Consider the following 42992-nt stretch of genomic DNA (forward strand, 5'->3'; position numbering starts at 1 on the left):
ATTACTTTAGGTAAACGTGGAGATCTTCATGCACGTCGTCAAGCAGCTACTTTCGTTCGTAATGAAGTTGCTAGTGTTCGTGAAGAAGATGAGTCTATCGTTGTTGAATCAGCTTTACAAAAGCTATTTAACGATTTAGGACCTCGTTTCGCGGAACGCCAAGGTGGTTACACTCGTATCTTGAAGACAGAACCAAGACGCGGCGATGCAGCACCAATGGTAGTTATCGAATTTGTTAAATAATTAATAAACCGATCACTTTATAGATGTTTCTTTTAGAGTGTTATGATGTTGGAGGCGACTCCGAGTCTAGCTCTGCTTTTCCTGCTAAAGATGGCTTTAGCAGGGGAGCACTCATCATATAAAGGTGATTTTTTTTTGCTTTGGGAAAACGCTGTTTTCTCAAAGCTTTTTTGTTTCTTAAAAGCATTGCAGAAGCTTTTCCGGTTTGTTATACTGATTATTAATTGGAATTTTCAGATAATTAAACATCTGAGTTAGTAGAAGGGGGAATTATATGTCGCAAATGTTTGCTTTTTCGTTGCTGATGGTTATTTTATACATTGGTGATGTAGTTTCTATCAAAACAAAAGCTTGGATTCCATCCGTTTTTGTTTGTGGTGTTTTATTTATTCTTGGTTATTGGACTATTTTTCCACAAAATATTGTGGAAGTGGCAGGGATTCCTACAGTGGTTGCCACTTTATTAATGTATCTGTTGATTACTAATATGGGTACTCTGCTCTCTGTTAAAGAATTGGTTAATCAATGGAAAACGATTGTGATTGCTTTGTCAGGTATTCTGGGCATTATTGCCTTGTTATTAGCTGTAGGGACTTTTGTTTTTGACTTAAAAACAGTTTTAGTTGCAATCCCGCCGTTAGTAGGAGGTTTAGTTTCTTCATTAGTAATGTCAGAAGCGGCTCAATCAGCTGGTTTAGCCTCACTTTCGGTTTTGGCAATTTTAATTTATGTCATTCAAGGGTTTGCTGGTTATCCCTTAACTTCAATTGTTCTAAAAAAAGAAGGAAAGCGGAAGCTTCAAGAATATCGAGCAGGGACATGGCAGCCGGTTCATGAAAAAGAGGGGCAAGAAACAGGAGCAGAACCAGATGTGCCTAAACTATTTGAAAAAGTACCCAAACGATATCATACAGATTATTCACGAATTTTACGTTTAGCCTTAGTTGCCACACTTGCTTATTATGTTTCTGTGTGGACGGCACCGTTTGTGACGATTAGTCCTTTTGTGCTGTGTTTATGTTTTGGCGTGATTGCAACGTCTTTAGGCTTTTTAGAAAAGCAACCATTGCAGAAAGCAAATAGCTTTGGGTTTGCGATTTTAGGGTTAATGCTTTTTGTCTTTGATGGCTTAAAACAAGCCACACCTGAAATGTTGATGGATTTATTTTTACCAATGATTGGGATTATTGTGATTGGTATTATCGGGATGTACATCTTTTCAGCAATTGTTGGTCGTGTATTAGGTGTGAGTAAAGAGATGGCATTCGCTGTTTCGTTGACAGCTTTATATGGCTTTCCAGCCGATTATATTATTACGAATGAAGTGATTCAATCATTGACAGAAGATGAACAAGAACAGGCGGCTTTAACGAGCCATTTAATGCCACCGATGTTAGTGGCAGGTTTCGTAACAGTCACCATTGTTTCGGTTGTTTTAGCGGGTATTTTTTCAAGTATTTTATTAAGTTTGTAGAAACGGGGCGTAAGTATGAAAAAAATCAAAGCACTAATCAATCAGCATGCACAAGAAATGATTGCTTTTCGACGGGATTTACACCAACATCCAGAATTACAATTTGAAGAATTTCGAACGACAGAAAAAGTCGCGGCAGTTCTTGATCAATTAGGAATTACTTATCGCAAAACAGAACCGACGGGTTTAATTGCTGAAATTGTGGGCGGCAAACCAGGCCGAGTGGTTGCGCTGCGGGCGGATATGGATGCCTTACCTGTACAGGAATTAAATGAAGATTTAGCTTATAAATCTTTAGAAGCTGGCAAGATGCATGCATGTGGGCATGATTCCCATACCGCGATGTTAGTAACAGCGGCTAAAGTATTAAAAGAAATCCAAGAAGAACTTCAGGGAACAGTAAGGTTAATTTTTCAACCATCTGAAGAAAATGCGCAAGGTGCTAAAGCAATGGTTGCGCAAGGCGCAATGACCGGTGTTGATGATGTATTTGGCTTACATATCTGGTCACAAATGCCTGTAGGAACCGCTTCGTGTCGAGTGGGCTCAAGTTTCGCATCCGCAGATATTTTTTCTGTTGATTTTAAAGGCCGTGGTGGCCATGGTGCCATGCCAAACGCTTGTATTGATGCGGCAGTCATAGCTTCTTCTTTCGTGATGAATCTGCAAACGATTGTTTCTCGGGAGACAGATCCTTTAGATCCAGTAGTTGTCACGATTGGACGGATGGATGTGGGGACCCGTTTTAATGTGATTGCTGAGAATGCACGTTTAGAAGGAACGGTTCGTTGCTTTAGTGTAGCAACGCGTAATCGAGTAGAACAGGCACTGCAACGCTATGCGGAACAAACAGCCGCTATTTACGGTGGGACGGCTTCGTTAGATTATCAATATGGAACGTTGCCAGTGATTAATGATGAGCAGGATGCCCTGTTTGCCCAAACACTAATTAAGGAAAATTTTGGTGAAGCGGCCTTAAGACAAGAAGAGCCGACAACCGGTGGTGAAGACTTCAGTTATTATACTGAACATGCTTCTGGTTGTTTTGCCTTAGTGGGAAGTGGTAATCCAGAGAAAGATACGGAATGGGCACATCACCATGGTCGTTTTAATATTGATGAAGATGCGATGGCAATGGGTGCTGAGTTATATGCCCAATATGCGTTTGAATATTTGAAGACACATTTTTAAAAGAAAATCAGTAACTTCTTGTTTTATGAGAACAAGAAGTTATTTTTATGAAAAATAGACCTGTCAAGACAGATAAGAGCTCCCATAATGACCGTTCTTTTGGTATAATAAAAAATAGTGTGAAGAATCAGAACAGATGATTGAAAAAACGCTACTTTTTTGGTAGTGTTAGAAAGAATAAATAGATTGAGGGAGTACGCGATGCAACCAATCATTGAACTAAATAATATCCAATTTAATTATCAACCAGAAGATGCTTCTCCCGCTTTAAAAGATGTGTCTTTTTCCATTCAACAAGGCGAATGGGTCGCTATTATTGGCCATAATGGTTCTGGTAAATCAACGTTAGCCAAAACGATCAATGGGCTGTTACTGCCAGCTGCTGGGACTATCAAAGTTGGCGGCAAAGAATTAAATGAAGCAAACGTCTGGGATATCCGGCGTATGGTAGGAATGGTCTTTCAGAATCCAGATAACCAATTTGTCGGTTCAACAGTCGAAGACGATGTGGCTTTTGGTTTAGAAAATCAAGGTATTCCGCGTGATGAAATGGTCGAACGTGTTCACGATGCATTAGAACGGGTTCGTATGTTAGATTTTGCCAAGCGAGAACCTGCTCGGCTATCTGGCGGCCAAAAACAACGAGTAGCTATCGCTGGTGTGGTTGCTTTGCGACCAGATATTATTATTTTAGACGAAGCGACAAGTATGTTAGATCCAGAAGGTCGTGCAGAAGTAATTGCTACCATTCAAAAGATTAAAGAAGAAAGCAATTTAACAGTTATTTCTATTACCCACGATATTGATGAAGCGGCTAATGCGAATCGTATTTTAGTGATGCGCCAAGGACAATTGACAAACGAGGGAACACCAGAAAAGATTTTTTCTGCAGGAGAAGCGCTTGTTGAAATGGGCTTGGATTTACCGTTTCCTGAAAAATTAAAAGTAGCTTTGAAAGAGCGTGGCGTTGTTGTGCCAACGAATTATTTAACAGAAGAAGGGATGGTGGATTGGTTATGGACATCCGTTTTAAACAAGTAGATTTTACTTACCAACCCAATACTCCTTTTGAGCAACGGGCATTATTCGATATTAATTTAACGATTCAAGACGGCTCTTATACAGCGATTGTCGGTCATACTGGCAGTGGCAAATCAACGTTATTACAACATTTGAATGCTTTGGTGAAACCAACTAAAGGCCAAGTGACAATTGGAGAGCGTGTAATTACGCCAGAAACTGATAATAAGAATTTAAAACCAATTCGTAAAAAAGTTGGGATCGTTTTTCAATTTCCAGAAGCACAATTGTTTGAAGAAACAGTGGAGCGAGACATCGCTTTCGGACCGAAAAACTTTGGTGTTTCAGACGAAGAAGCGAAAAAATTAGCTAAGAAAATGCTTGATTTAGTCGGCTTAGATGAAAAATACTTACAACATTCTCCGTTTGAGTTATCAGGTGGTCAAATGCGCCGTGTCGCAATTGCTGGTGTGCTAGCGATGGAACCAGAAGTTTTAGTATTAGACGAACCGACTGCTGGTTTGGATCCTAAGGGTCGTAAAGAAATGATGGAGATGTTTAGTCGTCTGCATAAGGAACATAATATGACCATCGTTTTAGTGACACATTTGATGGATGATGTGGCTAATTACGCAGATCATGTGATTGTTTTAGAAAAAGGACAAATCGTCCGAGCGGGAGCACCACAAGAAGTGTTTCAAGAGACACAATGGTTGAAAGAAAAACAATTAGGCGTGCCAACTGCAGCCGAATTTGCTGAAAAATTAGTGGCAAAAGGCTTTTCTTTTGAGCAATTACCATTAACGGCCGATCAATTAGCCGATCAGCTTCTGAAAAAAATGCAGGAAGCAGGTGAGGCAAAATGATGAATAAATTGATTTTTGGGCGTTATATTCCAGGCGATTCTTTTATCCATCGTTTAGATCCGCGTGCAAAATTATTAGCTAGTTTTTATTTTATTGGAATTATCTTTTTAGCAAATAATTGGCAGAGTTATGTTTTAATAGCAGCCTTTACTGCTTTTGCTATTTCATTATCAAAAATCAGCGCCCGCTTCTTTATCCGCGGTGTTCGGCCATTATTATGGCTAATTCTGTTTACTGTGGCTCTTCAAACCTTGTTTACACAAGGGGGCGAAGTGTACTTTCAGTGGGGAATTATTTCCATTACCCAGTTTGGTGTGACGAATGGGCTATTTATTTTCTGTCGTTTTGTTTTAATTATTTTCATGTCAACGTTATTAACTTTAACGACGGCACCATTAGAGTTATCAGATGCGATTGAATATTTGTTACGCCCACTTCGTGTGGTGAAATTTCCAGTTCATGAAGTTTCATTGATGTTATCAATTGCCTTACGTTTTGTCCCAACATTAATGGATGAAACGGAAAAGATTATGAATGCCCAACGTGCCCGTGGTGTTGATTTTGGCGAAGGAAACTTACTTCAAAAAATGAAAGCTATTGTTCCACTTTTGATTCCGCTTTTCGTAAGTAGTTTTAATCGTGCGGAAGACTTAGCGACTGCCATGGAAGCAAGAGGTTATCAAGGTGGCGAAGGACGGACAAAATACCGCATTCTTCATTGGCACCTACGAGATACAATAGTAATGTTTGGCTTTGTCTTGTTAACCATTGGCTTATTTGTATTAAGAACTTAGAAAAGGTGAAGAAAAATTATGCCCCGCTATAAAGCAATCATTGCCTATGATGGCACTCATTTTCATGGCTTTCAAAAGCAGCCTAATGAGCGTACCGTTCAAGAAGAAATAGAAAAAACGTTAGCACGCATGAATAACGGACGCTCCGTGACGGTTTTTGGTTCAGGACGAACAGATGCAGGTGTTCATGCAATGGGCCAAGTGATTCACTTTGATTATCCGCAGGAACGTCCGTTGGAAAAAATGCGCTTTGCGTTAGACACACAAACACCCGAAGACATTGCTGTGCGCAGCGTGGAACGTGTTTCAGAAGACTTTCATGCACGTTATCACGTGATCGAAAAAACCTATCAATTTAAAGTGGACATTGGCAAACCACGAAGTCCATTTCGACGTTTTTATGCCAGTTATTTTCCGTATCCCATTGATCTCGAAAAAATCCAACAAGCTTTGCCTGATTTATTAGGTACCCATGATTTTACCTCTTTCTGTGCCTCAGGAAGTTCGGTAGAAGATAAAGTCCGAACTATTCATGAAGCCAGTGTTCATGTCAATGAAACGGGGGATGAATTAACATTCACTTTTCGGGGCGATGGTTTCTTGTACAAAATGATTCGGATTTTAGTTGGTACGCTATTGAAAATCGGCAATGGGCGGCTGGAACCAACCGCGATTCCAGCAATTATCGCAGCCAAAGATCGAAATTTAGCAGGTCCGACTGCTCATCCAGAAGGATTGTATTTAGCAGAAGTGAAATATGAAAAATAAAAAGACGTAGACCTTACAAGAAAAGGTCTGCGTCTTTTTAGTTGCAAAATTTAGATGTATTTAACAGCTGTTCCGTAAGCCACGACAGATTGCATGTCTGTGCCAATTGTGCCAGAATCAAAACGCATCATCACAACGGCATCTGCACCTAATTTAGAGGCTTCTGCTTTTAAACGTTCGATTGCTTGGTCGCGTGCTTCTCGTTGCATATCAGTGTAACCTTTGATTTCACCGCCAACTACGCTTTTTAGTCCAGCACCTAAATCTTTAAACATATTTTTAGAACGTGTGGTTAACCCGAAAACTTCTCCAATAATTTCATATTCTTGACCGCTAATTCTCTCGGTTGTTGTAACTAACATGGGCAATTTCCTCCAGTACTTGTTGGTAACTTCAATTTACCATAGTCAAGAGTTTGGTACAACGAATATACATAAAAACGACACTAGAAAAGATGCGCTTCCGCATTTTTTCTAGTGTCGTTTTGGTAAGAATTAATCAAGAATAGGATCTTTTTTAGAAATCATGACCCAAACCCAACTAATTAGAAAAGCAACCGTTGCTGGAACGACCCAGCCCATGCCAATAGTGAACAATGGTAAGTATTGGCCGGCTTTTTCTAAAAGCGTTGTTACAAACGCCGTATCTTTGATAAAGGCGGGGGAACTATTTAATGCATCTAAAACAGCAGCAATCAATGTGATATAGGTCGTTGCTTGATAGACTTCCCGTCGATGTTTGAAAATAGGACTGATGATTACCAAAAGCATTAAAGTAATCGCCAATGGATAAAGGAACATCAAGACTGGAACGGCAAATTGAATGATGTTGGTTAAGCCGACATTTGCAAAAATAGCTGGTAAAATAACAACAATTGCCAAGAATTTTTGATAGGAAACTTTCGGAAACATTTCTTCAAAAGTCTCAGAAAAGGCTGTGCTTAAGCCGATACCGGTTTTTAAACAAGCAAGAACTACGATAAAAGCCAGTAAAATACTCCCTGGTAGGCCTAAATAGTAATTGGCAATTTGGGCTAAGGCAATCCCGCCGTTTTCACTGATTGGAAAAGCCCCGATACTCATTGTTCCCATATAAGCAAGTAAGGTATAGATAACCCCCATCAATACAACACTGAAAGCACCTGATTTAATCATTCCTTTAGCGATATCTCCTGGTTTTTCGACGCCCATATTTCGTAAAGTGGAAACGACAACAATCCCAAAAGCTAATGAAGCTAAAGCATCCAGCGTATTATAACCTTCTGTAAATCCTTTAAAGAAAGGACTTGAAATATAATTTTCACCAACAGCGGCACTGGCCACATGACCTAATGGTTTTACAAAGGCTAAAACAATCAAAATTCCTAGCAATGCTAAAAATAACGGATTTAAAAATTTACCCACATAATCTAAGATTTTACTTGGCTTTCTAGAGAAGAGCCAAACAGCTAAGAAAAATAATGCGGAAAAGCCAGCAAGAACCAGCCATTGCAAGTCTTTAGGAACAAATGGTGCAAGACCAATCTCAAAAGAAGTAGTTGCTAACCTTGGTAAAGCAAAGAAAGGACCAATCGTTAAATATAATAGTAAGGTAAAAATAAGAGCATAACGACGATTAATCCGAGAAGCTAAGTCAAAAACACCTGAACTTTTAGAAACACCCATAGCAATGACACCAAGAAAAGGTAAGCCAATTCCAGTGGCTAAGAAGCCCAGGTTTGCTAAAAAGACGGAAGCCCCCGCTTCTTGTCCCATATGTACAGGGAAAATTAAATTTCCAGCACCGAAAAACAAACCGAATAACATTGAACCAACGTATAGATAATCACGCCAAACTAACTTTTTTTGCATAGATTCACACTCCTTAATATTGTCTTATTATTTAAAATAACAGAAGAAGAAACAGAGAGCAACCAGTTTTTATAGAAAACATTGGTTTTCTTATTTTTCTATGAAATAAGCATACTGATAATCATCACAATAGTGTCCATTTATATAAAATTCTTCTTTAAAATGTGCTTCCTGCACAAAATCATGTTTTTCATAGAATCGAATGGCTTCTTGATTGGTAGCCATTACTCGCAAACTCAGCTTATGAATCCCGCTTATCTGGGCCATATCTTTGACATACGACAACAAAGAACCACCAATCCCTTGTCCTTGGAAATCTGGCGAAACGCCAATACTTAGTAGCCATTGCTTTTGATGAGCTGCTAACGAAGTGGGCGGATGGACTTCAATAAATCCAGCGAGTTGTTGTCCGCTGATGGCAACAAAAATCGTTTCATCTTTCATTTTTTCCTGATATGCCGTAAGCGAGAGTGGTTGTATCTCGGCAGGGGTATTCTTTTTTGTCCAAATGATTTGATCCAAGGCATGTAATGCGGGCCAATCTGCTTCGGCAACTAAGCGAATAGTGAGTGAGGTAGACAAGATAATAGGGCTCCTTTTTCTGAAATTTTAAAATATAAAAAGACTATAGCATTTATTGTCTGAAAATTCAAATACTTTTAAAACGAAAAGAAAAATGGCTGCACCTTTTCGAGAAAATCAAAATATGCTACCATAGCTACCAGAGGATAGATGGTAAAAAAGAATCTATCTAAATGGAGGGTATGTTTGTGAAAAAAATGGCAGTATATTGTGGCGCCAGTCTGGGGAATGAGCCAATCTATCAGCAAGCTGCAGTAGCGTTAGCCGCTTGGATGAAAGAAAATCACTATGATCTAGTTTATGGCGGTGGCAATGTTGGTCTAATGGGTACGGTGGCTGACACGCTTTTAGCAGAAGGTGGAGAGGTAATTGGTGTCATGCCCACTTTTTTAATGGAACGAGAGATTGCACATAATGGCATTACAAAGATGCATACAGTCAGTGATATGCATGCGCGTAAGAAAAAGATGATTGAATTGGCAGATGTGTATTTAGCTTTACCCGGTGGTCCCGGCACGCTAGAAGAAATTAGCGAGGTGATCTCTTGGGGCCGAGTCGGTGAACATATGAATCCTTGTATTTTATACAACGTGAATGGTTACTATGATTTATTAGCTGCCTTTTTTGATAAAATGGTAGAAACTAATTTCTTAACAACGGCGGATCGAGCTAAAATTTTCATTTCAGATTCCTTAGAAGAAATTGGTGCATTTATTGATTCCTATGAACCGCCAATGATTCGTCAATACAAAAAATAACAAAAGAGGCAGTCACTTTAACCAGAATGACTGCCTCTTTTTTACTAGTTTTTCGTTAAAATCCGATGTAAGAACTCTTTTGTCCGAGCTTCTTTTGGATGGACAAAAATATCTTCAGCGGTCCCTTCTTCGGCAATGACACCTTTATCCATGAAAATAACACGATCGGATACGTCCCGCGCAAATTCCATTTCATGTGTTACAATCACCATTGTTAGCCCTGTATGGGCAAGATTTTTCATTGTTTTTAGCACTTCGCCAACCATTTCAGGATCCAATGCAGAAGTTGGTTCATCGAAAAGTAAAACATCTGGATCCATTGATAATGCTCGAGCAATGGCTACCCGTTGCTTTTGTCCACCAGACAATTGAGCAGGTTTGGCATCAATAAAACGAGCCATGCCAACTTTTTCTAAATTTTCTAAGGCAATTTTTTTGGCTTCTTCTTTGTTTCTTTTTAGGACAGTCATCTGACCAGAAGTACAGTTTTCTAAGACATTCATGTTATTAAATAAATTGAATGATTGGAAAACCATACCTAAATGGGTCCGATATTTGGGCAAACTATAACCACGTTCTAAAACATTTTTACCATTATAGATGATTTTACCATCTGTTGGTTTTTCTAACAAATTAATACAACGTAATAACGTTGATTTACCAGAACCAGAAGAACCGATAATGGTGACAACTTCTCCTTTATTGACGTTCATATTGATATCTTTTAATACTTCGTTTTCGCCAAAGCTTTTTCGTAAATGTTCAATTTCAATAATTGCACTCATCTGTTTGCCTCCTAGCTTTCTTTTCCTTCTTCAGTTAATTCTTCTACTTTAACGTAAGCAGAAGGGCCATCCATTTTACGTTCCACAACACGTAAGATTCGTGTGATCACAAAAGTCATTACCAAGTACATGATGCCGACAATTGTAAAGGTTTGGAAGAACTGGAAGTTTGCGCCAGAAGCAGCATTCCCTTGGAAGAATAAATCTGCAACACCGATAACACTTAACACGGCCGTATCTTTGATATTAATGACAAATTCATTCCCTGTTGCAGGTAAAATATTACGTAATACTTGGGGAATAACGACTTTACGCATTGTTTGTCCATGGGTCATCCCGATCGCTTGTGCTGCCTCGAATTGTCCTTTATCTACTGCGAAAATACCTCCGCGAACAATTTCAGACATATAGGCACCAGTATTCACAGAAACGATAAATAATGCGGCCACTGTTCGGTCTAAAGAGATGCCAAAAGCTAGAGCTAAACCATAGAAAATAACCATTGCTTGAACCATCATTGGTGTACCACGGAAAACTTCAATATAAATAGAAAGAATTAAATTTCCTAATTTTTGGAAGAAACGAGCGACTGGGTTTTCAGAATCTGGAATTGTACGGAAGACACCAATTAGTAAACCAAGGGTTGTTCCGACAACTGTCCCAATTAACGCGATAAATAGCGTTAAACCAGCACCACGTAAAAACATGTCGCCATATTGATTCCAAATATTTTTGAAATCGTTAATAAGTCCTGTTTTTTGTTCATCACTATCTGTTGCTGCAGGTTGATCCTTGATTGCTTGGTCCATAATTTTTGTCCGTTCATCTTGAGAAATACCTGCTAAAATTTTGTTTACTTTTTCAATGTCAGGATCGCCTTTACGCATGCCGACTGCTACTTGTGAGTCTTCAGCGCTAGCATCAAAGCCATTTTCTTTTGGAAATTCTAACATTTTTAATTCTTTATTGACACTAGTTGCTGTTATGCCTTCAGGGCGTTCACTAACATACCCATCAATCATGCCAGAAGCAAGTGCTGTTCGCATAGCCGAAAAGTTATCCATTGCTTGCTGTTTATTGACATTTGGAATTTGATCAATTAATCCGTAGTGGAATGTATTTAGTTGAGCTGTAATTTTAGCATCAGCTAAATCTTTCAAGCTTTTTGCATTAGCGTATTTGCCATCTTTTTTTACAATTACGACAAATTGTGATTCATAATAAGGGTTTGTAAAAGCAATTTCTTTTTTTCGTTCAGCGGTTGGGCTCATTCCGGCGATAATGGCATCAATTTTTCCAGATTGTAAGGCGGGCGCCAAGCCATCCCATTTGGTTTGGACGATTACTAATTTACGACCTAAACCATCGGCAATTTTTTTAGAAATTTGAACATCATAGCCGCCTGCATAAGAGTTGCCTTGAATAGGCACTGCGCCATGTGCGTCATTTTTCTGTGACCAGTTAAAAGGGGCGTAGCCAGCTTCCATGCCGACACGAAATTCACCATTTTCCTCCGCCGAAGCGTGGGTTGTCATGCCAAGTAACGAAAATAGCGTGACAAGTAGTAGACTGAATGAAAAAACTTTTTTGTTCATCTTTTTCTCTCCTTTAAATTTCTTGTCTGATTGATCGTTTTGTCTTTTTTCAATCAACAAGCTTTGATAATCAGCTGAGCAAAAGCGATTCTGTCTTTTTAAAGGAGAATACTTCTGTCACAACCTATTTTTGAATACAAAAAAACAACCAAACAGATGTAAGGTTGCTAGGTAATGTCGAAAAAAATTCCTCAACGAAACATAGCACAACTTAGCATCACTACTAAGACAGTCCGCAAGCTCTTAACTTACGTCCCAACACACAACAGAAGAGGCTCCGTTATGCATTTCGGCGATTGATCCTAAACTTGCTTCCCAGTGTCCTCTCACTCCACAAGCGTAATAAAAACCGCGACCTCTACCTCTTTTTTGAGGCACTATTCAGTTATTAAATTCAGTTATTAATTTTAGGATAAATCCAGAAGAAAGTCAATATGTTCCAGCAAAGGAATTTATCAAGAGGACACAAACAGCATGAAATTAGCGTAACATTAAGTAAAAGAAAAAGATAATAAAAGAGAAGAATAGTTTTGAGATGAGCGATTTCACACTGTTAATTAAGCGTTTACAAGGTGGGTGTAGTGTGTTAAGTTGAAGATAGCAAAAGTTATTTGAATATTCAGTGAATAAAAAAGTGCGTAGAGTTAGAAAAACATGTCCTATAGATATACATAAAAGAGATAAGTAAACCGTTCAACGAATAATTGAAGCAAATGTGAAGACGGGGAAAAAAGGTGCAGAAAAAAATTACAACAGAGTATTTAGCAAATGCAATTGATATGATTAAAAGGAAGGTTCAAACAAACAGTAAAAATGTGAAATTAGAAAGTCAAGGAAAAAAGGCTTAGAGACAGCTTTTGTAGGTGGACTTTCTGAAGAATATCAGGAAGTGAAGATAGCTTAACATAGAAGTTTTAAAAAATTAGTGTACATAAAAAGAAAGGAGGGGAGTCAGTGAAAAAAAGAAAGTGGTGGCTAATAAGCTTAGCTACTATCATATTAATTATTTTAGGAATTGGAGGGAAACAATACATGGATAAAAAAGCAATAGAAAAAGATTACCAACAAGGAATCGATTTGATTCAAAAATATGTATCGAACTATTTAGTAGAAAACTATGAAGGCATTGAGAAGATTGAGTGGCAAGGCGTTGGCGTGGAATGGCGGAATGCAAAAGGATATGGGCCTTCGTTGTTGGGGAATTATGTGGATAGTGACGTGAGAATTTATGTATCTGAGGATAATTATTTTACGATGTCGTTTACGTTAAATTACAATACTGAGTACGATGATAAACTTGAAAAATATATTCAATTAGATTATCTAAGACCTCAAAAAATAGATTCTATTTTAGTGTTGGAGGTAGAAAATGCAACAAAAGGCTTGAATATAGGAGACAAATTAGAGATATCAGAGTCTAAAAAAATTAAAAAATCTTCTGAAGGAAGTTCAAATGCAAAAGTAATCTCTAATTTAGAGATTCATGAATTAGTTTATTAGGAGGCATGTTTTAGTGAGTGATGAAATGACTACTGAAGTTTTAGCAAAATCAATAGATTCAGCAAAAAAAATCGTTCAAAATAGAGAAAATGGAAATAAAATATCTATTCAAGGGCTAGAGGAAGATTATTACCTTATAAACAAAGCCGCCAGCACCCAATCCAGCCAACTAAATGCCATGGCCATCGCGCCTTTAGATGACCAAGGTAAACCTGACTATAACAACGTCGCTGTCGTGTACGCTGGTACCAATTCCTTTGGGGATGAAGGTAAAAAAGGCTTTGAAACAGCTGGGACAGCTTTTGTAGGTGGACTTTCTGAAGAATATCAGGAAGCTGAAAAATTTTTAAAACAAACGCAGCAAAAAATCGCCTCGCAAAACGGCACAATTACCGATGTTGCAGGCTTTAGTCAATCAGGTGGCTACATGATGAAAATGGCAGGGAAATACGGGCAAGAAATGGGCTTTCGTACCACCAGTTTTGATGATTGGGGCCGCAATCAATTTGAACGTTTAACGACGAGTGAAAAACAGTGGCTACAAGAAAATCCAGAATTTTTGATTCGCTACCAAAATGATTCGTGGGCAGCACTGTCAGGACGTGATAGTAAATATGGCACGCTTTCTTCGATTTCAGGGGTTGGTGAACATAATACTTTAGCCAACTATTTTGATGGAGACGACTTGGATTTGGATCGTTTAGCCAAAGATGGCATTTTCGCACCGAATATGACTTTGGAGCAAGTCAAGTTAGCAGCGAAAGTCTGGGCAAAGAAAAATGGCGACTGGGATCCCACCACAAATAATGAAGCCGAAGCGAAAAAACGAGTGCAGGAGTACTTAGAACTCTATGGCGAATTTGCGCAAACGAATGCGAATTTGGAAAAATTAAAATCTGGTACTGATAAAGCTATTCGTTCTTTACATACAAAAATTGCCAGTGCTTCTGGCGGTCAAAAAATCAAGTTACGAGCAGACTTGGCATTACAGGTAGCTAATCAGGCTAGGACAATCGGTGAAGAAGCGGAGAAATTGTTGAAACAAAGCCAGCAAGACACAGAACAAGCGTTAGCAGAAATTTCCAAGGAAATTTTAACAAGTGCCAATGAAATTAGACAATATTTGTCTTATTCTGAGGTCCAAGCAATGATTGCACCCTATGAAAAAAGTCGTTTGTGGGACGAGGCACAGGCCAGTCACAATCGGAAACAAGTTCAACAATATAATCAAAAACTGATGACATTTAGTGAAAAGTTAACAACTGCGGCTAAAAATATTCAAGAATACGATCGCCAAGCAGGGAATCAGTTATTTGCACAGAAATGAAAGGATGTCGCACATGGATGAACTGGAAAGAGAACTTCAATTGGAATTAGAACGCGTACAAAAGATACAAGAACGCCAAGCCATTCAAGCTGTGATTACAGCAAAACAAACCAGAATCGCAACCATCAAACAAACCTCCACACATACAATCAAGAAACTTTCAGAATTGATGAGCAAACAATCAAAAGCTACGTTGCCTTCTTCCTTAAAAGGTGCGTTTCAAGGGCAAGTGGCGGACGCAGCGAGCCATTATTTGAAAACGATTCCTGACGCAAATTTAAAAACACCAGCAAAAGGAGGTTAAGAGATGACACCGGAAGAAAAACGCCGCAGTTACCAGATGATTGAAGACAACTATTATCAAGAAAAGCGCAAAATCAATCAACAACAGCAACATGTTTCCGCTGAAATCCAGCGATTTAGACAACAAACGAACCAACTAGTAGACAAGGTGGCTTATTTTACTAGAAATGATACTTGGGACAAACGAATGTTTCATCATCAAATAGCCACCAGTTTAGATGAAATGAAACGAACAGAAAACCGGTTTGTTTCAATCCTAGAAGAAACAGAACAAACCATGCGAAAAAATTATCGAAAAGAGAGTGAGAAATTGGAAGAAATGGCAAGAATGGATTTGTGAGGGATTGGTAAATATGGATTGACAGGATGTTTTTTGAAGAAATAAGAATATCAGTGCGCAATTAGTGTCTTAAAAAAACCTTGAATTCATACGAATTCAAGGTTTTTTAAACAATCACTTAAGCTTTGACAGCTTTTGGTTCACGACCTAAAATAGCTTGAAGAACAGTCAATACACCTAAAGAAGCTAAAATTGTATAAATTAGACTTGAGTAAGTTAAGATACCGAAATCCCAAGTTTTGTAAACTAATAAAACAATTGCTAAGGCGATAATAGCGATAACGTTGAAGAACGCAAAAGCCCAAAGATTTCCGTTTTCTTTACGAGAAAGATAAAAAACAGAGAACCAAATGCTTAAAACGCCCCAAGCGATGCAGGCAATAATTGCAGCCCAATAAATAATAAATGCGACCATTGTTGTTTCACCTCACTTTTACTCATGCATATTTTACCACGAGTTGAGAAATTTGTCACAAACTCTTTCAAGATAAATCAATATATAGGTAAGAAGTTTTCAAAAAGTGGAAAAACTTTTGGTGCTAATGTTAAAATACGTTATAATATAGAAGATTAGGAGCTGAATCGATATGCAAGATATCACGCAAGCCGAGGCAATTCATTGGTTGGCAACCCAACAAAAAATCACATTTTTAACAGGTGCGGGTATCTCGACAGCCTCAGGTGTGCCAGATTATCGTTCCTTAAAAGGTGTCTATCAAGGAATCCAGCAACCGGAATACTTATTGAGCCGGACTTGCTTAAAAACAGAGTCAGAAAAGTTTTATCAATTCGTTAAAACGCTCTATCATCCAGACGCACAACCTAATATCATTCACCAGAAAATGGCACAATTAGAGCAAATGAAACGGGGAAAAATTGTTTCACAAAATATTGATGGGCTTCATCGAAAAGCAGGTAGCCAAGAAGTGGTGGACTTTCACGGTAATTTATATGAATGTTATTGCCAAACTTGTGGTACAACGGTTCCTTGGCAAGACTATTTACTTAGTGATCGGCACGCAGACTGTCATGGACAAATCCGTCCAGCTATTACTTTGTATGAAGAAGGATTATCCGAAGAGGCAATCGAAAAAGCCATTCAGGCCGTTGCTTCTGCCGACTTAATCGTGATTGTCGGCACGAGTTTTCAAGTGCATCCATTTTGTGATTTGATTCATTATAAACAACCAACGGCAGCTATTTTAGCCATTAATCAAACGCCGCTATTTTTACAACAACCTTATTATTTTTTAGAAGCGAAAGCCGAAACGATATTTGCAGAATTAACGATAAAGGAGTAACGGAATGGAAGAATTTAAATCAGAAAAAGAAAAAATGATCGCAGGTGCACTATATTTTGCCTCAGATCCTGAATTAGTGGCTGATCGCAAAAAAGCCCGTGAACAAATGGCGTTAATTAACCAACAACCAGACACATATATTCGTCGTCAATTAATAGAAGAAACATTTGGAAAAGTGGGTGTCGGGACGTACATCGAACCGATGATTCAATTTGATTACGGCTACAACATTTCTGTGGGAAAAAATTTCTATGCCAATTTTAATAACGTTTTTTTAGATGTTTGTCCAATTGAAATTGGCGATAACTGTATGTTTGGCCCCAATGTGCAACTTTATACAGCCGAGCATCCATTACAAGCGGCCAAGCGTAATAGCGGAATGGAATCAGGGAAACGAATTATCATTGGCAACAATGTTTGGATTGGCGGTGGAGCGATTGTCCTTCCTGGCGTAACATTAGGCGATAATGTAGTGGTGGCAGCAGGTGCTGTTGTGACCAAATCGTTCCCAGAAAACTGTGTGATCGCAGGTAATCCAGCACGGATAATTAAAGAATTGACTGAAGATGACGCTCCAACAACTTCTTTAGAACAACAACGAGCAAAGATTAACCAAATCGATAAGGAACTGGTCCGTTTATTAGAACAGCGGATGGACGTCGTCGCAGAGATTGCTGCAGTGAAAAAGAAAGCAGGTCATGCGGTTTTTGATTCTGAAAGAGAACAACAAGTATTAGAAACTATTCTGAATCATGTTGAAAATGCCGATTATGAAGAGACATTATCTGAGACTTTCCAGGGAATTATGGACGCCTCTAAACGTTTCCAAGAAAAACATTTAGGAGAGTGAGGCGAAGGTCGTGGATGGAGAAATCAGAAGAAGAGAGATTGTTAAAAGATTAAGAGAGACCGAAAAGCCAATTAGTGCCACTCGTTTTGCAAAAGCTTTTGATGTCAGCAGACAAATTATTGTAGGAGATGTCGCTCTATTACGGGCGACAGGGGTCGAAATTGTCGCAACAGCTCGAGGGTATATGTTGGAACAACCTTTAGAAGGAATTGAACGGAAAATTGCTTGTCAACATACACCTGAACAAACGAGAGAAGAATTGTCAGTCATTGTTGCCAAAGGTGGAGAAGTGGTAGATGTGAGTATTGCACATCCGCTTTATGGGGAATTAATTGGCAGTTTGCGCATTCAATCAGAGAAAGATATTGATAAATTTATGGACAAGTATCAAAAAGAGCATGCTACATTACTATCAGTTTTAACAGGAGGCGTCCATCTGCATACTATTCGCTGTGCAGACGAAGAAACTTTCCAAGAAATCAAAGAGGCGCTTCGAAAAAAAAGTATTTTGTTTGAAGGATAACGAGAAAAAGAGAGGACGTTGATGTTTGGAACTGTGAGACAGGAATAAAAAAGCATTTTCCTAGACTGCTGATTTCCGATAATCTATCGGCGATTGGTAGTCTAGTTTTTGTTGAATTCGACTTTCATTATAATAAGTAATGTATTTTTTTACAATTTCTATTACAATAGATGTAGGTTCATTTGTGAGCCCATCTAAGTAGAACGTTTCAGACTTTAGTGAGGCATGAAACGATTCGATGCAGGCATTATCTGAAGGTGTCCCTTTGCGGGACATACTCATGGTAATGCCTTTTGTTTTTATTTGATTCTGGTAGTCAAAAGAAGTATAAACAGAGCCCTGATCACTATGCAATAGACAATCCGTTGTTTGGGGCAATTGATCAAGTGTATCCAGAACAAAAGCCGTATCTTGCTTATCACCGATGGTATAGGCGATAATTTCACCATTGTATAAATCCATAATTGAAGACAAATACAATTGCTTTTGACCAAAAGGCAGATAAGTAATATCTGTTACCAATTTCTTTAAAGGAGCGTCTGAAGAAAATTGTCTATTTAGCTTGTTCTCGACAACCGTGTAAGGTTGTCCCACTTTACTGCGTTTCTTCATTTTCACGCGACAATTCCAATGATATTTCTGCATAATCTTTTGTACGGTGTTTTTGTTTACTTTGTATTCCTGATTAATCAACGCAGTAATCTTTCGATAGCCATATCGAAACTTATGCTGGAAGCAAAGTCGACGAACGGCTTCTTCAAGAGGTGTTAACTTTCCCAAGTCTTTTCGATGAGTCCAACGATAATAAGTAGCTCGCGAAACGCCGAAAAGTTGACACAATGCAGTAATGGTTATTTTTCCTTTCATTTTTTTAACTAATTCTACAAATATTTCTGGCTCCACGTCCTTTCCAATTCTTTGTACTTTTTTAGCACCTCAATATGCATTTTTAAATAGTTATTTTCATTTCTAAGCTGTTGTTCATTTGATCGAATTTCTGGACCTTTTCCATAAGCATATTGTTTTCCAACGGGTTGAACCAGACGATGATTCTCGCCATTACGGTACCAACGCCACCATGTTTCAATTTGTGTTTTGTTTTTAATGCCTAATTCTTCCATAATCATTTTTACAGGAATATTCTCTTTTTTCATCTGTATAGCCATTTCTTTGATGTGAATCGGATAAGACACTCGATTTCCCATTGAAAAAGCACCTCCTAGTTAAATTCATTTTAACGTGAATTCAACAAGAGGTGCTTTTTTATTTTGTCTCAGTTTATTGGGTCAGTTCAGTTTGTTCAAGCCCTTTCTTTTTTTTCTTAGAAAATTACCAAAAAAAGATAGAAGAATTTGTGAATTTTCTTCTATTTTTTTAACTTTTTGCTAGAAATTTTTTATGAAACAGTATACTATTAAAAAAGGAGCCATTTAAACAATAACTATGTCAATTATATATGTTGGTACATAAAAATAAATGGAGAAAAATAAAAAAGGAGAATGAGTATGAAAAAACAATTTGCCCTGTTCTCTACCTTATTACTTTTAGGTTCATCAATGCCAGTAGGTGCATTTGCAGAAGGTAATAACTTGGTAGCTGAAAATAGTTCTGTTGCAGAAACAACCGCAGAAGCAACAACTGCTGAAGCCACTGAAACGACAGCGACTAGTGAAACAACAGAAGCGACAGAAGAATCAACAACTGAAACAGAAAGTTCAACCGAATCAAGTGAATCTGCAACCACGGAGTCCACGGAAACGTCAGGAACCGAAACGACAGATTCCACAACGGATTCAACATCCACAAGTACGACAGAATCGACTACTGACTCCACCTCAACGAGTGCAACAGAGTCAACCACAGATTCTACGTCAACAAGTACAACTGAATCAAGTACCACGCCGACGACTACACCAAGTTCTTCTAAAGAACAGCCAAAACCTGGCACGAGTACTTCTGAATCAAAACAGCCGGCGAAACCAGTGACACCAACAGCGCCAGCTGAAAAGCCAGTAGAACAACCAGCAGCGTCAACACCGCAGCCCGAAATAGTCCCACCGGTTACAAATGAAACGGTTGGGTTAGTGGAAGACGATGAGACGTTTACGGTCAGCAAAACGAAGAAGACAGAAGAGTTTATTCAAGAAATCGGTGAATCTGCTCGGAAAGTGGCCAAGGACAAAAACTTATATGCTAGTGTGATGATTGCTCAAGCAATTTTAGAAAGTGGCAGCGGCAATAGTAAATTAAGCCAGAAACCAAACTACAATTTGTTTGGTATTAAAGGCGATTACAAAGGTCAATCTGTTTCTTTTATTACCTATGAAGACAATGGTTTCGGTAACCTATACACAGTAGAAGCAAAATTCCGTCAATATCCAACGTATAAAGAATCAATGGAAGATTATGCGAAATTATTGAAAAATGGTTTAGATTCCAATAAAGATTTCTATCATGGTGTCTGGAAAACGGAAGCCAAATCATACAAAGAAGCGACACGTTTCCTAACAGGAAAATACGCAACGGACAAAGATTACCATAAGAAATTAAATGCGTTAATTAAAACATACGATTTAACTTATTATGATAAAGAAAAAGCAACCGTTGAACCAATGGAATCAAATTTCCCAGCCTATAATGGCAAAAACTATGACACCTTTAATAGTTATGCTTGGGGCAACTGTACACAATATGTCTACAACCGTATTACGCAATTAGGTAAACGTGTGGACTTAACAATGGGGAATGGTCAAGATTGGGGCGAAACAGGTCGTGCACGCGGGTACAAAGTAAGTCGTACACCAAAAGCAGGCGCAGCGGTTTCCTTCCCAGCTGGCGTTTTAGGCGCAGACAATACTTATGGTCATGTCGCATTTGTGGAAAAAGTCTTTAAAGATGGTAGCATCTTAATTTCTGAAATGAACGTGAAGGGATTAAACGTTGTTTCGACACGTACAATCTCAGCCGATGAAACACATTTAATGAACTATATCGTTCCAAAAGATAAATAAAAAAATCAGCTCTTTGTCAATAAGAACGAATGAGTTGGAAAAATCAAAGCTAGCACTGAAGAAGCAATTTTAATTCTTCAGTGCTAGCTTTTTTTGTGGCAAAAGTTCTCTCCAATAAAGTTTAATACATTCAGATATTGCCAGGAGATTTCAGGTCGGGGTGAGTTAGCAACAGTCGCTGAGAGCTATATTTTTTTTAGGTAGAATCATTTACTTTTAGGTGGAAGATGTCTTATAATTGTAAGCGGATACAAAAATAAAAAAAGAGGTGGGTAAATGAGTAAAAAAGAAATAAATCAAGTAGTTGCCAGTAGCTATCAATTGTATATTAATGGAGAGTGGACAACAGGTAGTGGTAACAAAATGATTGCTAGTTACAATCCTAGTAATGGTGAAAAATTAGCAGAATTTGTAGATGCCACAAATGCAGATGTGGATCGAGCTGTAGAAGCAGCCCAAGAAGCGTTTCAGACATGGAAAGATGTTGATGTTGTAACAAGAAGCAATCTTTTATTGAAAATTGCTGATTTGATTGAAGAAAATCAAGAACATTTGGCTATGGTGGAGACTTTAGATAATGGAAAACCGCTTCGGGAAACGCAATCAATTGATGTCCCTGCCAGTGCAGACCATTTTCGGTATTTTGCTAGTGTGATTCGTGGAGAAGAAGGGTCTGTCAAAGAATTTGATAAGGATACGTTATCCATTGTTGTGAAAGAACCCATTGGTGTTGTGGGTCAAATTATTCCGTGGAATTTCCCCTTATTAATGGGTGCTTGGAAATTAGCACCAGCGTTGGCAGCAGGTAATACGGTTGTGATTCATCCGTCCTCGAGCACATCATTAAGTCTGTTGGAATTGTTTAAAATTTTTGATCAAGTCTTGCCGAAAGGAGTAGTGAATTTAATCACCGGTCGTGGTTCTGATTCAGGAAATTATATGTTGGCACATCCAGGGTTTGATAAGCTAGCTTTTACAGGTTCAACAGAGGTGGGGTACACTGTCGCTAAAGCGGCGGCCGACCGCCTAATTCCAGCCACTTTAGAACTTGGCGGAAAATCAGCCAACATTATTTTTGAAGATGCCAATTGGGAACGTGCATTAGAAGGCGTGCAGTTAGGGATTTTATTCAATCAAGGGCAAGTTTGTTGTGCTGGGTCTCGTGTGTTCGTTCAGTCAGGTATTTATGATCAATTTGTAGAAGCTTTAAAGGAAAAGTTTGAACAAGTGAACGTTGGTTTCCCGTGGGAAAAAGATGTTGAAATGGGCGCTCAGATCAATGAGCATCAATTGGAAGAAATTTTAAAATATGTCGAAATTGGTGTGAAGGAAGGAGCTACACTGATTACTGGTGGGCAACGTTTAACAGAAAATGGGCTAGACAAGGGGGCGTTTTTAGCACCTACGTTATTAGCGAACGGCACGAATACAATGTGCGTGGCCCAAGAAGAAATCTTTGGTCCTGTTGCAACAGTGATTAAATTTGAAACGGAAGAAGAAGTCATTCGTTTAGCTAATGATTCTGAATATGGTCTAGGTGGTGCCGTCTTTTCTCAAGATATCAATGTGGCATTACGGGTTGCTCGTGGTGTACGGACAGGTCGGATGTGGGTCAACACATACAATCAATTGCCTGCGGGCGCGCCATTTGGCGGTTATAAAAAATCAGGAATTGGTCGAGAAACGCATAAATCAATGCTAGATGCTTATACGCAAATGAAAAATATTTACATTGTGACAAAAGAAGAAGCAGATGGACTGTATTAAGTAGTGTAGTGAATTTTAGATAACAAACTTATTTGTGGCTATTGTTATTTTCGAGCTAAACAAAACAATAATTTTTTGAAAAAGTTGCGTGATGAGTAAAGTAAAACAGATTAAAAGTAAAGCCTGGTGCAAAAATCACTTTGGATTTTTGTACCAGGCTTTAAAGCGGAGTAACAATAGTGGCCACTCTTGGTTGTTTTAAATTTTCGACTATTATAGAAGGAGTTATTTTGCTTCTTCTGCTTCAAATTTAGCAAAAGCTGTTTCAATAACTTCTTTTAATGCAGAAGCAGAAGCTTCCATTTTTTCTTGTTCAGCATCTGTTAATGGAATTTCAATGACTTGTTTAACTCCTTGGCGGTTGATGATCGCTGGTGCACCGATATAAATATCGTTTTGACCATATTCACCTTCTAAATAAACAGATAATGGTAACACAGAGTTTTCATCGTTTAGGATAGCTTTAGTGATACGCGCTAGTGCAACCGCGATTCCATAGAAAGTAGCTCCTTTTTTCTCGATGATTGTGTAAGCAGCGTCGCGTACGTTGAAGAATAAATTAACCATTGCTTCTTCATCGACGTCAGGATTATTTTTCACCCATTCGTAAATTTGTAAGCCAGCGACATTCGCATGTGACCAAACTGGGAATTCTGTATCTCCGTGTTCCCCTAAGATGTAGGCATGGACATTTCGTGCATCAACGTCAACTAATTCGGCAATTGCTTGACGGAAACGAGCAGAATCTAGTGAAGTTCCTGAACCGATTACTCGTTCTTTCGGGAAGCCAGAGAATTTCCAAGTTGAATAAGTCAAAATATCAACTGGGTTTGCGGCAACTAAGAAGATACCGTTGAAACCAGAATCAACAATTGTTGTAACGATTTCTTTATTAATTTTCAAGTTTTTATGAACTAAGTCTAAACGAGTTTCGCCTGGTTTTTGAGGCGCGCCAGCTGTTAAGACAACTAAGTCTGCATCATGGCAATCGTCATAAGTAGCAGCATAGATTTTTTTAGGAGAAGTAAATGCTAATGCGTGAGATAAGTCCAACGCGTCTCCTTCAGTTTTTGGTACATTAATATCAATAATCCCAACTTCTTGAGCAATATTCTGAGTTACTAAAGCAAAGGCATAGCTAGAACCTACGGCACCGTCCCCGACTAAAATTACTTTTTGGTGATCTTTATTCCCTGCGGCTGCAGTCATGTGTACCATTCCTTCCTCTACATTCTTTTTCGTGAGCAACGAGTTTTTATTTCCTGTTGCTAAAGTGATAGTAACATGGTTTGTAAAAAATGTCACGAACTTTGATTGTAAAAATGATACAGTTTTCAGACCTGTTTCAAAATGGTAGCTCTTACATGTGCGTAATTTCACTATCTTACGCATATTTAAATTTCTAAAAAATTTTTTTACATCTTTCTTAATCTTCAAAGACTGCGAGTTTTTTTATTTCTATGGTATAATGAATAAAACTGGGTAGCGCATACGCTTCCCAGCCATTTTGTGTTGGCAAGCTTATAATCCAAGGAGAATGAAAGATGAAAGTAATCGTAGGACTGGGAAATCCCGGTAGTAAATACAAAGAAACAAAACACAACATTGGCTTTATTACGCTAGATGAAATTGCGTATCGGCAAAATGTTTCGTTTAATAATAGTAATTTTGAAGCAGATATTGCAGAGTTTTTTATAGGGACTGAGAAAGTATTGTTAGTGAAACCATTAACATTTATGAATGAATCAGGTCGCTCTGTTGGTCCGTTGTTGACCTACTTTGGGGTAGATGAGGAAGACTTGATTGTTATTTATGATGACTTAGACTTAGAGGTCGGTAAAATTCGTTTACGGCAAAAAGGTAGTGCTGGCGGCCACAATGGGATAAAAAGTCTGATTGCCCATTTAGGAACAAATGTCTTTCCTAGAATTAAAATTGGCATTGGTCGGCCCTCAAAAAATGATACAGTTATCCACCATGTACTAAGCACTTTTCCCAAAGAAACACACGAAGAGATGTTACTTGCTGTAAAGAAAGCAGCCGATGCCGCTTTATATGCATGCGAAGGACATACGTTTGTTGAAACAATGAATCAATTTAATGGAAAATAGCAGAAAGGAGGGCCCTTGTTTGAATATTATCGAACGAATTAGCCAAACAGAAATTGCTAAATCATGGCGCAGTCAACTAATGACAACAGGAACGCGCCAACTAATTACTGGGTTATCAGGCTCTGCTAAAACATTACTGATGGCAGGCGCTTTACAAAAGACGCATCAAAAAATTGTTATTGCGGTTCCAAACCTATACTATGCCAATCAATTAGTAGATGATTTTTTAAATATTTTACCTTCAGAACAAGTTCATCTATTTCCAGTAGATGAAGTGTTATCCGCCGAAATGGCCTTTTCTTCACCAGAAGCGCGCGCAGATCGAGTGAGTGCGTTAAATTTCCTGATGACAGCGAATGCAGGAATCGTGGTCGTACCAGTAGCTGGACTACGAAAATATTTGCCAACGAAAGAAACGTGGCAAAATGCGCAACTTCATTGGGAAATCGGGACAGAAGTAGAACCTGAGATCCTCGCGCAACGCTTAGTGTTAATGGGCTATGAACGCCAATCGATGGTCGGAAAGCCTGGCGAATTTAGTATTCGCGGAAGCATTGTTGATGTCTATCCGCTAAATGCCGAATACCCTGTTCGGGTGGAACTGTTTGATGTTGAAATTGACTCAATCCGTTATTTTGAAGCGGATACTCAACGCTCATTAGAAAATCTTGAAGAAGTAACGATTTCACCAATGACTGATTTAGTATTCTCAAAGGCAGATATGAATCATGGCATGACGAGGTTACAAGATGCTCTAGAAAAACGTTTAGCGACAGCTAAAGATCAAACGGAGACCGATTTTTTAGAAGAATATTTTGGTCAGTTGCTGTCTTCTTGGGAACAAGGGATTCCTACAGAAAATGCTCACTATTATACAGATTTTCTGTACCAACAAAAAACTACGCTGTTAGATTATTTACCAGAAAATAGTTTGCTTTTTGTGGATGATTATTCTCGTATGATGGAAACGGAGCGAGAAATCGCTAGAGAGGAAGCGGAATGGCAAACCCTGAAAATTGAAGAAATGCGCGTGTTTTCTGAACAAACTTTTGGTGTAGACTTTCATGATCAATTGCGAAAAACTGCACGAAATACGACCTTCTTTTCACTTTTTCAAAAAGGGATGGGGAATCTTCGTTTCCAAGAAGTCCATAATTTCCAATATCGTTCAATGCAACAATTCTTCGGTCAAATGCCGTTGCTAAAAGCGGAAGTGGACCGTTGGCAAAAGCAAAACCAAACGGTCGTTGTTTTTGTTCCTACGAAAGAACGGATTCAAAAAGTCGAAGAGCTATTTCAGGACTTTGACATACCTAGCGTAGTAAGCAATTGGGATCAGTTGTTAGATGGGCATGTCCAAATTGTCCAAGGGGCATTACAAACAGGGTTTGAATTACCTAAAAACAAGCTCGTGGCGATTACGGAAAAAGAAATTTTTCATACAACGACCAAAAAACGGGCACGTCGTCAAACAATTTCTAATGCGGAACGTTTGAAAAGTTATAGCGACTTAAAAACGGGCGATTATGTCGTTCATGCGAATCACGGGATTGGTAAATATATTGGTATGGAAACCTTAGAAGTTGATGGGGTCCATCAAGATTACATGACTATCTTGTACCAAAATGATGACAAGTTATTTATTCCAGTAACACAATTGAACTTGATTCAAAAGTTCGTTGCTTCCGAGTCTAAAACGCCGAAAATTAACAAGCTAGGCGGCAGTGAATGGACGAAAACTAAACGAAAAGTTGCTTCAAAAATTGAAGATATCGCGGATGATTTAATCTTACTTTATGCGACAAGAGAATCGGAAAAAGGCTATGCTTTTCCGCCAGATGATGCGTATCAAAAAGAATTTGAAGAGGCTTTTCCGTATTCTGAAACAGATGATCAATTACGTAGTGCTGCCGAAATTAAACACGACATGGAAAAATCTCGACCAATGGATCGTTTGTTAGTTGGCGATGTAGGGTTTGGTAAAACAGAAGTGGCTTTACGAGCGGCCTTCAAAGCTGTTAGCAACAATAAACAGGTCGCCTTTTTAGTGCCAACAACTATTTTAGCGCAACAACATTACGAAACGATTCAAGAGCGGTTTGAGGGCTTTCCTGTAGAAATTGGTTTATTAAGTCGTTTCCGCACGAAAAAACAGCAAAATGAAACAATTGAAAAAATTAAACATGGCCAAGTAGATATTGTGATTGGTACCCATCGTTTATTGTCGCAAGATATTAATTTTAGTGATTTAGGCTTGTTGATTATTGATGAGGAACAACGGTTTGGAGTGAAACATAAAGAACGACTAAAACAATTGCGTTCACAAGTGGATGTCTTGACGTTAACAGCAACGCCAATCCCAAGGACCCTTCATATGTCGATGTTAGGTGTCCGTGATTTATCTGTCATCGAAACCCCACCAGAGAATCGTTATCCGATCCAAACGTATGTCATGGAAAATAATCCTGGGGCGATTCGGGAAGCGATTGAGCGAGAAATGGCTCGAGATGGTCAAGTCTTTTATTTATACAATCGAGTAGATACGATTGAACGAAAAGTTGAAGAGTTACAAGCGCTAGTTCCAGATGCAAGAATTGCGTATGCACATGGTCAAATGACAGAAGTACAACTGGAGAATACTTTGTTTGATTTTATTGAAGGACAATATGATATATTAGTCACTACAACAATTATTGAAACAGGAGTAGATATTCCTAATGCTAATACCTTGTTTGTAGAAAATGCGGACTACATGGGCTTATCTACGTTGTATCAATTACGTGGTCGTGTGGGGCGTAGCAATCGAGTGGCCTATGCTTATTTTATGTACGAACAGCAAAAAATCCTAAACGAAGTTAGTGAGAAACGTTTAGAAGCAATTAAAGACTTTACGGAATTAGGTTCTGGGTTCAAAATTGCGATGCGTGACCTTTCCATTCGAGGGGCCGGAAACCTTCTTGGTGCCCAACAACATGGCTTCATTGATTCGGTTGGGTTTGATATGTACTCACAGATGTTATCTGAGGCAGTTGCTCGTAAACAAGGAAAAAATATCCAAGACCAAAAAACGTCTGTTGAAATTGATTTGGGCATTGATGCTTATATTCCAGGAACGTACATTACAGACGAACGACAAAAAATTGAAATTTATAAACGGATTCGTCAATTAGAAAATATGGATATGTACGAAGAATTAGAAGCGGACTTGTTAGACCGCTTTGGAGAGTATCCTGACGAAGTGGCGCATTTATTAACCACTGGCCGTATCAAAATGGATGGCGACCGTGCCTTGTTAGAAAGTATTCGTAAACGCGACCAAAAAGTCAAGTTTGTGTTAAGTAAAATTGGCACAAAAACATACTCTGTGGAGCAGTTGTTTGAAGCGTTATCGGCAACCAGCTTAAAAGCGGATCTAGCAGTTGAGAAAGAACAAATGACTATTTCCTTGAAGTTGCCGAAAGATTGTAAAGAAGCTGTTTGGATTCAAGAAATTGCTACTTTTACAACCGCATTGCGACAAGAAAAATACAAACATTCGCAAGAAACGGATTCCCTTTAAAAGGAGGCCTAGAAGATGGCACAAAAAGAAATGCAGCGAATGATGCAAGGTGCCGTTGTGTTAACCATTGCTTCCTTCATTGCAAAAGTGTTGAGTGCGTTTTATCGCGTTCCTTTTCAGAACTTTGTAGGGGATGAAGGATTTTACGTGTATCAGCAAGTTTATCCAATCTATGGGATTGCGATGACATTAGCATTGTCAGGTTTACCGCAATTTATTTCCAAAATTGTTGCTGAACAACCAGATATTCGGAGTCAAAAACAAGTGTTGCGCCAACTATATCCCTATGTGTTATGGTTAGCGATTGCTTGTTGGGCCTTCTTTTTCTTTGGTAGTCAAGAAATTGCTATTAGTATGGGGGATGCTGCACTCCAACCATTAATGGAAGTTGTTTCCTTTACCTTTTTACTCGTTCCAATTCTTTCTTTCTATCGTGGGAATTTTCAAGGTCATTTGTTGATGGTGCCTAGTGGTATTTCACAGGTGATGGAACAGTTTGTGCGTGTCGGGGTTATTCTAGTAGCTGCGTTGTCCTATCATTACTTTGGTGGCTCCATTTACCAAACGGGGACGGTGGCCATGAGTGGTGCGTTGGCTGGCGGTATCTTAGCGGTACTTGTCTTATGGTACTACAATCGAAAAATTCTTAGTGGAAGTACGGAATACTTGCATCAATGGAAGATTATGCCTCAAACCACAGGACTATTTAAACGTTTAATGATTGAGGGTGGTTTGGTCTCTTTATATAGTGCTTTTCTGATTCTATTTCAATTAATTGATTCCTTTAAAGTAAAAAATGCCCTCATGCTTTTCGGGCTCTCTGATTTAGCTGCGAAAGTGGACAAAGGGGTCTATGATAGAGGACAACCACTAGTTCAATTAGGATTGGTAATTGCATTAGCTTTAAGCTCAACCTTTTTACCAGGTTTGACAAAATATTTTATGAAAAAAGACCGTCAACAATTTTTACAAGTTGCAAAAATCTTTTTGCGTCTTACCACAACCTTGGCATCGGCGGCTTCGATTGGTCTGATGATGTTATTGCCGTACATGAACTTTACACTTTTTAAAGATTATAAAGGCAATGATGTTTTAGGGGTGTATGTTTTATCCATCGCTTTTATGGCCATTATTCAGGCCTACCAAAGTATTGAACAAAGTCGCAATCGTTTTAAAGGTCCTTTAGTGGCAGCTGGTGTGGGCTTATTAGTGAAGTTACTGACAACGGGCTTTTTCACCATTCGTTGGGGAACATTAGGTGCTAGTTGGTCTACCATCCTTGGGTTACTAGCGACGTTATTCGTTTTAGTCCGACAATCGGATGCAGCGATTAATTGTTTTGTTCGAGAACGAAGCTTTTTGAAAAAACTGTTGCTTAGTTTAGCAATCATGATGCTGTCATTACTGGTCTATCAAGGAATTATCTCCATCTTGTTCCAAGGTGTGCATCACCGAAGTCAAGCGTTTTTCGTTACAGTTTTAGGTGTTGCAGTGGGTGGTACAGTTTTTATTAGCACCATCATTAAGTTAGAATTATTTACGATACGTGAATGGTTAAGTTTACCGTATGGCGCAAAAATTTTACGGATGAGACAAAAAAAATAAAAGAGGTGAATGTGATGCGGTTAGATAAATTTTTAAAAGTTTCTCGCATTATTAAAAGAAGAACAGTTGCCAAAGAAGTCGCTGATAAAGGTCGGATTCAAATCAACGGAGTCTTAGCCAAATCTTCTAGTACTGTGAAGATTGGTGACCTTGTCAAAATTCAATTTGGGAACAGAATTTTAGAAGTAGAAGTCCTGCAACTAAATGACTCTACGAAAAAAGAAGATGCCACAAAAATGTATGAGATAAAATCAGAAACACGCGTCTCTGAAGAATAAGCAGGTGAGGATGGAGCGCTTGGCAAGTTCATTGAAAAGATGAATATTCCAAGCGCTTCATCCTTTCAGCTTTTTAATGAAACAGACGCGCCGCTTTTGAAAAAAATTAATAAATCAACCGCTGTTATTTCAAAAGCAAAGAATATTTTAGAAAAAAGCTTGATTTTCTTTAACTTCTCTGAAATTAACATTAGACAAGGTTCTTAGATGTTGGTATAATAAAACGGACAATCCAAAGCGAGTGGAGCGAGACGATGGGAAAGAATGAAAAAAACTCGAAGAAAGTTGCGGCATTGGAAAATGACTACACGAAAGAACAGTATGTCGAATTCCAAAAACAACAGAAACAATTGATTTTTAGACGCAGACGCTTGGCAGCGATTTTTCTCGTGGCCTTCATTATTTTTGCCTTTTCTGGCATCCAATTGATGAAAGATTATCATCGCTTAGGTGCTTTCAAACAAGAACGAGCAGACGCAATTGCTGAATCCGTAGCAGTTGATAAGAAGGTCAAGGATCTAAAAAAAGACGTTGCTTTGTTAAAAGATGATGATTATGTGGCAAAATTAGCACGTAGCCGTTTCCTTCTCTCAAAAGAAGGCGAACAGATTTATCCCACACCAGAACAAATGAAAAAAACACAGACTTCTGGAGTGGAAGAAAGCAAGAGCAGTTCAGAAAAAAATAGTCAATCACAGTCTTCAACTGAAACAACTAAGTCTTCAGCTGAATAAACTGCAATTATAATTAGGGAAAAAATAGGAGGAACAATTTTTTTATGTCAATCGAAGTAGGAGCTAAATTGCCAGGAAAAGTGTCAGGGATTACTAACTTTGGTGCATTTATTGATTTAGGAGAAAGAAAAACTGGGTTAGTACACATCAGTGAAGTGTCTAATGGATTCGTTAAAGATATTCATGATGTATTAACAGTAGGTGACGAAGTAACAGTGAAAGTAACCTCAGTTGGTGACGACGGCAAAATTGGCTTATCGATCCGTAAAGCACAAGAGCCAGCAGAAGGGCAACAACCAAAACGTGAATTTCAACGTCGTGAAAACAATTATGAGAATCGTGACCGTAATCCACGCGCAGGGGGCAAAAAGCCTTTCAATAAACCACAAGCAAATAACAATAACAATAAACAAGATTTTGACTCATTGATGAGCTCTTTCTTGAAAGATAGTGATGACCGTTTATCTTCATTAAAACGTAATACTGAAGGCAAACGTGGCGGACGTGGCGGACGTCGCGGCTAAGCACAAACAAATAGGGGGACTGGGGATAACGAATGGGTTATTTCTCGGTTCCTCTTTTATTCTAAGGAAGAAAGAAGGGTGAACAATGTTTTGGCAGTTTTATAAACGAGGAAAAGAACAAGGATTTTGGCAACCGCATCAAACAATCGTGGTCGCCGTTTCTGGTGGTGTAGACTCCATGGCCCTTTTGACGTTAATGGAACAGGTGGCAGAAAAAGAACAATTACAATTGGTTGTTGCACATGTCAATCATCAATTGCGAGAAGCGTCGGCACAGGAAGCGCAATATCTCGCTACCTATTGTCAGCAGCGAGAGCTAACGTATTATGAAACACGTTGGGAAGACCCTGAAAAGCAACGAAATTTAGAAGCAAAAGCGCGCACATTTCGTTATGAATTTTTTAAAGAAGTCATGGAAATTGAAGGTGCGGCGGTCTTAATGACGGCACATCATCTAGACGATCAAGCGGAAACGATTTTAATGAAGCTGATTCGAGGAACTAATTTTTCCCATTCCGCAGGCATTAAAGAGAGACGTCCTTTTGCGACAGGGGAATTGATTCGTCCGTTACTCATTTATCCAAAAGAAGAATTGTATCAATTTGCACAGCGCCAAGCATTCGTTTATTTTGAGGACGAAACGAACCAAACCAATGAATATTTGAGAAATCGGCTCCGTAATCAGGTTTTGCCGCTATTAAAGCAGGAAAATCCGCAATTCTTAGATCAGATTGCTTCTTTTAGTAATGAACAACGTTTTGCCCAAGAATTTATTCAAGAACAAATTGAGCCTCAATTATCTGAAGCCGTAGAACCAACCAAACAAGGCTGGCGCATTCCTTTGAAGAGATTATTAAAAGAAACGCCTGCGTACCAGCACTTCTTTTTAACCGCGTTTTTCCAAAAAACATTAGTGCCATTAGGGGTTTCGTTAAACCAACGCCAGATGACACAAGTTTTAAAAGTTTTGAATGATGAACGCCAACCGCAAGGCTCGGTTATGTTAGAACAGCAATGGCAACTAGCTAAAAGTTACGATTGGCTGTACTTAGAACAAAAACAGGTTGCACTGCGAGAAGAAGTTACACATTTATTAGTACCTGGCGCGGGGATTTATTTATCGGAAACCGAGTGGCTAGGATTAATTGCGACAGACAAACCGTTTCCTCTTCCTGAAGAGATTAATCAGTGGACGGGTCAGTTGTTAGCGATCCCGTTGACCACAGCCACACCTTTGACCGTTCGTCATCGCCAAAGTGGTGATCGGATTACATTAAAACCAGGGTTTACGAAAAAATTAAGCAGAGTTTTTATTGATCAAAAAGTGCCAAATGAAGCGAGAGAGAGTGCTTGGGTCATTACGGATGAGCAAGAGGAAATCATTTGGGTACCAAAATTTGCAAATTCCTATTTGAGTATTCCTTTAGAAACTGATAAAATACACTACAGACTCCTTTTTAAGACAAAGGAGTAATGCTGAAAGGAGCGCACTATGATAGAAAAAGATATTGAGAAAGTCCTAATCTCCAAAGAAGAAATTCTTGCGAAGTCTGCAGAGCTTGGCAAGCAACTGACAGAAGAATATCAAGGGAAAAATCCTTTAGTGGTCGGTATTTTAAAAGGTGCAGTACCATTTATGGCTGATTTGACTCGTGAAATCAATACTTATTTAGAATTGGACTTTATGGATGTATCTAGCTACGGCAACGCGACAGTTTCTTCAGGCGAAGTAAAAATTGTCAAAGACTTGGACACAAATGTCGAAGGTAGACATATTTTAATCGTAGAAGATATCATCGATAGTGGTCGTACATTAGCGTATTTAGTAGATTTGTTTAGATACCGTAAAGCTGCATCTGTGAAAATTGTTACCTTATTAGATAAACCAGAAGGCCGTGTAGTAGACATTAAAGCTGACTACGTAGGGTTTGATGTGCCCAATGAGTTTGTGGTCGGTTACGGATTAGACTATGCAGAAACGTACCGCAACTTGCCTTATATTGGCGTTTTAAAACCTGAAGTTTACGAATCAAATTAATATCTATCAAGGAATTAATTGTGTTACAATGTAAAGGTCAGGATTGATAAAAGAATAACATGAATTGTAATGATGAGCATAAGGAGGACAGGCATGAACAAAAAGAATAATGGCATGAAAAATGGTTTATACTACGTCTTAGTAGTACTTGCCATGGTCATGGTTGTCTATTTCATTTTTGGAAATAACAACCAACAATCGCCAGACATCGATTACTCAACCTTCCAACAACAATTGGAAGACGGAAAAGTCAAAGACATGACCATTCAACCAACCAATGGGGTTTACCGGATTGAAGGTCAGTATAAAGAAAAACAAGAAGTGAAAGACACAGGTGGTCTGTCATTGTGGGGCTCAACGCAAGCGTCGTCAAAAGGCTTCACAACAACCGTTTTACCTAGTGATACAACCTTAGCTGGCATTCAAGATGCGGCACAAAATAACAAGGTGAAGCTAGTTGTCAAAGAACAATCAACAAGTGGTGCTTGGTTGTCACTGTTGTTTAGTTTCTTACCATTAGTGATTATTTTCTTCTTCTTCTACATGATGATGAGCCAACAAGGCGGTGGCGGTGGCGGTGGTGGCCGTGTGATGAACTTCGGTAAATCCAAAGCCAAAGAAGCCGATAAAAAAGCTAACCGTGTCCGCTTCTCAGATGTAGCTGGTGCGGAAGAAGAAAAACAAGAATTAGTTGAAGTAGTGGAATTCTTAAAAGATCCACGTCGTTTCGCTGAATTAGGCGCACGGATTCCTGCGGGCGTACTATTAGAAGGACCTCCAGGGACTGGTAAAACGTTACTTGCTAAAGCCGTAGCAGGTGAAGCAGGGGTGCCATTTTACTCAATCTCAGGTTCAGATTTCGTTGAAATGTTTGTCGGGGTCGGTGCTAGCCGTGTCCGGGATTTATTTGAAACAGCGAAGAAAAACGCGCCTGCGATTATCTTTATCGATGAAATCGATGCAGTTGGTCGTCAACGTGGTGCTGGTATGGGTGGCGGACACGACGAACGTGAACAAACCCTTAACCAATTATTAGTTGAGATGGATGGTTTTGATGGCAATGAAGGAGTTATCGTAATTGCTGCAACGAACCGTTCAGACGTGTTAGACCCAGCGTTGTTACGTCCAGGTCGTTTTGACCGCCAAATCTTGGTAGGACGTCCAGATGTCAAAGGTCGTGAAGCGATTTTACGTGTTCATGCGAAAAACAAACCGTTAGCTGATGACGTTGATTTGAAAGTTGTTGCACAACAAACACCAGGTTTTGCTGGTGCTGATTTAGAAAATGTCTTAAACGAAGCAGCCTTAGTTGCCGCTCGTCGTAACAAGAAAAAAATTGATGCTTCTGATGTGGATGAAGCCGAAGACCGCGTAATTGCTGGTCCAGCTAAAAAAGATCGCGTGATTAATAAGAAAGAACGCGAAATGGTGGCTTACCATGAAGCAGGACACACAATTGTTGGTTTAGTCTTAAGCCGTGCTCGTGTTGTCCACAAAGTAACTATTATCCCTCGTGGTCGCGCAGGCGGTTATATGATTGCTTTACCAAAAGAAGATCAATTCTTAATGACTAAAGAAGATATGTTTGAACAAATCGTTGGCTTACTTGGTGGACGTACAGCAGAAGAAATTATCTTTGGCGTTCAATCAACAGGGGCTTCAAATGACTTTGAACAAGCAACAGGGATTGCCCGTAGCATGGTAACGGAATATGGAATGAGTGACAAATTAGGACCTGTTCAATATGAAGGAAACCATCAAGTCTTTGTCGGTCGTGATTATGGTCAAACAAAAGCTTACTCAGAACAAGTGGCGTTTGAAATCGATCAGGAAGTTCGTCGTATCTTAATGGATGCTCATACAAAAGCGCATGAAATTATCGAAGCGCACCGTGAACAACATAAACTAATTGCTGAAAAACTATTAGAATATGAAACATTAGATGCAAAAGCAATCAAATCATTATTTGAAACAGGTAAAATGCCTGAAGGTGCTGACAGCGACTATCCTAGTGAAAAAGAAGCGCAAACATTCGAAGAAGCAAAACGTGCTTTAGAAGAAAAAGAAGCGCAAAAACAAGTTGAAGAAAAACAAGACTTTGAAGAAGCGAAAAAAGAATTACATGATGAAGCAGAAGAAGTCAAAGTAGAAAGCGAACAAACAGAAAAAGAAGTCCAATCTGAAGAGAAAAAAGATTCAGATTCCAATTCTGAATATGATCGCAATAACTACGAAGATCGTTATAAATAACCAATTAGTAGAAGGTGCAGTATTTGTCGAGATGACGAATACTGCACCTTCTATAATATTAAGATATTCTATAGAAGGAAGATTATTTGGTTGAAAAAACACCTGATTCCTAGTATTATCTGACTAATGGACAAAAAAGCACCAAGAGAAGAGGAAAAAGAATGGAAGATTATTTAGTAAAAGCCCTTTGTTATAAAGGTTCAATACGAGCATATGCCATCAGTGCCACTGAAACTGTTAGCGAAGCGCAAAGAAGACATGATACATGGAGTTCTTCTACCGCAGCGTTAGGGCGCACATTGATTGGAGCCCTTTTACTAGGAGCGACTTTAAAAGGTGACGATAAATTAACTGTAAAAGTACAAGGAAATGGCCCAGCTGGCGCTATTATTGTCGATAGTAATGGCCGTGGAGAAACAAAAGGCTACATTAAAAATCCACATGTCAGCTTAAAGTTGAATGCAACAGGTAAAATTGATGTACGTGGCGCTGTCGGTAACGAAGGAATTTTCACAGTCATTAAAGATTTAGGATTAAAAGAAACCTTTTCTGGACAAACACCTATTGTTTCTGGTGAAATCGGTGAAGACTTTACATATTTTATGGCGGTCTCTGAACAAGTTCCCTCAGCTATCGGTTTAGGTGTATTGGTGGACACGGATGAATCGGTGAAAGCAGCCGGTGGTTTTATGATTCAAGTAATGCCAGGTGCCGATGAAAGTACCATTGATTTTATTGAACAGCGTCTAGCGGAAGTGCCACCAATTTCACAATTACTAGAAAATGGAGAAACACCTGAACAAGTCTTGTATCGCTTATTGGGAGAAGACGAAGTAGAAATTTTAGAAAAAATGCCTGTACAATTTAAATGTGACTGTTCCAAAGAAAAATTTGCGACCGCTTTGATTGCTGTTGGGATCGATGAATTAAATGCGATGATTGATGAAGATCATGGAGCAGAAGCAGTTTGTCAATTCTGTAACAATAAATATCACTATAGTGAAGAAGAATTAATTGAACTTCGCGATGAAGCGATTCGCAATACGAAACAAAAGTAGGAGGAAAGACTATGTGGAAAATTGGAGACGTTGAAATCCCCAACCGTGTTGTCGTAGCTCCGATGGCGGGTATTAGTAACGCCGCTTTTCGTGTGACTGTAAAAGAATTTGGCGCAGGATTAGTCGTTTGTGAAATGATTAGTGACAAAGGAATTAAATTAAGAAACAAAAAAACCTTAGAAATGCTATATATTGATGAGCGAGAATATCCTTTAAGTGTACAAATTTTTGGTGGAGATAAAGAAACATTAGTGGAAGCTGCTAAGTTTGTGGAAGAAAATACGCAAGCGGCGATTATTGATATTAACATGGGTTGCCCTGTCAATAAAATAATTAAAGCTGAAGCTGGTGCGAAATGGTTGCTGGATCCGAATAAAGTGCATGAGATGGTTCACGCAGTCTCTTCGGCAGTTTCTTTGCCTGTCACTGTAAAAATGCGAACAGGCTGGGATGAAGATCATCTATATGCTGTAGACAACGCTTTGGCTGCCGAACAAGCAGGCGCTTCGGCCATTGCTATGCATGGTCGGACACGTGTCCAAATGTACGAAGGGACAGCCAACTGGGACGTTTTAAAGGAAGTGAAAAAGCATTTAACCATTCCTTTTATGGGAAATGGCGATGTCAAAACGCCTGAAGATGCTAAACGCATGTTAGAATATGTTGGAGCGGATGGTGTGATGATTGGTCGAGCTGCTTTGGGCAATCCTTGGATGATTCAACGGACGAAAGAATACTTGGAAACGGGCGAATTGATGCCTGAGCCTTCACCAGCTGAAAAAATCAATATTGCAAAAGTTCATTTACAACGATTAGTGGATTTAAAAGGCGAAAAAATTGCGGTCCGTGAGTTTCGCCAACATGCTTCTTACTATCTAAAAGGAATCTCGCGAGCAGCCAAAGTGAAAGTTGCGATTAACCAAGTTGAAACACAACAAGCAGTTGTCGATTTACTTGATGCCTTTGTAGAGAAGATTTCCAAAGTTGCTGTAACTACTGCTGTAACTACTATAGAAGAATAAAAAATTCAAGCCGAAAGTAAAATTCGTCTTGCTTTTTTTCGAATTACTGTGGCATTATTAGGATAGGTTAAAATCAAGAATGGAGGAACAACAGTGGCAGAAGAACAACAAGCGCATTTAGAGGATTTAAATGATCAAATGCTCGTGCGCCGCGAAAAAATGGAAGCTTTACGTGAAGAAGGGATTGATCCTTTCGGTAAACGTTTCGATCGCACTCATAATTCAGCAGAACTTCATGAACAATATGATAATCATACAAAAGAAGAACTTAGTGAAATGAATACAGAAGTCAGCGTTGCTGGACGTATGATGACAAAACGTGGTAAAGGAAAAGCTGGTTTCGCCCATTTGCAAGACCGTGAAGGCCAAATTCAAATTTATGTTCGGAAGGACCAAGTTGGAGACGAAGCCTATGAACTATTTAAACATGCTGACTTAGGCGACTTCTTTGGTGTGACAGGTCAAGTAATGAAAACCAATACGGGGGAAGTTACTGTTAAAGCTCAAACAATTACGTTATTAACTAAAGCTTTGCGTCCATTGCCAGATAAATACCATGGATTAACGAATGTGGAACAACGCTATCGTCAACGCTATTTGGATTTAATCAGTAACAAAGAAAGCTTTGATCGTTTCATGAAACGCAGTCAAATTATTAGCGAAATCCGTCGTTATCTAGATGGCAATGGCTATGTCGAAGTAGAAACGCCTGTCTTGCATAACGAAGCAGGAGGAGCTGCTGCTCGTCCATTTATCACACACCATAATGCATTAGATATGGACTTATACTTACGCATTGCACTAGAGTTACATTTAAAACGTTTAATTGTCGGTGGCATGGAAAAAGTATATGAAATTGGTCGTGTCTTCCGTAATGAAGGAATCGATACCACTCATAACCCAGAATTTACAATGCTAGAAGCTTATACCGCTTATACTGATTATCAAGATGTGATGGATTTAACAGAGGGAATTATCCGTAATGCTGCGGAAAAAGTCTTAGGAACTACTGATATCACGTACGATGGTCAAGCGGTTGATTTAGGCAGTCCTTTCAAACGTCTACACATGGTAGATGCGGTCAAAGAACAAACGGGCGTAGATTTTTGGCAAGAGATGACGATAGAAGAAGCCCGTGCGTTGGCTAAAGAACATAATGTTGAAATTACAGATGCCATGACAGTCGGTCATATCATTAATGAATTTTTCGAAACATTTGTAGAAGATACGTTGCAACAACCAACATTTATTTATGGTCACCCAGTCGCTGTCTCACCATTAGCGAAGAAAAATCCAGAAGATGGTCGTTTCACTGACCGCTTTGAACTGTTTATTATCGGAAAAGAGTTTGCTAATGCATTTACAGAATTAAATGATCCGATTGACCAACGTGAACGTTTTGAAGAACAAGAAAAAGAACGGGAACAAGGAAATGATGAAGCACACGGAGTAGATGAAGATTTCATCGAAGCCTTAGAATATGGCTTGCCACCAACCGGAGGATTAGGCATTGGGATTGATCGACTAGTTATGTTATTAACCGATGCACAATCAATTCGTGATGTATTATTATTCCCAACGATGAGATAAAAAAAGATGCCTTAAGGGCATCTTTTTTTTGTATTCGCAAAAAATTAAATAAAAAACAATTGAAACCAATTCTTTTTTTCTAAAAAAATCGAAGATGAGTAATAAAAAGAATGGGTAATCTGATAAAAAAACGAACTTTATCTAATCGAATAAGAAAGAACAATCGGTATTGAAAAAAAGTTTAAAAAAAGTGAAAATAATGATTGACCAATGCTTGAAATCTTGGTATATTATTACATGTCGCAAGGCGAGTCACACAGCTGAGCGATTCAGAAATCAATAATTAAATAACAATTCTTGATTTCAAATCTCTCGAAAAAAGTTTGAAAAAACAACAAAAAAGTTGTTGACAAATAACAAGCGAGATGATAAGATATAGAAGTTGTCACGACAGACAACAACAACCGAGCAAAACAACTTAAAAAACTTTTTCAAAAAGTTCTTGACATTCAAACGAAAGTTTGTTACGATATAAAAGTTGCTGCGAGGTAACGTAGACCTTTGAAAACTGAACAAAGAATAGACGAACCAAATGTGTAGGGCGTCTTGATTCAATTCAAGACAACAAACATTTTTAACAAGCAAGCAATATGCTAGCAAACAAATTGAGCTTAACAATCGTAAGATTGTTCTAACTTTTATTATGAGAGTTTGATCCTGGCTCAGGACGAACGCTGGCGGCGTGCCTAATACATGCAAGTCGAACGCTTCTTTCCTCCCGAGTGCTTGCACTCAATCGGAAAGAGGAGTGGCGGACGGGTGAGTAACACGTGGGTAACCTACCCATCAGAGGGGGATAACACTTGGAAACAGGTGCTAATACCGCATAACAGTTTATGCCGCATGGCATAAGAGTGAAAGGCGCTTTCGGGTGTCGCTGATGGATGGACCCGCGGTGCATTAGCTAGTTGGTGAGGTAACGGCTCACCAAGGCCACGATGCATAGCCGACCTGAGAGGGTGATCGGCCACACTGGGACTGAGACACGGCCCAGACTCCTACGGGAGGCAGCAGTAGGGAATCTTCGGCAATGGACGAAAGTCTGACCGAGCAACGCCGCGTGAGTGAAGAAGGTTTTCGGATCGTAAAACTCTGTTGTTAGAGAAGAACAAGGACGTTAGTAACTGAACGTCCCCTGACGGTATCTAACCAGAAAGCCACGGCTAACTACGTGCCAGCAGCCGCGGTAATACGTAGGTGGCAAGCGTTGTCCGGATTTATTGGGCGTAAAGCGAGCGCAGGCGGTTTCTTAAGTCTGATGTGAAAGCCCCCGGCTCAACCGGGGAGGGTCATTGGAAACTGGGAGACTTGAGTGCAGAAGAGGAGAGTGGAATTCCATGTGTAGCGGTGAAATGCGTAGATATATGGAGGAACACCAGTGGCGAAGGCGGCTCTCTGGTCTGTAACTGACGCTGAGGCTCGAAAGCGTGGGGAGCAAACAGGATTAGATACCCTGGTAGTCCACGCCGTAAACGATGAGTGCTAAGTGTTGGAGGGTTTCCGCCCTTCAGTGCTGCAGCAAACGCATTAAGCACTCCGCCTGGGGAGTACGACCGCAAGGTTGAAACTCAAAGGAATTGACGGGGGCCCGCACAAGCGGTGGAGCATGTGGTTTAATTCGAAGCAACGCGAAGAACCTTACCAGGTCTTGACATCCTTTGACCACTCTAGAGATAGAGCTTTCCCTTCGGGGACAAAGTGACAGGTGGTGCATGGTTGTCGTCAGCTCGTGTCGTGAGATGTTGGGTTAAGTCCCGCAACGAGCGCAACCCTTATTGTTAGTTGCCATCATTTAGTTGGGCACTCTAGCGAGACTGCCGGTGACAAACCGGAGGAAGGTGGGGATGACGTCAAATCATCATGCCCCTTATGACCTGGGCTACACACGTGCTACAATGGGAAGTACAACGAGTCGCTAGACCGCGAGGTCATGCAAATCTCTTAAAGCTTCTCTCAGTTCGGATTGCAGGCTGCAACTCGCCTGCATGAAGCCGGAATCGCTAGTAATCGCGGATCAGCACGCCGCGGTGAATACGTTCCCGGGCCTTGTACACACCGCCCGTCACACCACGAGAGTTTGTAACACCCGAAGTCGGTGAGGTAACCTTTTTGGAGCCAGCCGCCTAAGGTGGGATAGATGATTGGGGTGAAGTCGTAACAAGGTAGCCGTATCGGAAGGTGCGGCTGGATCACCTCCTTTCTAAGGAATATTACGGAAATACACATTTCGTCTTTACTTTGTTCAGTTTTGAGAGGTCTACTCTCAAAACATTCGTTCATTGAAAACTGGATATTGAAGTAAAAAGAATCAAAACAAACCGAGAACACCGCGTTGAATGAGTTTTTTAATAAGTTCAATTGCTTATTTATTGATTAACCTTCTATCGCTAGAAGAAGTGATCAAGACCCAACCGTAAGGTTGATAAGGTTAAGTGAATAAGGGCGCACGGTGGATGCCTTGGCACTAGGAGCCGATGAAGGACGGGACTAACACCGATATGCTTTGGGGAGCTGTAAGTAAGCTATGATCCAGAGATTTCCGAATGGGGGAACCCAATATCTTTTATAGGATATTACTTTTCAGTGAATACATAGCTGATTAGAGGTAGACGCAGAGAACTGAAACATCTTAGTACCTGCAGGAAGAGAAAGAAAATTCGATTCCCTGAGTAGCGGCGAGCGAAACGGGAAGAGCCCAAACCAACAAGCTTGCTTGTTGGGGTTGTAGGACTCCAATATGGTAGTCTGTTAGTATAGTTGAAGGATTTGGAAAATTCCGCTAAAGAGGGTGAAAGCCCCGTAGACGAAATGCTGACAACACCTAGGAGGATCCTGAGTACGGCGGAACACGAGAAATTCCGTCGGAATCCGCGGGGACCATCCCGCAAGGCTAAATACTCCCTAGTGACCGATAGTGAACCAGTACCGTGAGGGAAAGGTGAAAAGCACCCCGGAAGGGGAGTGAAATAGATCCTGAAACCGTGTGCCTACAACAAGTCAAAGCTCGTTAATGAGTGATGGCGTGCCTTTTGTAGAATGAACCGGCGAGTTACGATTGCATGCGAGGTTAAGTCGAAGAGACGGAGCCGCAGCGAAAGCGAGTCTGAATAGGGCGAATGAGTATGTAGTCGTAGACCCGAAACCATGTGATCTACCCATGTCCAGGTTGAAGGTGCGGTAAAACGCACTGGAGGACCGAACCCACGTACGTTGAAAAGTGCGGGGATGAGGTGTGGGTAGCGGAGAAATTCCAAACGAACTTGGAGATAGCTGGTTCTCTCCGAAATAGCTTTAGGGCTAGCCTCGGAATTGAGAATGATGGAGGTAGAGCACTGTTTGGACTAGGGGCCCATCTCGGGTTACCGAATTCAGATA

Annotated in this window: 38 protein-coding genes, 2 rRNA genes and 1 riboswitch (2 of these 41 only partly in view); of the genes, 32 read left to right on the forward strand and 8 right to left on the reverse strand. The window is 39.5% G+C overall.

From position 1 onward, the window contains the following. The 8 genes from rplQ to truA form a co-directional block, all read left to right on the forward strand. Positions 1-243, forward strand: the 3' portion of a protein-coding gene (gene rplQ, locus IGL17_RS00825; RefSeq protein WP_002356228.1) for a 50S ribosomal protein L17. The gene continues 141 nt to the left of window position 1, outside the view; 243 of the gene's 384 nt are visible here — the last part of the coding sequence; its start codon lies off the left edge, out of view; it ends in the stop codon at positions 241-243. 45 nt (positions 244-288) lie between these two features. Next, the gene (locus tag IGL17_RS00830; RefSeq protein WP_016618570.1) at positions 289-501 is read left to right on the forward strand and encodes a hypothetical protein; all 213 of its coding nucleotides are present in this window, start codon (positions 289-291) and stop codon (positions 499-501) included. A gap of 16 nt (positions 502-517) precedes the next feature. Further along, complete coding sequence (locus IGL17_RS00835) at positions 518-1717, forward strand: DUF819 family protein (protein WP_078126789.1); 1200 nt, start codon at positions 518-520, stop codon at positions 1715-1717. 15 nt (positions 1718-1732) lie between these two features. Further along, positions 1733-2908 (forward strand): M20 family metallopeptidase, encoded by a 1176-nt coding sequence (locus IGL17_RS00840; protein WP_179117015.1) that lies wholly within the window; start codon positions 1733-1735, stop codon positions 2906-2908. Between the two features lie 201 nt (positions 2909-3109). Then, positions 3110-3949 (forward strand): energy-coupling factor ABC transporter ATP-binding protein, encoded by an 840-nt coding sequence (locus IGL17_RS00845; protein WP_002359354.1) that lies wholly within the window; start codon positions 3110-3112, stop codon positions 3947-3949. After that, positions 3925-4794, forward strand: coding sequence for an energy-coupling factor ABC transporter ATP-binding protein (locus IGL17_RS00850; RefSeq protein ID WP_002381364.1), 870 nt, complete (start codon positions 3925-3927; stop codon positions 4792-4794). Before IGL17_RS00845 ends, IGL17_RS00850 begins: the two co-directional genes overlap by 25 nt. Beyond that, on the forward strand, positions 4791-5588 hold the full coding sequence (locus IGL17_RS00855) for an energy-coupling factor transporter transmembrane component T family protein (protein ID WP_002373841.1): 798 nt from the start codon (positions 4791-4793) through the stop codon (positions 5586-5588). Before IGL17_RS00850 ends, IGL17_RS00855 begins: the two co-directional genes overlap by 4 nt. Positions 5589-5606: 18 nt before the next feature. After that, the gene (truA, locus tag IGL17_RS00860) at positions 5607-6356 is read left to right on the forward strand and encodes a tRNA pseudouridine(38-40) synthase TruA (protein ID WP_002376397.1); all 750 of its coding nucleotides are present in this window, start codon (positions 5607-5609) and stop codon (positions 6354-6356) included. A gap of 50 nt (positions 6357-6406) precedes the next feature. Here truA and IGL17_RS00865 read toward each other — a convergent pair whose 3' ends face one another. The 3 genes from IGL17_RS00865 to IGL17_RS00875 all read right to left on the reverse strand — a co-directional run bounded on the left by IGL17_RS00865 (position 6407) and on the right by IGL17_RS00875 (position 8788). Next, the gene (locus IGL17_RS00865; RefSeq protein ID WP_002381365.1) at positions 6407-6718 is read right to left on the reverse strand and encodes a heavy metal-binding domain-containing protein; all 312 of its coding nucleotides are present in this window, start codon (positions 6716-6718) and stop codon (positions 6407-6409) included. A gap of 132 nt (positions 6719-6850) precedes the next feature. Beyond that, entirely contained in the window at positions 6851-8206 is a 1356-nt protein-coding gene (gene brnQ / locus IGL17_RS00870; protein ID WP_016618573.1) for a branched-chain amino acid transport system II carrier protein, read from the reverse strand. Positions 8207-8296: 90 nt separating this feature from the next. Continuing rightward, positions 8297-8788, reverse strand: coding sequence for a GNAT family N-acetyltransferase (locus tag IGL17_RS00875; protein ID WP_016618574.1), 492 nt, complete (start codon positions 8786-8788; stop codon positions 8297-8299). Between the two features lie 173 nt (positions 8789-8961). Between IGL17_RS00875 and IGL17_RS00880 the strand changes: the two genes are divergently transcribed. Then, positions 8962-9546 carry a TIGR00730 family Rossman fold protein gene (locus IGL17_RS00880; protein ID WP_016618575.1) on the forward strand — a complete coding sequence of 195 codons (585 nt, stop codon included), beginning with the start codon at positions 8962-8964 and terminating at the stop codon, positions 9544-9546. A gap of 44 nt (positions 9547-9590) precedes the next feature. Here IGL17_RS00880 and IGL17_RS00885 read toward each other — a convergent pair whose 3' ends face one another. Both IGL17_RS00885 and IGL17_RS00890 read right to left on the reverse strand, forming a co-directional pair. Next, complete coding sequence (locus IGL17_RS00885; protein ID WP_002356242.1) at positions 9591-10331, reverse strand: amino acid ABC transporter ATP-binding protein; 741 nt, start codon at positions 10329-10331, stop codon at positions 9591-9593. A gap of 11 nt (positions 10332-10342) precedes the next feature. Further along, positions 10343-11926: an ABC transporter permease subunit gene (locus tag IGL17_RS00890; RefSeq protein ID WP_033623931.1), complete on the reverse strand. Its 1584-nt coding sequence runs from the start codon at positions 11924-11926 to the stop codon at positions 10343-10345. Between the two features lie 194 nt (positions 11927-12120). Further along, a riboswitch (Lysine riboswitch) is annotated at positions 12121-12295 on the reverse strand. A gap of 585 nt (positions 12296-12880) precedes the next feature. Between IGL17_RS00890 and IGL17_RS00895 the strand changes: the two genes are divergently transcribed. The 4 genes from IGL17_RS00895 to IGL17_RS00910 are packed head-to-tail and all read left to right on the forward strand — an operon-like array spanning position 12881 to position 15396. After that, positions 12881-13426 carry a hypothetical protein gene (locus tag IGL17_RS00895; protein WP_016618577.1) on the forward strand — a complete coding sequence of 182 codons (546 nt, stop codon included), beginning with the start codon at positions 12881-12883 and terminating at the stop codon, positions 13424-13426. Between the two features lie 13 nt (positions 13427-13439). Then, complete coding sequence (locus IGL17_RS00900; RefSeq protein ID WP_202255321.1) at positions 13440-14753, forward strand: hypothetical protein; 1314 nt, start codon at positions 13440-13442, stop codon at positions 14751-14753. Between the two features lie 13 nt (positions 14754-14766). Then, positions 14767-15057, forward strand: a complete 291-nt coding sequence (locus IGL17_RS00905; RefSeq protein ID WP_016618245.1) for a hypothetical protein — start codon at positions 14767-14769, stop codon at positions 15055-15057. A 3-nt stretch (positions 15058-15060) separates the two neighbouring features. Next, a complete protein-coding gene (locus IGL17_RS00910; protein ID WP_078126870.1) occupies positions 15061-15396 on the forward strand; it encodes a hypothetical protein in 336 nt (111 codons plus the stop codon). 118 nt (positions 15397-15514) lie between these two features. On the opposite strand, the gene IGL17_RS00915 is transcribed toward IGL17_RS00910, so the two are convergent. Then, entirely contained in the window at positions 15515-15811 is a 297-nt protein-coding gene (locus IGL17_RS00915) for a hypothetical protein (protein ID WP_002356244.1), read from the reverse strand. 172 nt (positions 15812-15983) lie between these two features. On the opposite strand from IGL17_RS00915, the gene IGL17_RS00920 reads away from it, so the two are divergent. From IGL17_RS00920 to IGL17_RS00930, 3 genes are read left to right on the forward strand one after another with little or no spacing between them, the layout of a single operon-like run. After that, a complete protein-coding gene (locus IGL17_RS00920) occupies positions 15984-16697 on the forward strand; it encodes an NAD-dependent protein deacylase (RefSeq protein WP_016618186.1) in 714 nt (237 codons plus the stop codon). Positions 16698-16701: 4 nt separating this feature from the next. Further along, positions 16702-17547 carry a chorismate mutase gene (locus IGL17_RS00925; protein WP_010823379.1) on the forward strand — a complete coding sequence of 282 codons (846 nt, stop codon included), beginning with the start codon at positions 16702-16704 and terminating at the stop codon, positions 17545-17547. A 10-nt stretch (positions 17548-17557) separates the two neighbouring features. Further along, complete coding sequence (locus IGL17_RS00930) at positions 17558-18070, forward strand: transcription repressor NadR (RefSeq protein ID WP_002356248.1); 513 nt, start codon at positions 17558-17560, stop codon at positions 18068-18070. A 60-nt stretch (positions 18071-18130) separates the two neighbouring features. Here IGL17_RS00930 and IGL17_RS00935 read toward each other — a convergent pair. Beyond that, positions 18131-19275, reverse strand: a protein-coding gene (locus IGL17_RS00935; protein ID WP_202255333.1) for an IS3 family transposase whose coding sequence is annotated in 2 segments (ribosomal slippage) — positions 18131-19002 and positions 19002-19275 — 1146 coding nt in all. Because the reading frame shifts where the segments join, the coding sequence is not laid out codon by codon here. Between the two features lie 294 nt (positions 19276-19569). Between IGL17_RS00935 and IGL17_RS00940 the strand changes: the two genes are divergently transcribed. Together IGL17_RS00940 and IGL17_RS00945 are read left to right on the forward strand one after the other, a co-directional pair. After that, positions 19570-21081, forward strand: a complete 1512-nt coding sequence (locus IGL17_RS00940) for a glucosaminidase domain-containing protein (protein WP_016617854.1) — start codon at positions 19570-19572, stop codon at positions 21079-21081. Positions 21082-21357: 276 nt separating this feature from the next. Beyond that, positions 21358-22848, forward strand: coding sequence for an aldehyde dehydrogenase family protein (locus IGL17_RS00945; protein WP_002361555.1), 1491 nt, complete (start codon positions 21358-21360; stop codon positions 22846-22848). Positions 22849-23073: 225 nt separating this feature from the next. Here IGL17_RS00945 and IGL17_RS00950 read toward each other — a convergent pair whose 3' ends face one another. Further along, positions 23074-24057 (reverse strand): L-lactate dehydrogenase, encoded by a 984-nt coding sequence (locus IGL17_RS00950; RefSeq protein ID WP_002356251.1) that lies wholly within the window; start codon positions 24055-24057, stop codon positions 23074-23076. 335 nt (positions 24058-24392) lie between these two features. Between IGL17_RS00950 and pth the strand changes: the two genes are divergently transcribed. The 14 genes from pth to IGL17_RS01020 form a co-directional block, all read left to right on the forward strand. Continuing rightward, positions 24393-24959: an aminoacyl-tRNA hydrolase gene (gene pth, locus IGL17_RS00955; RefSeq protein ID WP_002361556.1), complete on the forward strand. Its 567-nt coding sequence runs from the start codon at positions 24393-24395 to the stop codon at positions 24957-24959. Between the two features lie 19 nt (positions 24960-24978). Next, entirely contained in the window at positions 24979-28518 is a 3540-nt protein-coding gene (gene mfd, locus IGL17_RS00960) for a transcription-repair coupling factor (protein ID WP_002388750.1), read from the forward strand. 15 nt (positions 28519-28533) lie between these two features. Beyond that, entirely contained in the window at positions 28534-30123 is a 1590-nt protein-coding gene (locus tag IGL17_RS00965) for a putative polysaccharide biosynthesis protein (protein WP_002383878.1), read from the forward strand. 14 nt (positions 30124-30137) lie between these two features. After that, positions 30138-30401: an RNA-binding S4 domain-containing protein gene (locus IGL17_RS00970; protein ID WP_002356255.1), complete on the forward strand. Its 264-nt coding sequence runs from the start codon at positions 30138-30140 to the stop codon at positions 30399-30401. Between the two features lie 254 nt (positions 30402-30655). Then, on the forward strand, positions 30656-31135 hold the full coding sequence (locus tag IGL17_RS00975; RefSeq protein ID WP_002396688.1) for an FtsB family cell division protein: 480 nt from the start codon (positions 30656-30658) through the stop codon (positions 31133-31135). A 44-nt stretch (positions 31136-31179) separates the two neighbouring features. Next, a complete protein-coding gene (locus IGL17_RS00980; RefSeq protein ID WP_016617855.1) occupies positions 31180-31659 on the forward strand; it encodes a S1 domain-containing RNA-binding protein in 480 nt (159 codons plus the stop codon). Between the two features lie 85 nt (positions 31660-31744). Further along, a complete protein-coding gene (tilS, locus tag IGL17_RS00985) occupies positions 31745-33133 on the forward strand; it encodes a tRNA lysidine(34) synthetase TilS (protein WP_010775512.1) in 1389 nt (462 codons plus the stop codon). A gap of 18 nt (positions 33134-33151) precedes the next feature. Beyond that, positions 33152-33697, forward strand: coding sequence for a hypoxanthine phosphoribosyltransferase (gene hpt, locus IGL17_RS00990; RefSeq protein WP_002356260.1), 546 nt, complete (start codon positions 33152-33154; stop codon positions 33695-33697). Between the two features lie 93 nt (positions 33698-33790). Further along, complete coding sequence (ftsH, locus tag IGL17_RS00995) at positions 33791-35947, forward strand: ATP-dependent zinc metalloprotease FtsH (protein WP_002363441.1); 2157 nt, start codon at positions 33791-33793, stop codon at positions 35945-35947. A gap of 161 nt (positions 35948-36108) precedes the next feature. Then, positions 36109-37005, forward strand: coding sequence for an Hsp33 family molecular chaperone HslO (hslO, locus tag IGL17_RS01000; protein ID WP_002359370.1), 897 nt, complete (start codon positions 36109-36111; stop codon positions 37003-37005). Between the two features lie 11 nt (positions 37006-37016). After that, the gene (gene dusB / locus IGL17_RS01005; protein WP_016617856.1) at positions 37017-38027 is read left to right on the forward strand and encodes a tRNA dihydrouridine synthase DusB; all 1011 of its coding nucleotides are present in this window, start codon (positions 37017-37019) and stop codon (positions 38025-38027) included. A 93-nt stretch (positions 38028-38120) separates the two neighbouring features. Continuing rightward, positions 38121-39617: a lysine--tRNA ligase gene (gene lysS, locus IGL17_RS01010; RefSeq protein WP_002359372.1), complete on the forward strand. Its 1497-nt coding sequence runs from the start codon at positions 38121-38123 to the stop codon at positions 39615-39617. A gap of 639 nt (positions 39618-40256) precedes the next feature. Beyond that, a 16S ribosomal RNA gene (locus tag IGL17_RS01015) occupies positions 40257-41817 on the forward strand. A 226-nt stretch (positions 41818-42043) separates the two neighbouring features. Then, a 23S ribosomal RNA gene (locus tag IGL17_RS01020) occupies positions 42044-42992 on the forward strand; it runs 1964 nt beyond the window's last position. Together the 16S and 23S rRNA genes form the textbook arrangement of a ribosomal RNA operon.

The sequence above is a fragment of the Enterococcus sp. AZ088 genome (genome assembly GCF_051714845.1).
Classification (GTDB): domain Bacteria; phylum Bacillota; class Bacilli; order Lactobacillales; family Enterococcaceae; genus Enterococcus; species Enterococcus faecalis.

Excerpts from the sequence above, each read along its gene's own strand:
- IGL17_RS00830 (WP_016618570.1), top strand. The coding sequence starts at position 289 with ATGTTGGAGGCGACTCCGAGTCTAGCTCTGCTTTTCCTGCTAAAGATG.
- IGL17_RS00835 (WP_078126789.1), top strand. The coding sequence starts at position 518 with ATGTCGCAAATGTTTGCTTTTTCGTTGCTGATGGTTATTTTATACATT.
- IGL17_RS00840 (WP_179117015.1), top strand. The coding sequence starts at position 1,733 with ATGAAAAAAATCAAAGCACTAATCAATCAGCATGCACAAGAAATGATT.
- IGL17_RS00845 (WP_002359354.1), top strand. The coding sequence starts at position 3,110 with ATGCAACCAATCATTGAACTAAATAATATCCAATTTAATTATCAACCA.
- IGL17_RS00850 (WP_002381364.1), top strand. The coding sequence starts at position 3,925 with ATGGACATCCGTTTTAAACAAGTAGATTTTACTTACCAACCCAATACT.
- IGL17_RS00855 (WP_002373841.1), top strand. The coding sequence starts at position 4,791 with ATGATGAATAAATTGATTTTTGGGCGTTATATTCCAGGCGATTCTTTT.
- truA (WP_002376397.1), top strand. The coding sequence starts at position 5,607 with ATGCCCCGCTATAAAGCAATCATTGCCTATGATGGCACTCATTTTCAT.
- IGL17_RS00865 (WP_002381365.1), bottom strand. The coding sequence starts at position 6,718 with ATGTTAGTTACAACAACCGAGAGAATTAGCGGTCAAGAATATGAAATT.
- brnQ (WP_016618573.1), bottom strand. The coding sequence starts at position 8,206 with ATGCAAAAAAAGTTAGTTTGGCGTGATTATCTATACGTTGGTTCAATG.
- IGL17_RS00880 (WP_016618575.1), top strand. The coding sequence starts at position 8,962 with ATGGAGGGTATGTTTGTGAAAAAAATGGCAGTATATTGTGGCGCCAGT.
- IGL17_RS00885 (WP_002356242.1), bottom strand. The coding sequence starts at position 10,331 with ATGAGTGCAATTATTGAAATTGAACATTTACGAAAAAGCTTTGGCGAA.
- IGL17_RS00890 (WP_033623931.1), bottom strand. The coding sequence starts at position 11,926 with ATGAACAAAAAAGTTTTTTCATTCAGTCTACTACTTGTCACGCTATTT.
- IGL17_RS00905 (WP_016618245.1), top strand. The coding sequence starts at position 14,767 with ATGGATGAACTGGAAAGAGAACTTCAATTGGAATTAGAACGCGTACAA.
- IGL17_RS00910 (WP_078126870.1), top strand. The coding sequence starts at position 15,061 with ATGACACCGGAAGAAAAACGCCGCAGTTACCAGATGATTGAAGACAAC.
- IGL17_RS00915 (WP_002356244.1), bottom strand. The coding sequence starts at position 15,811 with ATGGTCGCATTTATTATTTATTGGGCTGCAATTATTGCCTGCATCGCT.
- IGL17_RS00920 (WP_016618186.1), top strand. The coding sequence starts at position 15,984 with ATGCAAGATATCACGCAAGCCGAGGCAATTCATTGGTTGGCAACCCAA.
- IGL17_RS00925 (WP_010823379.1), top strand. The coding sequence starts at position 16,702 with ATGGAAGAATTTAAATCAGAAAAAGAAAAAATGATCGCAGGTGCACTA.
- IGL17_RS00940 (WP_016617854.1), top strand. The coding sequence starts at position 19,570 with ATGAGTATGAAAAAACAATTTGCCCTGTTCTCTACCTTATTACTTTTA.
- IGL17_RS00945 (WP_002361555.1), top strand. The coding sequence starts at position 21,358 with ATGAGTAAAAAAGAAATAAATCAAGTAGTTGCCAGTAGCTATCAATTG.
- IGL17_RS00950 (WP_002356251.1), bottom strand. The coding sequence starts at position 24,057 with ATGACTGCAGCCGCAGGGAATAAAGATCACCAAAAAGTAATTTTAGTC.
- pth (WP_002361556.1), top strand. The coding sequence starts at position 24,393 with ATGAAAGTAATCGTAGGACTGGGAAATCCCGGTAGTAAATACAAAGAA.
- IGL17_RS00965 (WP_002383878.1), top strand. The coding sequence starts at position 28,534 with ATGGCACAAAAAGAAATGCAGCGAATGATGCAAGGTGCCGTTGTGTTA.
- IGL17_RS00970 (WP_002356255.1), top strand. The coding sequence starts at position 30,138 with ATGCGGTTAGATAAATTTTTAAAAGTTTCTCGCATTATTAAAAGAAGA.
- IGL17_RS00975 (WP_002396688.1), top strand. The coding sequence starts at position 30,656 with ATGGGAAAGAATGAAAAAAACTCGAAGAAAGTTGCGGCATTGGAAAAT.
- IGL17_RS00980 (WP_016617855.1), top strand. The coding sequence starts at position 31,180 with ATGTCAATCGAAGTAGGAGCTAAATTGCCAGGAAAAGTGTCAGGGATT.
- tilS (WP_010775512.1), top strand. The coding sequence starts at position 31,745 with ATGTTTTGGCAGTTTTATAAACGAGGAAAAGAACAAGGATTTTGGCAA.
- hpt (WP_002356260.1), top strand. The coding sequence starts at position 33,152 with ATGATAGAAAAAGATATTGAGAAAGTCCTAATCTCCAAAGAAGAAATT.
- ftsH (WP_002363441.1), top strand. The coding sequence starts at position 33,791 with ATGAACAAAAAGAATAATGGCATGAAAAATGGTTTATACTACGTCTTA.
- hslO (WP_002359370.1), top strand. The coding sequence starts at position 36,109 with ATGGAAGATTATTTAGTAAAAGCCCTTTGTTATAAAGGTTCAATACGA.
- dusB (WP_016617856.1), top strand. The coding sequence starts at position 37,017 with ATGTGGAAAATTGGAGACGTTGAAATCCCCAACCGTGTTGTCGTAGCT.